Origin of the sequence: Pseudodesulfovibrio sp. S3 (assembly GCF_004025585.1) — a bacterium.
Lineage (GTDB): Bacteria > Desulfobacterota > Desulfovibrionia > Desulfovibrionales > Desulfovibrionaceae > Pseudodesulfovibrio.
Map to the genome: position 1 here is coordinate 1 of NZ_QTZO01000019.1, position 46,046 is coordinate 46,046.

Here is a 46,046-nt window from a genome sequence, read left to right on the forward strand (position 1 = left end):
GGGGAGAGGGGAAGCCCTTTTCAAAGGGTTCCTCCTCTCCCCTTCCCCCGGCCGCCGGAGGCATTCAATGTTAGTTAGCTTGAATTGGTTGCGGGAGTTCGTCCCTTACGAAGGCGACATCCAGGTCCTTGGTGATAAACTGACCATGCTCGGCCTTGAGCTTGAAGGCATCTCCGATCCCTTCGAGAGCGTCAAGGACATCGTGGTCGGGCATGTTGTGGAACGTGAAACGCACCCCGAGTCGGACCATCTTTCGATCTGCACCGTGGACGTGGGCGGCCCCGAGACCCTGACCATCGTGTGCGGAGCGCCCAACGTGGCCAAGGGACAGAATGTTCCCGTGGCCATGGTCGGCAGCACCATGCCCGACGGTATGAAGATCAAGAAGGCCAAGCTGCGCGGCGTCAAGTCCATGGGCATGATCTGTTCCGAGCGCGAATTGGGTTTTTCCGAGGACCATGAGGGAATCTGGGTCCTGGACAACTCCTTCACGGCGGGCGACAAGCTTGTCGACGCACTCGCCTTGGAGCGCGTGGTCTTTGACTTCGACATCACGCCCAACCGGGCGGACTGCCTGTCCATACTCGGTTTTGCCCGCGAAACCGCACTTGCCTTTGACCTGCCCCTGACCATGCCTGAATTGAATCTTGTGGAATCCGGCCCCCAGGCCAGCGATGAAATCAAGATCCTCATTGACGATCCCGAACTGTGCCCGCTTTTCAACGGTCGCGTCATCCGTGGAGTGGAGACACGCAAGTCCCCGGACTGGATGCGCTTCAAGCTCCTGGCCCTGGGCCAGCGTCCCATTTCCAACATTGTTGACGTGACCAACTATATCATGTTCGAGCTGGGTCAGCCCATGCATTCGTACGACCTTGATCTCGTTGAGGACGCGACCCTTCGCGTGGCTCCGGCAACCGACGGAATGAAGTTCACCACCCTGGATGCCGTGGAGCGCACCCTGACCGCCAACGACCTGCTCATTTGGGACGGCAAGCGCCCCGTGGGTCTGGCCGGTGTCATGGGGGGGGCCAATACCGAGATGCATGCCGGTTCCACCAACGTCCTCCTGGAGGCCGCCATCTTCCGACCGGGCACCATCCGCAAGACCGCCCGACGCCTGTCCTTGCCGTCCGACGCCTCCTATCGTTTCGAGCGAGGCGTGGACCAGAAACTCAACCGCTTTTGCATCGACCGTGCGGCGCAACTCATGGCCGAGATTTCCGGCGGCACCGTGTCCAGGGGAGTGGTCACCAACGAGCCCAAGCCGTGGCAGGACCGTTCCCATGGCTATCGTCATGATCGCTGCATGTCCCTGCTCGGACTGGACCTTGAGCCGGAATATGCCAAGAAGGTTTTCACCCTGGAAGGGTGCACTGTGGACGACAGTGATCCGTCCAACTGGACCGTGGCTTCACCGTCCCACCGCCTTGACCTTGAGCGCGAAGTGGACCTGTACGAGGAAGTGGGGCGCGTCTACGGACTCGACCGCATCCCGGCAGTACTGCCGAAGGTGGCCAAGTCCCTGGATACGGAGAGTGGCATCAGCGAATACGCCTTTATCAAGCGCATCAAGACTTGGGGCGCGGGCGTGGGACTGAACGAGGCCATCAATTACAGCTTCGTGGGTTCCGATGACCTGGACCGCCTGCATCTTCCCGAAGAGGGCCGGGTGTTCATCGCCAATCCCCTTTCCGAGGATCAGAATGTCATGCGCACGGATCTGGCCCCGGGTCTGCTGAACACGCTCAAGAACAACCTGTCCCAGGGCAACAATCACGTCCGCATTTTCGAGGTGGCCAAGAAATTCGTTCGCGACGCCGACTCCGAGACAGAGACCCGAGAAAACGCCCGGCTGGGAATGCTTTTCTATGGTCAGCGCCACGCCGACGAGTGGCCCTGGGGCTCTGAGGATTCGGATTACCTGGACATCAAGGGCCATGTGGAACACCTCGTGGAGGATTGCCTCAAGCTGGAAATGCCCGTTTTCACCCTTGCACCGGAACACGCCTATCTGGAACCCTGCGTAGAGGTGACCATCGGCGGAACCTCATTGGGCTTCCTGGGCAAGGTCAAGGCGGATATGGCCGATTATTATCACGCCAGAAAGGACGTCTGGCTGGCCGATTTCGACCTCGATGCGTTGCGCGTCATGGTCGAGGCACACAAGATAGCCTTTACGGCCCTGCCGGTGTTTCCGCCCAGCCGTCGCGATGTAACTGTCATTGGTTCGGCAACGCTTCATGCGGACGCCATCAGACAGGTGATCCTTTCTGCGGGGGTGGCCATCCTCGAATCCGTGGAACTGGTGGCCGAGTTTGTTCCTGGAGGCCAGGAAGAGGAACGGAATCTTTCCTTCCGTCTGACTTACCGTTCGCCCGCCAAGACCCTGATGGACAAGCAGGTGGACAAGGAGCACAAAAAGGTGCTGGAAGCTTTGGAAAAGTCCTTGCCCGTCAGATTCTGAGTTTTGAGAGAACATCTTCAGAAAGCCCCGTTCCGTCAGGAGCGGGGCTTTCTGCTTTCGGATAAATCCTTGGGTAAACGTGTTGAATGCAGTGGCCCTATTTGATAGGCATAAGTGATGGAAGATTTACAGAGATTCAAAAGGTACAAGATTGGCCAGGCAGCCAAGGAGATCGGGGTCAAGACCTACGTGCTCCGGTTCTGGGAGGGGGAGTTCGACGAGATCGATCCCGTCCGGACCGAGAGCGGGCAGCGGCTCTACACCGAGGAGCACCTGGAAATCATTCGCGAGATCAAGCGTCTGCTCTATGACGAGGGCTTGACCATCGAAGGTGCCAAAAAGAAACTTCACAGTCGCGAGCACAGTGATATCCTCCTGGAAATTCGCGACGGACTTCAGGCGATAAAGCAGCTTCTGAACCGCTAACGAGCCAATCCCAGCAAGGGGCTACCATGAAAAAAATGCTTAAATACAGCGTCATAGGCATAGCCTTTGGCGCTATTCTTTTTGGGGCGGCTCTCGTTGTCTTTATCTCCACTGTGGACCCCAATCAGTATAAGGATCGTATTGCCGGGCTTGTGCTTGAAGAGACCGGTCGGACCCTGACGTTTGACGGTGATCTGGATGTGTTCGTATTTCCGCGTCTGGGCCTTTCCCTGGGTGGTCTGCATCTGAGCAACGCGGCGTCATTCGGTCCCAAGCCCATGATCTCGGTGGATTCGGCTCGTGTAAGCGTGCAGACCTTTCCCCTGTTCCTTGGCCGGGTCAAATTCGGAAAGCTTGAACTGGACGGCCTGGTCCTGAATATGGGCCGGGATGCCCAGGGCAGGGGCAACTGGGATGATCTGGTGGGCCGGAACAGTTCCGGGCAGTCTGAACAGGAGCAGCCCTTTTCCCTGGAAGTGGAGGGCGTCTCCATTACCAACGGCAGTCTGGAGTGGGATGACCGGATGTCGGATTCCCGGTTCATTCTGCGCGGCGTCACCGTCTCCACAGGCAAGATCGTCGAAGGCGCCCTGTTTCCTGTGGACCTGGCCCTTGCCTTCGAATGTCTGAATCCTGACGCCAAAGGCACGGTGTCCTTGAAGGGACAATCGTCAATCGACTTGAAAAATAGGGAATACGGCCACATGGACATGCACCTCGCATTGTCTGCCAGCGGCAAGGACATTCCCGGCGGCAAGGTCGATGCCCAGGGTTCCTTCAAGTTCCTGGCGTTGAATTTCAACAAGGAACACGCTCAGGTTACCGGCCTCGATTGTACTGCCTACGGGGCGACGATGCATCTTGACGGCACGCTGGAGGGGATCACCAAGGGCGTGAAAGCAGTGAGCGGCACCGTTACCCTGGATCCAGCCGACATCAAGAAACTTCTGGCCGCACTGGGTGGAAAACCGCCGGTTACGGCAGATGCATCGGCTTTGACACAAGTGGGCGGGACTGTGGTGGCCGATTTCAAGCCCGGGCACCTTGAGGTGAAGAGCCTTGAGGCTGACCTTGACGGTACCCGCATCGTGGGCAACGGGCGTGTGGACAGGGGGGAGAGCGGCCCGGTCTACTTTGCCCGTCTGGATGTCGGCTCCCTTGATTTGGACCGCTACCTGCCGCCCGCCCATGCTGGGAGCGCCACCGTTTCACACGATGAAGCCAAAGCCGGGATCATGGACGACACGCTCTTGCCGGTGGCGCAGCTCAAGCGGCTCAATCTGGATTTGGAGGCCAAGGCCGCGGAGCTGAAGCTCGGAGGAGCACGTTTCACCAAGGTGGTGACCGTGGTTGATTCAGGGAACGGCGTGGTCAAGATTGCGCCGTTGTCTGCTGAAGCCTATAGCGGCATCTTGGAGCTGTCGGCGACAATCAATGTCATGGGGAAAAGACCTGAGACGGAGTACAGGGTCTCCGTGGAAAAGTTGAATGTTGGGGCCTTGTCCAAAGATGTGGGAAATAAGGCGGAATATGCCGGTATTGCGGATTTTGCTTCTTCCGGCACTTGTCAGGGCAAACAGGCTCGAGCCATGCTTCAGACCTTGAACGGCACGCTTTCCTTCCATCTTGCCGACGGCATTTTTCCCGGAGTCGATCTGGCAAGAATGGCCAGGACAACCCACACGCACAAAAACAAAGAGGGCAAGGTGGAGGCTTCCGCCACCGATTCCACCGAGTTCGGCTCCATTGCCGGGACCGGAACCATCAAGGACGGCGTGGTGCACAATGACGATCTGGATGTCAAGGCTCCGGGCCTGCGTGCTGAAGGCCATGGTGCTGTATCTCTGGTCACCCGTGAAATCGACTATATGGTCAAGGCCAAGCTTGTGCCGCAGGCCGGAGGGCAGGGCGGTAAATCGTCCGAGGATCTTTTCGGCGTGCTGGTACCCATCCATGTGACTGGCTCATTGGATCATCCGTATTACTGGGTGTCCGTGAAGGAATATGTCAAGGCATTGGGCGGTGTGGTCATCGGTACGGTGGGAAGCGTGTTCAGCGGGGTGAAGAGTGTGGTCAAGGGCGTTGGGTCTGTCCTGGATGAGAGCTGCTGTGAGGATGCGCCCGGAGCCGGGAAATCGTCCAAGAAAAGCGGGTTCCTGGGAATATTCTAGCGGGCCTTGAGCTTCATGTTGCCAGGGGGCGGAACGTTTTTCTTGGCGTTCTGTCTGTTCAATTGCTGGTTGAGTTTCGGCTTCGGCTGCTGGTTGGGCATCGGTTTGCCCTGTGACGCGGCTGATTGGTCGTCGGCGACCAGCTCGTGCATGGATTGGAATGCCCCGTCCAGGGTTTCCTGTTCAACCACCAGTTGACGGAGAAAATTGTTGATGGGTCCGACCATGGAGATGGCCTTGTCCACTTCCATATTGGCCCCTTTTTGGTACGCGCCGATGTTGACCATGTCCTCCACCCGTTTGAAGGTGGCCATGTGCCGGAGCAGGGCGCGACCGTCCTCCTGGGCCTGCTTGGTGGTGATGTCGCTGCGAAGACGGCTGATGGACTTGAGCACGTCGATGGCCGGGTAATGACCCAGGTCGGCCAGTTCGCGTGTCAGGACGATATGTCCGTCCAGGATGGAACGGGTGGAGTCCGCAATGGGTTCCGTGAAGTCGTCGCCGTCCACCAGGACGGTGTAGATGCCGGTGATGGACCCCTTCCGGCTTTTGCCCGCGCGCTCCAGGAGTTGGGGCAGTTGGGCGAAGACCGATGGAGTGTAGCCGCCGCGGGTGGGAGGCTCCCCGGCTGCCAGTCCGACCTCCCGGCCCGCCATGGCGAAACGGGTGACCGAGTCCATCATCAGCAGTACGTCCTTGCCCTGATCCCGGAAAAATTCGGCGATGGCTGTGGCTGCGAAAGCTGCACGCATTCGGATGAGCGGGCTTTTGTCCGAGGTGGCGACCACGAGTACGCTGCGGGACATGCCTTCGGGACCGAGGTCGCGCTCCATGAATTCCACCACTTCTCTGCCGCGTTCGCCCACCAGGGCAATGACGTTGATGTCCGCCTTGGTATAGCGGGCCATCATGCCGAGCGTGGTGGATTTGCCGACGCCGGAACCGGCCATGATGCCGACGCGTTGTCCTTTGCCGAGGGTCAGAAGAGAGTTCACGGAACGGATGCCCACGTCCAGCGGTTCGTCGATGCGGGGCCGTTCCAGCGGGTTGGGCGGTTCCCTGTGCAGGGGGACGAAGGTATCGGGGTGGATGGCGCCCTTGCCGTCCAGGGGCGCACCAAAGGCGTCCACGGCTCGGCCGAGCATGGCCTGGCCCACAGGTACGTGGGGCGGCGTGGCCGCGTTCTGGATAAGGCTGCCGGGACCGATGCCGCGCATGTTCGAGTAGGGCATGAACAGGCAGGCACCGTCGCGGAATCCGACCACTTCAGCGGCAATGGGGTCGTGACCGGGAGGCATGAGATAACAGACCGAGCCGAGCGGTGCCTTGATGCCGTGTCCTTCGGCGATGAGGCCGACCACCTTGGTGACCTTGCCGAAGGTTTGGCAGGGGTCCAGGTCTTCGAGCAGGCCGAGTCTCGACTCCGTGCCCATGATCACGCCTCGGGATCGGCAGCCGTGATCTGCTCGGCCAGTTGATCGAAAAGGGGTTCTACGCTCTTCCAGCGGGTGTCAATGGTGTTGTCCACCTTGCCCCCGGCCGCTTCCACGACCACGCCGCCGGATTGGATGGTGGGGTCGCCCTTGACGGTCCAATACTTGAGGGCTGAATTGCGCTCCTGAATGGTGCGGATGAATTCTTCGAGTTCGGCAACCTCATCCGGGCTGCACCTGATTTCCAGTTGCCGCTGGGCTTCGATGCGGTCCAGGGCTTCGCGCATCAGGGCCTCCAGTGAAGCGGTGCGTTTCTCATCCAACTCCACCTTGAGGGTTTTGCTGACGGCCAGTTTGATCAGGCCGATGATATCCTGGCGGCGGTCTTCGAAAATGGTGTTTCCCTGTGCCCCGAGTTGGGCCAGCAGGTTTTCGGCCTGGGTCGAGATGTCCTTGATATGCTGGTCCACGGTCTCCTGAGCCTGGGCCAATCCTTCGGCATACCCGTCGTGTTTGGCAGTGGCGCGCAGCGCTTCGGCTTCAAGCTCCGCCAGCATCTTGATTTCCTTGGCCGCTTCCCTGGCTTTTTCCTTGACGCGATTCAGGTATTCGTCATTGGTGGCAGCGTCCCAAATAAGCTGCCGCTTGCCTTCGATTTCCTGAATGGTCATCTCGTCCGGACCGGGCGAACCCATGCCGATGACGACCTTTCCGGTCAGTTGCGCGCGGTTCAAGACGTGTTTAGACAAAGACATCGCTACCGCCTCGGCTTATGACGATCTTGCCCTCGTCCTCCAGTCGGCGGACGGTCTTGACGATGGACTGCTGGGCTGCTTCCACTTCACTGAGCTTCTTGGGCGGCATGATTTCCAGGTCTTCCTTGATCATTGCGGAGGCGCGTTCCGACAGGTTCTTGAAGAACTTGTCGCGCAGGTCTTCGCTCGCACCCTTGAGGGCCACGGTGAGGTCTTCGTTGGAGACCTCCTTGAGCAGCTCGCGGATGGCTATGTCGTCGACACCCTTGACGTCCTCGAACACGAACATGAGGTTTCGGATGTCCTCGGCCATTTGGGTGGATTCTTCTTCGATCTCGGAGAGAACTTCTTCTTCGGTATTGCGGTCCACGGCGTTGAGAATTTCTGCAACAGCGTTGACGCCGCCGACCTTCTTGCCTTCCTTGCCGCCCATGGCAATGAGCTGGCTTTGCAGAACCTTGTCGACTTCCATGAGCATCTCCTCTGCAACGGCTTCCAGTTTGGCCAGGCGCATGAGCACCTCTGCACGGACGCCTGCCGGGAGGTTCTGAATGAGTTCGGCTGCCTGATCCGGGTGCAGGTGCCCGAGAATGAGCGCCAGGGTCTGGGGATGTTCGTTTCGCAGTATCTGGGCCAGGATGCGCGGGCTGACGTTTTGCAGTTCCTGGAAGGGAGTGGGGCCGGTGTCGATATCCAGGGAATCCATGATGTACTTGGCGGTTTCGGCGTCCAGGGACTGAATGAGCATGCGTTTGACCTGTTCGGGACCGCCCACCAGGAGGTCTGCACCATAGGTCAGGGCCTCGTTGTACTCCTTGAGTACCTGGAGCACTTCTTCCTTGGGCACGGAATCCGTGTCGAGCATGGCTTTGGATACGGCCGCAATCTCGTTGCGTTCCATTCGCTTGAACACTTCCCCCGTGAACTTCTCGCCAAGGGCAAGGAGTACAATGGCCGTTTTCTGAGGTCCGGAGAAATCTGCCATGGTCTAAGCCTCCTGGGTCAGCCAGGTTCTGAGCAGATGCACTGCCTGGTCAATATTGTCGTCGGACAGTTGGATTGCATGGTTCTTGGCATTCTCCAAGCGTCTTGATGCGTCCATGGCTTCCTCGTCCATATCATCTTCTTCCAGAGCCAGCCGTTCCGAACCGGGCAGGCCAGCCATTTCCTCGATCTCCTGTTCGGCAACACGCGGCCGGATAAGGGCCATGATCACCGGGCGGACGACCAGAATGAGGAAGAGGAAGATCAGCAGACCGTTGAGGAACGGCTTGCCCAGACGTTGGGCATATTCCAACATGGTCCGCATCAGGGAATCGGCATCGGCCAACTGGGGCTCGCCGAAGGAGATGTTGCTCACTTCAATGGTGTCACCGCGAGCTTCGTCAAAACCGACAGCGTTGGCGATCAATGTCCGGATGCGTTCGATATCCTCGGCCGAGCGAGGCACGTATACCGATTCACCGTCTGCGTTGGTTTCCCATGTTCCATCCACGATAACCGCAACGGTCAACCTTTTCAACTCTCCCATGGGGGTTATGATGGATTCTTCCTGCTTGTTGATCTCGAAGTTGGTGGTCCGGGATTCACGGGTGGAATCCTGGGTGGTCCGGGTGCCGGTAAAACCATCGCCGCGGAAGTTGGCGTCAGGTTCGCCTCCGGCCAGGGAGGCCGCGCCAGCAGTGGTTTCTTCGTTCCTGGTCTCGGAGCGGACAACGGAACCGTCGGGGTCGAACACTTCCTTGCGCACGGTGCGTTGGCTGAAATCGAGGTCGGTATTGACGCGGGCAATGACCTTTTCCGGTCCCACGGCCGGTCCGAGCAGTTCAAGGATGCGTCTTTGCAGCTTGGCTTCGACTTCGGCCTTGTACTCAAGCTGCGTATTTGACATGGCCATGCCGCTTGCTTCGTCTTCAGGGGTGTACAGGGGGCGTCCCTTCATGTCGGTGACGGTAATGGACTTTGGTTCCAGCCCTTCGACCGCCATGGAAACCAGGTTGACGATGCCCTGTGTCTCTTCGGCGCCGAGTTTGCCGTTATCCTTGAGTTGGAGAACGATGGATGCCGACGGGGAAATCTGATCCTCGATGAAAAGTGATTTTTGCGGGATGACGAGGTGGACCCTGGCCTTTTCGACCATGGGAAATTCGGTGATGGTGCGGGCCAGTTCGCCTTGGAGCGCACGCTGGTAGTTGATGTGCTGGACAAAATCGGTCTGGCCGATCTGCACATTGTCGAAGATTTCGAAACCGACGCCCTGGCCGTGAAGGTTGCCTTCACCGGCAACCTTGAGCCTGAGTTCATACACCCGGCCGGCCGGAACCTTGATGGTCTGGCCGTTGTTTTCGAGGACGTAATCCTCTTTGTCGGCCTGGAGCATGGCCACGATCCTGGACGCGTCCTCGGGGTAGAGGTTGGTCATCAGGACCTTGTAGTCGGGTTTGTTCATCCAGTAGATCATGAGCGCAAAAGACATGACCACGGCGACAGACAATCCGGCCATGAGTATGCGCTGTGACGTGGTACGGTCGGACCAGAATCCATGAACCTTGGATAAATATTCGGCGACGAACGGAGGCATGTTCTCTCTCCCGCAGCTAATTCGTTTTGCTTGTTACTCTTCGTTGAAAAACGCGACTAGAACGGCATCTGCATGATCTCTTTGTACGAGGTCATGATTTTGCTCCGGATCGCACCGGTCATTTGCATGGCCATTCCGGCCTTCTGCATGGTGATCATCAATTCGTGCACATTCTGGGTCTTTCCCGATGCGAATTCCTCGATCATCACCTTTTTTTCAGACTGCAGATCGTTGACCTTCTCCAGGGATGACTTCAGGGTTTGGTCGAATCCGTTAACAGGTTCCTGCGGTTTCCTGAGGCTGTCCGACACCGTGGATTCCACTGAACGGCGGCGGAGGTCCATGGCACTCTGATAGGCATTGATGGCGACGCTTTTGATAACCATTTACTCTTCTCCTTGTCCTTAACCCAAACCGATCTGAAGGGCCTTCTGGAACATGCGCTTGGCGGCCTCGATGGTTTGCACGTTGGCCTCGTATCCGCGCATGGCCTGCATCATGTTGGCCATTTCCTCGACAACGTTGATGTCGGGGTAAGTGACATAGCCCTGGTCGTTGGCATCGGGGTGGCTCGGGTCATAGACCTGCTGGAAGGGACGTTGGTCGGCGGTCACGCCGAGTACCTTGACACCTTCCAGGTTGCGGTTGAGCTGCTCTTGCATGGCCGAGTCAAAGGGAGAATAGACCGGAGTTGCTTCAAAAGAGACCGACTTGCGCTGATATGGGCCGCCGTCAGTGGTTTTGGTGGTCCGGATGTTGGCCATGTTCATGGAAATAACGTTGAGCTGGGCGCGTTGGGCCGTGAGGCCGGATGCGCTGATGTCCATTGCGGTCATGAAGTCCATTTACTTGCTCCCTTCTTGAATGACCTTGTTCATCCCGTCGAAACTCTTTTTGATGACTGAGGCAAGGGCGTTGTACATCATGGTGTTCTTGGCGTTGGTCGCCATTTCCTTGTCGAGATTCACCGAGTCCTGGCCGTAGATTTCCCGTGCCTTGAAGTCCTGAAGTCCCTCACCGGCGAAACCGGTGGGATCGAATGTCGAGGGGAGGTGGGACGGTGCGGTGCGGGTCATTTTTCCCAGTGCGTTCTGATTGAGCGCATCCTGCATTTTCTCCTCGAATTCAAGCCTGCGCGCTTTGTACCCAGGGGTATTCACGTTGGCGATGTTGCCTGTGACGATATTTTGACGTTGCAGCCTCAGGTCCATGACCTTGGCCGTTACGTCGAGTTGGCTTTCGAAAAGCTGTCGCATGCCTTTATCCTCCTACGTTCTCTGCGATAATTCGGTTCCCGGCGGGTATGGTTTTCCGTCGGGTTCGAAGAAGGATAAGCAACTCTCGTTCCAATTTAATAACCAGCTTGATTGTATGACTTTTGCCGTTTTCAAAACAAAACGGCGTCAACGGTATGGCTGGCGTCGGCTGGAGGCTGGAATCGTGCTTGGGCGGGCGGTAGAATCTTCCTGATCACCAGGGTTTCTTTGATGTGGAAGGCTCTCATCATTTAATGAGTGTATGATATAAGGTGTGTTTTATCAATATGTTGCGTGCTTCTATTCGGTCTTCTGGGACGATGTTCATGATTCGTTGGCACACCGATTGCTAGATCATTGTCGGCCAAGAGTGGCCATGGAGATATTTTCTGCCCGGCCCTCCGGGTGAAGGAGACATGGAGGGGAACAATATGAGTGGTCATCTGGATTACGAAATCAACAAGGAACTCGGTGAATGCTACCTGTTCATGGGTGAGCTGGACAAGGCTGAAGAATACTACAAGAAAGCCGTCAGCTCCAATGGCGTTCATCCGGACCCGTACATCGGCCTTGCAACCGTTGCGGTTCAGCGCGGCGAATTGGAAAGTGCCGAAACAATGTACAAGAAGGCGCACAAGATCGAGCCTTCCGACAAGAGTCTTTCCGGAATCGGACTCATCAGGATGGAAAACGGTGAAAAGGAAGAAGCACATTCCCTGTTCGTCGAAGCCATCAAGATGAATCCCGAGAACATGGTCGCCCTGTTCAGCCTGATCAGGCTCGGCCATGAACTGGACCGCATAAGCGAAACCATTCCGCATCTCGAGGCATACCTCGAAATCGATCCGGCCAAGCACGAAGTGCGTTATTCCCTGGCCGGATGTCTCGCTTGCATAGAGCAGATGGGCGCAGCCGTGGAACAGCTCGAGAAGATTCTCGAGATGAACCCCGAGCACGAAGGCGCCAGGGAAATGCTCGAACAGTTCCAGTCTTAACAACGGTCTCCCCTCCCCGTTGATTTCCCGTCCTGTCACGCGTAACGGCGGCAGGGCGGGGAATCAGCCTCTGGAAGGGTGGCCATAGCGCATACCTTTCGCGTCAAGTGAAGTGTCGACTGACCGGTCGGCAAGACCTTATGCCGGTGGTATGCTGCGAGAAAAGCAACACCTCGTGTAGGAAGACTGCGCGTCGGTCTTGTTGTCTTTTTTGCGTTTCGCAGACGCAAGTATTTGAACAAGCATCCCTTTGTGTGCAACTGGGGAATCCTTTCCTGGCGGCGGAATGCGGTCGGGCTGAAAAGCCCTTGTATCGCGTTCTTGCTATCCTCCGGCAAATCTGGCAGAGCCTCTCAAAACATCAAGAGAGGTCTGCGATGAACCTGTTGCCCGTTAGAAGAGCAATTCTTTCCGTTACCGATAAAACCGGTCTGGCCGAGTTCGGCAAGTTCCTGACCGAGAACGGCTGTGAACTGGTGTCCACCGGCGGCACCAAGAAAATGTTGCAGGAAGCGGGACTGCCCGTGACTTCGGTCTCCGATGTCACCGACTTTCCGGAAATCCTCGGCGGTCGGGTCAAGACGCTGCATCCGCACATTCATGGCGGTATCCTGGCCGACAAGGACGATGAAGGCCACATGGAGACCCTGCGCGAGTTCGGTATAGAACCGTTCGATCTCATTTGCGTCAATCTCTACAATTTCGCCGATGCTGTTGCCAAGGGATTGGACCTCAAGGCTGCGGTCGAGCAGATCGACATCGGCGGCCCCACCATGTTGCGCGCCACTGCCAAGAACTTCCATTCCATCTGCGTGGTTCCTGATCCTCAGTACTACCCGGTCGTGATGAAGGAGATCGAGGAAAATGGCGGGATTTCCCTTGAATTTCGTAAGAATATGGCTGCATTGACCTTCAAGCTGGTCAGTGAATATGACGCCATGATCACCAAATATCTGAGTGAAAACGAAGCCTAGTTTAGTTTTCAGACCCGGTTTGCGATAGTGCCCATCCGTACATTTTTCGGGCTTTGTTTCATCCTCACCGAAGCTGGCCTGCGCCTCCGGTGAAACTTCGCCCGGGGAAATGTACACCTGATCCATTCTCCCAAGTCTCGTAGCGTCCGGGACATTTGGAAGAGGGGATGCTTTTGCGGTTGGAATTGGTTATTCATGTTCGGAACAGCAATACAATAATACGGAGCAAATCATAGCCCTCAAACCCCAAGGCAACCTGCAAGGATTGAAGCCGAGCCAGATAAAGCGGCTTTCGCGTCTCTATCAGCGCCAGTACCCCACCGATGAGTGCTACACCAACGAGCAGGCCCGTGAGCTTGCCGAGGTGTCCGCCGAAATGGGCCGCCAACTCGCTTTGCTTATTGATCGCCAAGGCAAGGTTGCCATGGTGCTGGTGGGCGACAACCGCTCCATCTACATCCCGGAACTGCCGCGTTCGCGCATGGCTTCGGACCGCTTGCGCGGGCTGCGTCTGCTTCATACGCATCTGTCCGGCGAAGATTTGAGCCAGGAAGACCTCATGGACATGGTTTTTCTGCGTCTTGATTCCGTTGCGGCTCTGACCGTAAAGGAAGGCTTTCCCGAAACGGTCCAGGCGGCGCACCTGCTCCCTCCCAACCCGGACGAAAAAAGTTACGAAGTCTTTGCTCCTGTCCGTTGGGACCGGTTTGATCTCGATCTCGGGGCCATTGTCTCGGCCCTGGAGGACGAATTCGGTCGCCAGATAGACGGCCTGGGCACCGGGTCGGACGAAAACCGCGTGCTGCTGGTCAGTGTGGACAATACCTCCCGCGAGGTGCAGGAATTGTCGATGGAAGAGCTGGCCGAACTGGCTGACACCGCCGGTCTGGTGGCTGCGGGAACCATGATCCAGCGGGTGCGCAAGCATAACCCAAAATTCATCATGGGCAAGGGCAAGCTGGCCGATCTGGAAGTGCGCGCACTCCAGGCCAACGCGTCCATCATCATCTTTGACCAGGAGCTCTCACCCACCCAGATCCGCAACCTGGCCGAGGTGACCGAGCGCAAGATTCTCGACCGGACCCAACTTATTCTGGATATCTTTGCCCAGCACGCCACCAGCAAATCAGGCAAGCTTCAGGTGGAAATGGCGCAGCTCAAGTACACCCTGCCGCGTTTGGTCGGAAAGAATCGGGCCATGTCGAGGCTCATGGGCGGCATCGGCGGACGCGGTCCCGGCGAAACCAAACTCGAAATTGATCGTCGCCGGGCCAACGACCGCTTGACGCGATTGAAAAAGGAACTCGGAGAAGTCCGAAAGCGCCGTACCCAGACCCGGGAGCGGCGGGCCAAGGCAGGCCTGCCCATAGTCTCTCTGGTGGGGTACACCAACGCGGGCAAATCCACGGTGCTCAACACCCTGACGCAGTCCAAAGTCCTGGCCGAGGACAAGCTTTTCGCCACCCTGGACCCCACCAGCCGCCGTATCCGCTTTCCCCAGGAACGCGAGGTGGTGCTCACTGATACCGTGGGATTCATCCGCCGTCTGCCGCCCGATCTCAAGGAGGCGTTCCAGGCCACCCTGGAGGAGCTGGATTCAGCCGATCTGCTGGTGCTCGTGTGCGATGCCTCGCACCCTGAGGTGGAGGAGCAGGTGGAGGCGGTACGCGCCATCTTGCAGGATATGGAATTGTCGGAAATCCCGACTATTCTTGTTCTCAACAAGTGGGACAAGCTCGATGAGGAAGGCCGTGCGGCCATGCGTAACGTCTATCCTGAGGGCATCCCTGCCTCAGCCGTGGATCGCTCTACTTTGGAGCCGGTGGTGCAGGCCATTCTGGAGAACATTCCCTGGGAGAAGCAGGGTAGTTAGCCTTTTTCGGCAGTGAGGGGATGGTTTGAGATCCTGATCAGTCGTCTTTTCGCTTGCGCTTGACCGCTGCGCATTGGCCACCCAGGGAGGCCGCGCATTCTCCGCCCACATTTTTCCCGTCATAGGACGTTTCGCATTCCAACGGTTCCACATGGATGGTCACTTCCGCACGGCTCAGCTTCGACTGGATCAACTCTTCGATCAGTTCGCACAGGTCGTGGGATTGCCTAACGGACATGGTGCCGGGCACAAGCAGGTGGAAGTCGATGAACCGCTTGGGGCCAGACTTGCGGGTGCGCAGGCCGTGGAAGCTCGAGTCATGACCGGTGTAGCTCGCAATGGCCTTGGCGATGATCTCCAGTTCTTCTTCCGGCAGGGCGTCGTCCATGAGACCGCCCACGGACCGCCTGATCAGGCTTACCCCGGTAAAGACAATGTTGCCGGCCATGACGAGGGCGATGATCGGGTCCAGAATCTTCCATTGGGGCATGACGATGATGATTGACAGGCCCGCCACCAGACCCACCGAGGTCCACACGTCCGTGAGCAGGTGCCGAGCGTCCGCCTCCAGGGTGATGGAATCGAATCTGCTGGCAGCCTTGAGCATGACCTTGGCCGTGACGAAATTTATCACGGACGAGATCAGGGCCAGGACGAGGCCCGGTCCGAGGTTGGTCAGCTCTTGCGGGGAAAGGAATCGGTGGATCGCTGTATAGCCGATGGCGAAGGCGGCCACGATGATGAGTACGCCTTCGATACTGCTTGAAAAATATTCAGCCTTGCCGTGACCATAGGCGTGGTCGGAGTCGGCCGGGCGCATGGAGATGGTAATGGCGGTCAGGGCCAGAACGCCCGCCGTGAGATTGACCAGGGATTCCGTGGCATCGGAGAGCAGTCCCACCGAGTCGGTCATACTCCATGCACCGAACTTGAGAGTCAGGGTCAGGATGGAGGCCCCTATGGAGTATATGGCGTATCTTTTGGGAGAGTCGCCGATCATGGGGTTATTCCTTTTTGAGCCAGGGGTTTTCCTCGCCTCTTGCCAGGCGGCGGATGTTATCCTTGTGCCGCCAGAACAGGATGACCATGACGATGAGTGCCACGGGCACGGTGCCGAAGTGGCCGGTCAGGGCCGTGAACACGGGCAGGGCCAGGGCGAGGGTCAGTGATCCCATGGAAACATGACCGGACAGCCAGACCACGCCCAGACAGAGGATTCCGGAAAGAGCGGCGGCCCATGGAGCCAGGGCGAAGAACACTCCAACGGTGGTGGCGACGGCCTTGCCTCCCTTGAAATGCATGAAGCAGGAAAAGATGTGGCCGAGGATCGCGGCCAGGCCCACCAGGCTCAGCGCCATGTCGGATTCGATCCATGCAGCGGCAAAGATCACGGGCAGAAATCCCTTGAATACGTCCATGACCAGGGTGGCGATACCGTATTTGGTTCCGCACAGTCGGGCAACGTTGGTGGCGCCGGTGTTCTTGCTGCCGTCAAGGCGCGGATCAATGCTGCACAGGGTTTTGGCAATGACCAGCCCGAAGGGAATGGAGCCGAGGACATAGGCAAGCGCGGCCCAGAAAATGAAAATCATTATGGTTTCTCCTGAATAATCACAGTATGTGCATGATACTATCGGTTTTGCCGAAAGATGAAAAGCACGGTTATTCTTCCAGCGCCTGGCTCAGTCTGATTTCGTTGGTCAGCGGGTCTATGCGGGAAAAGTTGATCTGGAACCGCTGACCGGGATAGAGCTTGTCTCCGAGCAGTTTTTTGGGCGTGCGGACATTGACCTGCAGGTGCGGCATGGCCAGGGTCGCCATGGGACCTGTTTCCTCCACCAGCACGGCGGACTGAAACGTTTTGCGCTGTTTGGCGAGGTAGACGAGTTTCCAGTACCGGGGGCGGAACCGCTGCACCGTGCTGACTGCCTGGATGCGCATGTTCAGGTGGATGATGAGCTGGTCGAGTTCGTCTTTGTCCAGGCGGGGCGTTCCGGTGGAAAGGAAGGAACAGACCTGGGCCATGTTGATGAAATCGGTATAGCGCCTGAGCGGTGAGGTTATGGGGGCGTAAGCCGGAACGCCGAGAGCTGCGTGCCTTTTGGGATTGGTCTCCAGGGTCGGGGGCAGGAGCAGCTTGACCGTCCGCAGGATATCGGCCGGTTCGGTGAAGATGCCTGCGGATTCCTGGGGCAGGGCGATGTCCTGGGTGCGGTGCAACAGGGGAACCCCGTTGTCGCGGGCCCAGAGAGCCATGCCGGAGTTGGCCAGGATCATGAATTCGCTGATGACCAGTTCGGAACGCAGGCAGGGTTCCTTGAGGCTGATGTCGACCATGTCGTCAGCCCCGTCTTTCGTCACCGTGACGATGGGCTCGGGCTTGCGGATGACGCAGGCGCCGGACTCGATGCGGCGGGCAATGAGTTGCTCGGCAAGTTGGTGGGCGAGCTCCAGGGATGCATCGGTGCCGTTCGCAATGGCCGCGTCCGCATCTTCGTAGGTGATATTGGCCGCGACCTTGATCCAGGCCATGCGCGGCTGCACCGAAGCCAGGGTGCCGTCGCTCTCCATGAAGAAGTCGGCAATCATGGCCGGTCTTGTTTCGCCCGCCAGCAGGCTGTAGAGGCCGGTGCCCAATTGTTCGGGCATCATGTGACTGGTGCCTTCGGGCAGATAAAGGCTGGTGGCGCGGTGCATGACCGCCTTGTCCAGCCTGGACCCGAACTGCCAATGCGCATCGGGCCGGGCCAGGGCAATGGAAAGCTTGTAGCCGGAACCATGTTTTTCGATGCGCAGGGCATCATCGATGTCGCGGGTGGTGATGGCGTCTATGGAAAGGAAATCTTCCAGTTCGGGGGCGGCAAGTTGATTGGAAAAGTTGTTTTCTATTTCGCGTATTTCATTGGAAAACGATTCCGACCATTGATTCCCCCACTGGAAGTCCGCCTCATCCAGGTGGTGGTTGTGGTGGGGCGGCAGGATGCCCCATGTCTGGGCCAGAAGCAGGGCGAGATGGGGCAGGTCGGGCAGTCCCTTGCTGATGGCCGTCCATATCTTGCGCTCGTTCTCGTCCAGGGTCTCGCCGACCTTGCGCCTGAGAATTTGGGCCAGGCTCTTCTCCAACTCCGGCTCAAGGGCCGGAAGCCTGGGTTTTCTCCCCTGATTGTATGCGGCCAGGAGTTCCTGGAGCAAGGCAAGGCCTGCCGAGGTGACGGCTTCCCGTTCCTTCTCCTCGGCCTTCTCAAACAGCTTGAGTTCGACTTTTTCAGCAGACCAGATTTCGAAATCCGGCGGACGGAATTTAAAGTGGGTCTTGGCCTGGAGCATGGCCCGGCCCAGTGCGGCCAGTTGGTCTGCATCCGGCTCTTCCCAGAGCAGTCCGGCGAACCAGTGCAGGGGGGCGGATTCCATTTCGCCCTGGGCCAGTTCCCACAACTCCATGACATTGAGCCCGGCCTGGATCTCTCCGCGGGCTTCCTGGCGCTCGTTAAGCGCGTTCTGGATGTCCTGGCGCGATGAATCTGGCGACAGGATCGGTCCGTGCCACGGCAGAAGGCGGGCCGCGGGCAGCTTCATCTCGCGCTTGTTGATGGTCAGCAGCCGGAGTTTGCCCGATGCTTCCTCAAGCACCCAGGCGAGTTGGGGCTGGTCGCCGTGCATGAATTCCACTACCGTGCCGGGACGGATTATGGAGCCGAAAGTGGTTGTTTTTGCCATGTATGCTACTAATGTTTTTATCGTTATGATAACGAGTTGACTATCATGAAATGGTTGTCAGCGTAAGAGCCGAGGCGTAAGGATAATACATGCAGTTGGACATGATGGAAATAGTCGGTCTGTTGGCCGGGGGATGCACCACGGCTTCCTTTGTGCCGCAGGTTCTGCACACCTGGCGTACCAAGTCCGTGGACGACATTTCCTTGCGCATGTATCTGTTGCTCACCGTCGGCATCGTGATGTGGCTTTTCTACGGAATCCATATCGACTCGCTCTCGGTCATCATCGCCAACAGCGTGACCCTGATTCTTGCCGTCGCCATCCTGAGCATGAAGCTCGCCTTCGGGCGGAAACCCTCCGCGAAGAATCTCGATCGCCGTCCAAAATAAAAGGCTCCGCCGAACTTCTGCCCGGCGAAGCCCCGTTCTGTCTCGTTGCCGGATTATCAGTGCTTGAACGACCGCTGTCCGGTGAAGACCATGGCCACCTGCGGGCTGGCTTCGTTTACGGCCGTGATCACCTCATGGTCGCGGATGGAACCGCCGGGTTGCGCAATGGCGGTGACGCCCTGGTCAATGCACAGGTCCACGCCGTCCCGGAACGGGAAGAAACCGTCGGAAACCACCACCGAGCCGGGCAATCCGCCGCGTGCCTCTTCGGTGCGTTTCTCGATATCGTCCAGCTTGGCCTTCATGGCCGGGTCCTTGATGGCGGCCAGCTTCAGCTCGAACAGGGACATGTTCAGTTCCTTGGATGCCAGCAGGTCCGAATACTTTATGTAGGCCTTGGTCACGGCCAGGAGCACGCAGCCGACCCTGTCCTGTTCGCCGGTGCCGATGGCCGTGGTCACGCCGTCGCGGACGAACAGCACTGAGTTCGAGGTGACACCGGCCTCCACGGCCCAGGCGAAGAGCAGGTCGTCGGCTTCCTGTTTGGAGGGAGCACGGGCAACAAAACGATTGCCGTCCTTTTCCGCCGTGGCGGGGATGAAGTCTTCGGCCTTGAGGATGGCGTTGCGAAAGGAAAACTGGAGGACCATGCCGCCGTCGGTCAGGGACTTGATGTCCAGAAACGGGGTTTTGACCATGCTTTCCAGTTCGGCGATTCCCGGAATCTGCAAAATGCGAAGATTCTTCTTTTTCTTGAGTTCAGCCAAGGCGTCGTCGTCGAATTCGGGAGCTGCCACCACTTCGAAATATACGGAGTTGATCAACTGGGCGGTGGCCAGGTCGAGTTTGCGGTTGACCACCACTGCTCCGCCGAAGGCGGCGATGCGGTCCGCCTCAAAGGCGCGCTTGAGGGCCACTGACACGCCTTCTTCAGTCCAGGCAGCCCCGCAGGGGTTGTTGTGCTTGAGGATGAGCGCTGCCGGTTTGGCGGAAAGGTATTGTAAAATATTCAGGGCGTTGTCCACATCCGTCAGGTTGGTCTTGCCGGGGTGTTTGCCTGCCTGGAGCATATGCTCCTCGGTCAGCGCCGAGACCAGACCCTGGCCTTGGCCTACGAATCTGACGCCTCCGATCTCCAACTGTCCTTCGGCCAATTCGTACAAGGCGGCAGGCTGATCCGGGTTTTCGCCGTAACGAAGCCCCTTGGTCTCGCCGTCGATTTCCCAGGTCCGTTTCTTGAAAATCAGTTCCTGGTCGCCAAGCGTCAGCTTCATGTCTGTCGGGAACGGATCCTGTTGCAAGGTGTGGTACATTTTTTTCAGATCGCTCATCGCTTCAACTCCCTGTTGTGCTCATGTGAGGTGGCGGTCATAGCACAGCTTGCAGTGACGGGCAATAATCCAAAATCTCTCGTGGCACTGAGTCAAATCATAGTGCAACATGCTCATATTCAATCACTTGTTTTAAAAAAACTGTTTAAAAATAATAGATATAACTACCTTTTTGCTTCATTGTTCATTATAGTGATAATACTGAGACATGAGTGGATTCTCAGATGTAATGAAAAGAACGAATGTGCATCGTGAAATGTTCAATGTATTGGAGGTCTTATGGGCATGATGAGATTTCGGGACTGGGGCCTGCAAACCAAGATACTCAGTTTCTTCCTGGCTGCGGTGGCATTGGTTCTGCTTGGTCTGCTTGGTTATTTCCTGCCTGTCGTGGGAAGTTCGTTGATGGAAGAAAAGCGCATGGCCACCAGGAGCGTTGTGGATGTGGCTTACAGCGTCATCGACTATTGGGCGGGACAGGCCAAGTCGGGTGCCTTGACCGAGAGTGCGGCACAGGAAGCGGCCAAGGCAGAGATCGCTACTTTTCGCTACAAGGGTGATGAGTATTTTTGGATCAACGATCTTAGTCAGGTCATCATTGTTCACGGCGTCAAGCCTGATCTTAATGGCAAGGATCTGACAAGCATGAAGGACGAGAACAACGTCTTTATTTTTCAGGAGATGGTCAAGGTATCCAAGGAAAAGGGCGAGGGTTTCGTCAATTACAGCTGGCCCAAGCCCGGTTCCGCCAAGTCGGTTCCCAAGATTTCCTATGTCAAGTTGTACAAGCCCTGGGGATGGATCGTGGGCAGTGGGATCTATGTGGATGACGTCAATGCTCAGGTGGCCTCCCTGCGTTGGCAGATCCTCATACCCACCCTGGTGAGCATGAGTATACTCATAATTATTGTAATGTTCGTACTTCGGAGCATCGTCCGGCCCATGCACGAGGCCGTGGAGGTGTCCAACCGCATGGCCGAGGGTGATCTCACCGTGGACATCGTGTCGCGCAGCAAGGACGAGGTCGGTCAACTCACGGCAGCCATGGCAAACATGCTCAAGGCGTTGCGACAGGTGGTCAGCGAGGTCAGTACGGCAACGGCTCAGGTCACCGCGGGCAGTGAAGAGTTGGCGTCATCCGCAGTGGAGCTGTCTCAGGGTGCCACCGAACAGGCCTCTGCCGTGGAGGAGGTTTCCGCTTCCATGGAGGAGATGATTTCCTCCATCGGGCAGAATGCCGAAAATGCCCAGATCACCAATACCATGACCAATAAGGCGGCTGTGGATACCGAGTCCGGCGGTCAGGCCGTGACCAAGACTGTGGGGGCCATGAAGCAGATTGCCGAAAAGATCTCCATTATCGAGGAAATTGCCCGCCAGACCAATTTGCTGGCCTTGAATGCTGCCATTGAGGCAGCCCGAGCCGGTGAGCATGGCAAGGGATTTGCCGTGGTTGCCGCCGAGGTCCGAAAGCTGGCTGAACGGAGTGGCAGTTCCGCGGCCGAGATCAGCGAACTGTCTTCTTCCAGTGTCCGCGTGGCTGAAGAGGCAGGTTCGCTCTTGGCTCGTATCGTCCCGGATATCCAGAAGACTGCCGAACTGGTTCAGGAGATTTCATCAGCCACCAATGAGCAAAACGAGGGCGGTGTCCAGGTCAACAGCGCCATTCAGGAAATGGACAAGGTCATCCAGCAGAATGCGGCGGCCTCAGAAGAGGTCGCGTCCACTGCTGAGGAACTTTCGGCTCAGGCCGTCCAACTGCAAAAGGTCATGCAGTTCTTCAAGGTCGGGGTTGATTCTGGTTTCTCTGCTCAGGCCCGTGTGACCAAGGCTCCGGCCCGCAAGGTCCAGTCAGCCCCTCGGAAGGCCCTTGCACAGGCAGCCCCCAAGGCTCAAGACGGGGGATTGGACCTCGACATGGATGACATTGATGACTCTGAATTCGAAAAGTTCTAATCATATCATAATCTTAAAAGATAAGCCGTCCGGTTCGCCGGACGGCTTTTTTGTTTGGAAACCGATGTGATTTTGCGTTGGCGGGTCGGCGGGATATTTGGTATGAAGAAAGTCCCGGCATGCGTTATTCATCAATCAAGGAACACCGATGTCAGAAAGCTACATGGAAAAGGCGCTCTTGAAGCTGGCCCGTCAGATCAATGCGTATGACGAGGCCTCGCTCATGAGCCTATGGGAAAAATACGCCGAAAAGGTTCGCCATTTCGAACCCACCAAGAGGTGGGAGGAATCCGTGCTGGTGTTCAACCTCATTCAATCCACCCGTCTCAAGAACCAGCTTTTCAATTACAATTGGGCGCAATCCCGGATGCCCAACGACCCACTGGTCGAGGTTGATCTTGCCGCTCTGACCGCACCTGTTAAGCCTGTGCCTGGGAAATACGCCGCATCGGAAGGGGGCGACGGCGACGGTGCCACTGCCGATGAAAAGAAGGATCGCCGAGGCAAGTTGCTCACCCTGACCCCAAAAAACAGCAAGTAGAAGACTCAAACGGCTGGTTGACAGACGCGCTGGTTTGTATTTACGGATTATAACCGTTTGTGCGCGCAATCCAGGCCGGGCAGGAATTCCGGTATTTCAAGGAGCTAACAATGTCCAATATAGTGGTTTTCGGTTCCCAGTGGGGAGACGAAGGTAAAGGCAAGATCGTCGACATGCTGGCCGAAAAGGCGGACGCCATCGTTCGTTTTCAGGGCGGCAACAATGCCGGACATACTCTGGTGGTCGATGGAGAACAGTGCATCCTGCATTTGATTCCTTCCGGTGTCCTGCACCCCGGCAAGCAATGTCTCATCGGCAACGGCGTGGTCCTGGACCCGGTCGTGTTCTGCCAGGAACTGGACAAGCTCGATGCCAAAGGGCTTGACGTGTCGCCTGCCCGCATGATGATCAGCAAAAAAACGCACGTCATCATGCCGTACCACCAGCTCATGGATAAAGTCCGTGAGTCATCCAAGTCCAAGGACGGCAAGATCGGTACCACAGGTCGGGGCATTGGCCCCTGCTATGAGGACAAGATGAACCGATGCGGCATTCGTGCCGGAGATTTCGCCGACCCCGAGCTGCTCAAGGGCAAGATCGGCAAGGCATTGGAAGAGAAAAACGTTCTTTTCCAGCATCTGTACGGCGCAAAGCCCATGGATGCCCAGACCGTGTTCGACGAGGTCATGCCTGTTGCGGAACGTCTGGTCCCCTATCTGGGTGATGTTTCTTCCGCCATACAGGCGGCCGATTGCGTTTTGTTCGAAGGCGCGCAGGGCACCCATCTGGACATCGACCATGGCACCTATCCTTTCGTGACCTCCTCCAACACGGTCACGGCCAATGCCGCTTCCGGCTCGGGCTGTTCGCCGCGTGAACTGGATCGCATCATCGCCATTGTCAAGGCGTACACCACCAGGGTGGGCAGCGGTCCGTTCCCCACGGAGCAACTGGACGCCGATGGTGAATATCTTCAGAGCAAAGGGCACGAATTCGGCGCCACCACAGGGCGCAAGCGCCGTTGCGGCTGGCTTGATCTGGTCGTGCTCAGGGAGTCCACTCGTCTCAACGGTCCCACGGAACTGGCCATTACCAAACTCGATGTGCTGTCCGGCCTCAAGGAAATCAAGCTGTGCACGGCCTATGACTACAAGGGGGAGCGGATTGCCTATCCGCCCCAGGAAGAGAACGGCATGGCCTACGTCACTCCGGTCTATGAGGTCATGCCCGGTTGGGACGAAGACATCTCCGAAGCGCGGAGCTGGGGCGACCTGCCCGTGAATGCGGTCAACTACCTGAAGCGGATCGAAGAGATATCCGGTGTGAAAATCGGCATAGTTTCGGTTGGCCCGGACCGTATACAGACCTTTTAAGGAGTGTTGGCAATGACGTTGCACGGTGACCCGTTGGCCGCCCTTGCAGGGCAGGAACATGCGGTCAAGCGTCTCAACGCCATTGCTGCCGACCCTCCCCAATCCATTGTTATCGAAGGGGGTGACGCGCAATCACGCGTTGCCCTCGCCTTATACTGGGCCATGAGGCTGAACTGCGCCTCAGGCTCCATTCCGTGCGGCCAATGCCCGGCCTGCAAGCAGATAGGGAACCTTGCCTTCAACGACCTGCTATTTTTTGACGGCCGCGAAGGACTTATCAAGGTGGACCCGGTGCGGGAAACGCGGTCCACCTGGGGCCAGCCGCCCCATGGTGACGGCTATCGGGTGACCATCTTTGCAGAGGCCCAGATGTTCATGACCGAGGCGGCCAACGCCCTGCTCAAATCCCTGGAGGAACCGCGTCCGGGCAATGTTTTTGTCCTGGCCGCTCCACAGCGCGAGCGATTGCTGGAGACGCTGGTATCCCGTTCCTGGGTGGTCACTCTGGCTTGGCCCGACGTGCGCGAGAACTCCCCGGAAGTGACGGAGTGGACCACCGCCCTGGTCTCTTTCTGGCAGAGCGGGCGCGGTTGGTTCGAACGGACCTCTGCCAAGGGAGCGGTCAACAAGGACCTGGCCATGGACGTGGTGCTCGGAATGCAGCGTGAACTGCGCGAGGCATTTTCCGGGTCCTGCGCGACAAGGCTCTCGCAGGGATTGGCCAAAGCCTATGGACCGGCTGAACTTAGACGTATCGGTCTGATCCTTGAACAAGCACAGGACGCTCTCAACACGCAGGTGCCGGTTAATCCGGCCATGGTGCTGGATTGGGTAGCCACCCGGATGGTCTAGCCATGTACATCACCGCCTACGCCGATCACGACACCGACGCCATCGTTGAACTTATCACCGGCATTCAGATCGGGGAATTCGGCGTGGCCACCTCAGCGGAAAAACAGCCCGACCTTCGGGATATTCCCGGATTCTACCAACAGGGGGCTGGGAATTTCTGGCTCGCCTTTGAAGGTGACGAGCTGGTGGGAACCATCGCCCTCAAGGATGTGGGGGACGGCGTGTGCGCATTGCGCAAGATGTTCGTGAAAAAGGAGTACCGGGGCAAGGAGCGCGGTGTTGCCGTCGCCCTGATGCAGACGTTGTTGTCTTGGGCGCGGAGCAACGGGGTCAGGGAAATCTACCTTGGCACCGTGGATATTTATCACGCCGCCCATCGCTTTTACGAGAAGAACGGCTTTACCGAAGTCTCCCCCGGTCAGGTGCCGGAGTCGGTGCCGTTCATGGAGGTTGACGTCAAATTTTATCGGTATTGCTTCTGACGGAGTGTTTTTTTTAAGCGTTTGCTGATTGTGGAACGCTGAGGGGATATGTTTTTGCCCGGATCGACTCTGCCGATCCGGGCATTTTTGTGTCGGTGAAGGTTTTATCCTTCGATCCGTTTGCCGAAGACGCGGACAACGCCCACCACCATCAGGCTGCCTGCCAACAGGGTTACCCACGCCGGGGCGCCAAGTCCGGCCGGGATGTATCCGGCGAGGATGGAGACCGCAGCCACTGTCAGCGAGTAGGCGAGCTGTGTGCGTACATGGTCGATGTGGTCGCAGCCGGCCCCCATGGAAGAGAGGATGGTGGTGTCTGAGATGGGGGAGCAGTGGTCGCCGAAGATGGCCCCGGTGAGCACGGCTCCGATGTTCAGGATCACGAAGTCCGGGTTCGGGTTGAGGGCGAAGGACAGGGGAATGGCCAGGGGCATGAGGATGCCCATGGTGCCGTATGAGGTTCCTGTTGCAAAGGAGATGACCGAACCGAGGATGAAGATGATGCTCGGCAGCAGGAAGGGAGGCAGTGAATCGGAAAGCACGCCCACGAGATAGAGCGCGGTGCCCAGGTCCTTCATGATGCCGGACAGGGACCAGGCCAGAAGCAGGATGACCGCCGTGATGTTCATGGATTTCACGCCCGTGACAAAGGTCTCGATGGCCTCCTTGATGGGCATGATCTTTTTGATCACGGCCATGGCTATGGCCACCAGGCTGGCTACCAGGGCAGCCTGGAACAGCACCACGGAGGCGTCGGATGCTCCGAAGCAGATGCGCATGGAAGTGAAACTCAGGGGGGCTGCGTCGATGGAGGCAAGCTGGGCCGCGTCTTCGATTGCGCCGTAGCCGTTGAAGTAGAAACCCAGGAAGGCCGCCGCGATAAGGGTGCCGATGGGCAGGATGGCGCTCCAGACCGAGGGGATCACATGGGGGGCGGGTACCAGGCTGGAGGTTTCGTCCGAAGACATGAGCGTGGCGCTGTCGGAAAACACCTTGCCCGAACGGGCGCGGTTCTCAGCGGCGCGCATGGGGCCGAATTCGCGGAGAAACCAGATGGTGCACAGGATGAAAAGCAGGATGAAGATGTTGTAGAACCGGTAGGGAATGGTTTCCACGAAGACGCCGTATGCATTGGCTTCCAGGCCGATCATCGTGTACCCGTCGCGGATCAGGCCCACCTCGTATGCCACCCAGGTGGATATCAGGGCGATGCCCGCGATGGGGGCAGCGGTGGCGTCGATGATGAAGGCCAGTTTTTCGCGGGAGACATGAAGCTTGTCGGTGACCGGTCGCATGATCGGTCCTACGGTCAGGGAGTTGGCGTAGTCGTCGAAGAAAATGAGCAGGCCCATGAACCAGGCGGAAAACTGTGAGGAGCGGGGTGTTTTGGCCCATTTGGCGATGGCTTCGGCAATGGCTTGGGCACCGCCCATCTTGGAGATGAGGGCTATGAGTCCGCCGATGGCCAGGACCTGGAGTACGATGCCGGCATTCCACGTATCCGCAAGGGAGGCCAGCAGTTGGCCGGACAGGCTCAGGAAGCCGCCGATGATTGCATGATAGACATCCCATCCGTCCAGTTTGAGCATGAAGCAGCCGGAGAAAACCCCGATGAATAATGAAAGAACAACGTTCTTGCTGACAAAGGCGAGGATGATGGCCAGAAGGGGCGGAATGAGTGTCAACAGGCCGAAAGCCTCGGCGTTGGCAACGCCCTGCGGTTGACCTGCGGCCAGAGCCGGACAGGCGAAGACGATGGAGATGAGAGTGACAATAACGGCGAACAGTACTCGAAGTCTCATGAAATTCCCTTTAGAAATTGAGCGTTTTGATGGATGAGAGATGGAATTGATCCATATCTACAAAAATGTCTGTTTTGAATGCGCTCAGGCGTAGACTATTCAAACCGCTTTGTCGATAAAAAGTACTCTTTGGAGAAATGAGCCGGAACGGCTCGTTGAATCAGAGTTGAAGCGGAGGGAACCGGGTCTCCCTTTCCACCGGGAGGGTCACTGTTTTCGGCATCTTCAAGGTCTGTCTTCGCGCGAACTTCGGATCACTGCGTAATACGGAGGCGTTGGCGTATGGTGCTTGCCTATACCAGAGGGAACCGTTTGCATTGCGAGCCCTTGGGGACGAACAGGCTCATTTTCGGGGGGTCGGGAACGGGTTGATCAAGCTTGTGGGCCAGGAACTGGGAGGGACTGCGTTCGAGTATCTGGCCGGGCCGGAGGAACGTCCGGCAGAACATTTCGCCCCAGTTGGTTGTATAAAGTACGGCGGCCTGCTCTATCCGTTTGGAGTCCGGAGGGGCCGTCAGGTTGAAGATGAAGAAGGCGCTGGTGACCCTTTCCGAATGCAGGCCTTCGTTGATGTCGCGTTCAAAGGTCTGCGCAAAGGGAAAGAACTCGTGGAGCGAGGTCATGACCTTTTGCAGGTCGGCAACGGCAATGGGGGCAATGGAGCGGTCGGCCTGGAGCAGGCTTCGGGGTTGGTATATGCGGTTGGCCAGCAGCCAGGCCATCATGTGGACCGGATCAGGGTTGCGGTGCAGGAGTTGAAGCGCATCGGCCGACTGCTTCGCTTCCACGGCCGTGCCGCCCCGAACGGCCCAGATGGGTGGACTGCCCGGTTTTCTTTCTGCGGAGAAATGCAGGATGGGAAAGCCTGTGTCTTTGATGTCCATGAAGGGAACCCGCATGATCTTATGCTTTTTCTTGGCGAAGTTGGCACCGATGCGGCGGCCCATGCGGGTCAGGTCCTCGGCATTGATCATGGCTTTGGTTTTGCCCTTTTCGTTCAGCCCTTCCTGAATTCGCTGGTAGGTGTCCACCATGTATTGGCGGACCAGGGCCCCCATTCGCAGGGATTTTTCAAAGGGCCAGGACCTGTTGATCCTGGCGATGCGGTCCGGTTCGACATAGCCTGAGCCGAACAGGACCGAGATCAGGCTTTCGTCCTCGGGCCGCGTGGTCAGGTTCATGAAAAACGGGATGTCCGAAAGGTTGGCTTTGAGCCGGAAGGATTCCTTGAGCAGGGCTGATGCGTTGGTCTCGTTCCGCTCCTGGTAGTAGGCGTGCAGGATGGAGAAGAGCGCGGTGTAGGGATCCGTGTTCAGTTTGCCCTGTCGATTGCGCGTCAGGTTGCGCTTGATGCGGTCGCACAGGGGCAGAGTCGAGGTGTGGGGTGAGGCATATATTTCAAGCAGGCCGAGCTTGAGCACCGACTTGAAGGGCGAATGCACGGCCTTGACCATCTGCCAGAGCGATCCTCCGAAATATTCGGATGGTGGAACCGGCGCGAGATAGCCGAAGTCCTCCAGCCGCGGTTTTCCGCAGATGGGGTAGCGGCGGGAAGCGGAAATGCAGGCGTCATATATCTTGCAGCTGGCGCCCGCAGGGGTCACCCACCAGGCGATGTTTTTGCCCGCCAGCTTCAATGCGGTTCGGTAGAATTCCTCTTTCAGGAGCAAAGCCTGGGCCGACCCGGAACTTTCCTCGTCACCGGACAGGAAACGGTTGTCGCGGACATCGTCCATGCGCATGGGGTAGAAGTGGACCTCCATGGCGAATTCGCTTTCCGCCCACAGGGCGATGGCGTCCAGCTTGCGCTTGAGATCGGCCTCCATGGTCAGGGTTATATCGCTGTCGTAGCAGACCCAGCAATCGAGGTCCGACTTGGCGGTTTGGGCCACGGTGCCGAGGCTGCCCATGGAATATACTGCCAGAATGCGGACATCCGGGGCGGTGTTTCTTGCCGGAAAATCGCCGAAGTGCTGCCTGGCGAGCTCCAGTGTCGTCAATTCGGGATAATATTCCCAGACCCGGCAGGTCGGCACCTGCCCGAAATTGAATTTGCGCTCGAAGGTGTCGGTGTCGAGCAACAGCGGCAGTATGCGCAGGAATACCTGCTGATCGCGGCTGATGGTGTTCATGGCCCGGTTCAGGCGCTGGCGGTTGTTTTCGAGCATCCGCCTTTCCCTCCGCATGAAGGTCAACTCCCTGGACCATGCATTCAAGGCTTTTTGGGTCAGGAAGGGGTCTGTTTCCTTGGTCTTGGGAATGCCGTTTTTTTCCACTTCCCTGGCGAACAGGGTCATTTGGCGGATGCGGTTGGCCAGGAACTGGGGATGACCGGCGTCGGAGTTCTTGATGATGGATCGGGTCACTGTTGTCCCCGGCATGTCGATGGAAGTGAAATTGCACTCCCGAATATACATCGCATGCAGAATGGAATCGATGAATTCCACCCCCTGAAAATCGTTGCCGATCAGCTCGGTGTACGTAAAGTCAGTGGTCCCGAACCTGGTCGCCCGCAGGGAGCACCTATGAAAGCTTGATCCTGCCAGGGTGCAGGCGGCCACGTCCGTCATGTCCAGTTTGGTGTTCAGGAAGGCCGTATCGCCCATGCCGCAATTGCGGAATCGGCACTCCTCGAAGGTGCAGTCGGTGAAGACCGTCCCCTTGAAGGAGCAGTCGTTGAATGAGCAACCGGCAAAGGTGGTCCTGGAAAATTCAGTGCCCGTGAAGTCCGTATTCTTGAATTCGGAGCTTGTCAGCAGGCAGAGTGAAAAAACGGTATCGTCGAGGGAGGTTCCGGCCACCTTGGTTCGGGTAAAGGTGGTCCGGGTGAATTCAGAGCCGGTCAGGGTCAGCCCTGTCAGTTCCCGTCCGTCCATTTCCGTGTCTTCCACACGAGAGGAGGGCAGTTTCATGTCTCGGAGGTTGTTGAATTTCGGGAGCAGTTCTTCGAGGGACTTGGGTCTGGATTTGAAGAGCCTTTTGAAAAATCCGGATTGCGCGGGATCGTCGGTGTTTTCCTTCTTGGGCCTGGATTTGATGGCCGTTGTAGCGTGGGATAGGGAAGCGGCCTGTTTGGACAGGCACTGCCGGGTGATGTTCCGGGTGAAATCAGGCGCTATGGCTTCCAGTACTCCCAGCATTTCCATGTGGATATCCAGCTGGGCGTCCTCCGGGAACGAAGCGATGTACTGCATGTGACCAATGTCGCCCAGGAGGGGCGCACGCGATATGGCCGCGTTTTTCAGTCCCGGCATTTTGCCGCGTACGGATGCCAGCAGCTTTCCCGCACCGGGATGATCCTGTGCTATGATAGCCTCCAGACAGGCGCCGGCCAATCCATTGGCTGCATTGGACAAGGTCTTGAGCAGCATTCCCATGATGGTCTTGTTGCCTGCTTCGCCCAGGGCCGTGATGGTACGCAGGACAGTGACGTTCGGCACTATCTGATTCAGTTCCACTGCCTTGGCCAGGGCTTCCGCATAGTTGGCGTCGCCTATTCCCCGGATGATCCGGCAGAGTTGCTCAAGTTCGGGTCCACTGGTGCCGTTGGTAAGCCTGGCATTGATCCAGCGACCGAAAAGCCCGCCGACAATGATCTGTCTGACCGGGAAGGCCAGGGTTATGCCCTGCTCTCCCAATCGGGCCACGAACGGGGCCAGTTCTGCCGGGTCCGTGCCCATCAGTGGTTTGAGCAGATTTTCGAGCCAGTTCAGAATCTCCTTGTCGTTGTTGCCCGGATAGTTCAGGAGCATCTCGTGGGCCAGGGCCAGTCTGTCCTGGGCGGGCCAGGAGGCGACCTTGGCGGCCAGTTGGGGGATGGGCATTGTTTTCCCGGAAACGAAGCGGGAGCAGAGGGCACGGCCAAATCTGCCGGAACGGACAAGGGCCTGCAGACAGCTTTGCATGGTTTGAATATCGTTCGAATTGCCTGCAATGCGATAGAAGGTAAGCACAACTTCGGTCAGAGCGGTCGCATCGACTTGTCCGGGAGATGGTGTGGCATCGCACCATTGCATGAATTCGATTGCCAAATCGCCAATACCGGCCCCGTCTGTCATGCCGGGGTCGTTTATGCAATGATCCAATGCCTTGGAAATGATCCCTATGTTCGATTGTTTTTCGCCCATTCCTCAATAACCGCCTTTGGATGATTCCACGATATTGCAGGTATTTGAGCGCGAAGTCAAAACTCTATCGTCACATTTTCGAAAATGCCGGGACGGCACTGTTCCCGATGCCGATTCAGCGCACACCGGGATAGGCGGGAAAAGTCCGGGAAGCCTCTGAAACACTCGTTTGAAAGGCAAAAACATTTTGACTCGACCATGACAATGGCCTATCGTCGCGACCTATTACTGAATATCAAGAAATCCAGTACCAAATCAACTTTTCAGGAAAGACACTTATGTATACACTGCGTACTCTTCCGGGAGATGACGTTCGTCAGATCATGTGGCGTTTCGCCGAGCGTTTCGACCTCCAGATGTCCATCCAGTCCGCCCGATCCATCGCCCGCAGCACGGTTGCCAAATTGGTGGCCGAAGGTGCCCGCAACACCCACGAATGGACCGACCAGAAAGGCGAACTCCTGACCGCCTTTGACCAGTCCGGGCTGACCGCTTTGTTCATGGACCCCCATCAGGGAGGATTCATTGAAGGACCCAAGAATCTGGCCCTGGCCCTGGTCGCCTTTGAGTTGGCCTGGGTCGATGCCGGTGCCGCTACCTCTTCGCTGGCCTCCTGTCTGGCTCTGGCTCCCATTCATGAGAAGGGCACCTCTGAACAGCGTGACAAATACATGGCCGCATGTGTTCCGCCCCAGCCGGGCGAAGACCGGAACATCTGGCGCGGCGCATTCGCCCTGACCGAGCCGTTGCCGTATATCGGCGTGGACACCGGTGTGCTTTGCGGCAAGGCCACTGTGGCTGATTGGCAGGACGGTGAAGAGCCCATGCTGCAGATTGACAAGCGCGGCCGGTTCATCACCAACATGGATTTCGCCAACTTCGTCACCGCTGCCGTGGAATCCAAGGATGACCGCATCAAAGGCACTTTCATGATCATCCTCGAGGATACCGACGAAGGCACCTTCGATCGTGGCGCGCCCACCCTCAAGATGGTCCACCAGCTTTCCTCCACCCGCGACCCCGTGCTGAATCTCAAGGTTCCGGCCTCCCGCATCATCGGCGGCTATGACGTGGTTGACGGCGTGATCGTACCCAAGTTCAACCATTCCGAGATCATCGGCGCGGTCTTCCACCGCACCCGCATTCCCGTGGGCCTGATGACCTCGGCCAAGCTTCTCTCTGCCGTTGAACCGGTCATCCGGTATCACCGCAACCGGTTCAGGGGCGGCGATGCCTGTTCCGAAGGTTCTCCCCGTTTTGACAAGGGAATCCAGATTAACGAGGACGCGCTCCAGCGTCTGGCTGATGTCTGGGCGTCCGGCGAGGCTGGATGTTCCCTGGCGTTCGCCGCAGCCCGCCTTGCCGACCGTTTCGATCCCGTTGAAAAGGCCAAGGAGGCCCATTTCACCGCACAGGGCGTCACCAGCATCCGCAAGCAGATGTCGGCCCTGCGCGAGTTGAAAGAGCAGGTTCGCGAATTCATTGATCTCGAATACGCCCCCGCAGCCGAGCGAGACCATGCACGGTATGCCGATCTGCAAGGCGATACCCTGGTCCAGTATTCCTACATGGAAGCCCTGGCCGGTGTCCTCAATCCCGGCGTGAAGCTCTGGAACACGGGCGAGGGTGCCAACAAGATGCGCGAGGCCGTGGCCCTGGTCGGCGGCTACGGCATCACCGAGGATTGCCCCGGTTTCCTCATGCAAAAATGGACCGACTGCCAGCTTGAGGCCACCTATGAAGGCCCCGAGGCCGTGCAGCGCCGTCACCTGACCCTGACCATGACGTCCGAAATATTCCAGTACATCATGGAAAACTGGATCAAGCAGATGCAGGCGGCAGGCGCCAACGTGCCTGGTTTGGGCGGGTTTGTCCTCGCCTCTGCCATGGAACTGTGGCAGCACACGCTTGAGTTCCTTCAGAACGCCAAGGATGATGAGGGCCGCAAACTTTACCACAACAAGCGGCAGGGCGTGACCTTCCCCATGGCCGATGCCCTGGGTTGGTTGCTCGGACCGTATTTCATGGCTACCGACGTCATGGAGCTCATCGAAAAAGGTCCCATGTCTCCGACTTTGGCAGAAGGCCTTGAAGATTTGACCAGTTTTTATAAGGACATGTGTCATATTCAGGCCGCTCGAGCCGCCGGTGAAGTGGCCCGTATCTGCACCGAGTTGGTCTACGGTTTCAACACCTGCTGTTGCAACGCGCCTACCGCCGAACCGGGAGTCAGGGTCGAATGTACCGGTCGCCAGGATCTTGCAAAGTTCCGTGAACTCAAGGCCAAGGTCGACATGTGCATGGCCGGTTCCCGTATGGCCAAGGATCGCGCCGGCAGTGCCCTGGCCAACGTGATGATCCCCGAGGCCCTTGATTACCCGATGGGCTAAATTGAGAAAACATGATGCGGGGGGAGACCTTTTGAATAATGTTTCCCTCTCGCATTCTTCCTTCCAAAGCAATTTGTGGCTACGCCGCCGGGTCGATTGGAAGGGAATATGCAGAAGTAGGGTGGCGTAGTGGGGGGGTGCGTATTTTAAGCTCGTGCCGCCTGGGGAGCGAATCAAACGGCGCACGAGGATGTAGCGATGACGCACAGACTTAAGCGCCGTTTGATACAAAATTTTTGGAGGATTCTTGAGGAACCTTTTTCAGGAGGTTCCTTAAGTCGCCGGAGGCAAAAATGAGTGATCCTGTTGAGATTCCAGATGTTCCTCGTGCCGAGATGGAGACGGATATTGTCTGTGTCGGTTTCGGGCCTGCTGCCGGCGGGTTCCTGACCACGTTGACCCGCGGTCTGATGAACGAGGACGGCACTTTCGTGGCCGAATCCAGGGCCATGCCGGGAATGCCGCCGCAGGTGATCTGCTATGAGCGGGCCGACGATATCGGCTTCGGCGTCTCGGGCGTGGTCACCAAGGGAAGGGCCATCAGGGCGAGCTTCCCCGATCTCGATCTGTCCCAGATTCCCATGGCCCACGAGGTCACGGAAGAGAAGATCCTCTTCCTCAAGGACCCGGTGGGCGCCAGCCGCCGCCCCGGTCTGTTCAAGCTGGCCGACAAGGTGCTGGGCAAGTGGATGGAAGACGATGCCTATGAGCTTCCTTACATCCCGGCGTTCCTGGAAAAACATCCCGGCATGATCTGTTCCATCGGCCAGCTCAACCAGTGGGTGGGCGGCAACCTGATGGGGACCGGTATGGCGCAGATATGGCCTTCCAGTCCCGTGGCCGAGCCGCTCATGGACGGCAGGACCGTCAAGGGTGTGCGCATGGCCGACCAGGGCGTGGACAAGGATGGTACCCCCGGCGCAGGGTACATGCCCGGCATGGACATGAAGGCCGCCTTGACCGTGGTGGCCGATGGTCCGGTGGGGCCGGTGGGCCTGCACCTGGACCGCGAACTCGGTTTGCCCGAGGGCAACCACCGGCGTGAGTGGGCCGTAGGCATGAAGTGTGTGGTGGACCTGCCCGAAGGGTGCGACTGGAAACCCGGCACCGTGTTGCACACCATTGGCTATCCCGAGCCTGAGATTTTCGGATTTTTGTATGTCTACCCCGGCAATGTCGCCTCAATGGGCATTTTCGTGCCTTCCTGGTTCGACAATCCGGTGCGTACCGCCTATCGCTACATGCAGCATTGGATGCTCCATCCGTATCTGTGGAAGCGTCTTGAGGGCGGCACCATGCGTTCCTGGGGGGCCAAGTCGCTCAATGAGTCCGGCAAGTGCGGCGAGCCGTTCCTGTGCGGCGACGGGTTTGCCCGCATAGGCGAGGGGTCCGGTTCTACCAATGTGCTCACCGGCTCCGGCGTGGACGAGGCCTGGGCCACCGGCGTGCAACTCGGCGAAGCCGTGCTGGAACTGCTCAGGGAAGGCAGGGACTTCACCAAGGAGAACCTGGAAAACACTTATGTTTCCCGTCGAAGGGCGTCCTGGGTGGAGCGTGAGGCCGAGGTGGCCAAGAAATCCCGCGACGGTTTCACCAAGGGCATCCTCTCCGGATTCCTTGGCATGGGGCTGACCGGCCTGACCAACGGCTTGATCAATATGCCGGGCAAGGCGTTGAAGCCGCAGGATCGCATCCCGACCGTCGAGGAATATTTCAAGGGATACATCCATGAAGGTGAGATTCGGGAGATCCGCGCCGAGTGCGCCAAGAAGGGCGCAAGTCTGCATGACGCGCTCATGGACCGCGTGGGCTGGCCGGAGATTCCCCTGGACGGCACATTGCTGGTCTCGCATCAGGACGCGCTGCTCATGGGCGGCAAGGTCCAGGCCAATCCCGGTTATGGCGACCATGTCCGTTTTGCGGACCCCGCCGTCTGCGCCGTCTGCCGCGAACAGGTCTGTATCGAGGCATGTTCGGGCCAGGCTATTTACGCTAATCCCGAGGGAGGCACTCCTCTTTTCGATCGGGAAAAATGCGTGCATTGTGGCGCATGTCTTTGGAATTGCAGCAAGTCCGACCCCAAGGACACTGAGCGCACGAATGTTAAGTTTCGGGGCGGTTCCGGCGGGCTGCATTCCGTGGAGAATTAGAGTAAAGACAGGATCGAACCGCCTGCGGCGGGATCGGTCGGGTGATTTCGTCTCTCCGAACCGTGCGGGCTGGAACCCCATGTCGCCTTGGGCGAAGTGTTTCATTGAAAAGAAGTCGTACTGACGCGGCCAAAGATCCCCGCGAAGCGCGACAAAAAGTTTTGGAGATTCTTAAGAACCTTTTTCAAAAGGTTCTTAAGCCGCCGGAGGCACCCTCCGCACAGCGGACCGTAGCCGAAGGCAATGAATGGACGGCATGAGAAATACGATTGCCGCCACTAATCTAAGGAGAACATTGAATGGGTAGTGAATTCCACATCGTGGTCTGCGGCTCCATCGTACCGGACCCGCTCCAGACGCTTGCCCCCCAGGACGGTCCTGCCGGTCCGACCTTGAAAAATGAAATGATGCTTCCCGCCGTGCTCGACCCCTGGGCCGGACACGCTCTTTACGAGGCCGCCAACCTGGCTGCCAAGAATCCCGGAAGCCAGGTCTGGCTTGTCAGCCTCGGCCCCAAGGCCAAGCTCCAGCAGGTCATGATGTCCGTGGCGCAGAAAGTGCCGTTCCAGTTGGTGGTGGCCGACGGCTCCGCTTCCGGGTTCGTGGACAGCTATGAGACCGCCAAGATCCTGGCCGACACCATTGATGGCGTTGCCGGGTTGGACAAGTCCAAGCTGTTGCTTTTCGGCGGCTGGCAGTCTGCCTCGCGCGGTTCCGGCGCGGTCATGCAGATGGTTGGCGAACTGCTCGGCGTGACCGAACAGTTTCAGGGTGTGGACAGGATCACCGTGGCCGATGATGGCTCCATCGAGGTGCTTGAGCGCGTGGAAGGCGGGGCTTATCAGAAGTCCGTGGTTGACGGTGCGCCCGCAGCTTTTGGCTGGGCCACCGGCGAACTGCCCGAACCTCCGAACAATCCCCAGATCGGTATGCAGAACATGCAGAAGAACATGCCCGCTTTGATGCAGGCCAAGCCTGCAGACCTGTCCGGTTCCAGCTTGTCCTTCGCCTCGGTGCAGGTGCCGCAACAGCGGCGCGAGACCCGCATCGTCAAGGACATGCCGGTGGATGACATGGCCAAAGAAATCGTCGAATGGATCAAGGGTTAAGGGGGTTGTCATGACAGTTTTGTATCTTGCACACACCGAATGCGACAATTCCCTGCACAAGTCTGCCCTTGAGGCGTTGACTGCTGCCAAGGCCCTGGCCGAGGGGTTGGGTGCTGATTTGGCCGTGGGTCTCATCGGCGCTGATATCACTGCCGCCGCCGACGCCATAGGCGGATGCGGCGCGAAATTTTACGGCGTGTCCGGCGGAGACTTTGCGGACGGCCGGTATGCTTCCGATCTGGCCGCAGCCGAGGCCGTAGCCAAGGCCTGCTCCGCAGAGATCGTGGTGGCTCCGGCCACTTCCCGTTTCAGCCGAGCCCTGCCGGGGCTGGCCATCCGTCTGAACGGTCGCGTGGACACCCACCTGTCCGGCCTGGACGTGGTGGAGGGCAAGCCTGTCGCCAAGCGCTGGTTCTATCGCCAGCGCATGGAAGGCACCCTGACCCGTGAAGAGCGCCCCTGGGTGCTGACTCTGGACTCGGGTTGCGCTGAAGCCTTTTCCGGCGCCGGTTCCGCGGATGTCGAGAATGTGGCTGTTGACGTTTCCGGTGTGCGCACCCGGATCGCGGGCATGGAGTGCGTATCCGAGGATGCGCAGACCATTCGTCCGGATGCCGCGCTGCTCCTTGTGGCCGGTGCTGGCTGGACCAAGAAGCAGGCCGACGGCGCCACCCATGTGGAAGTGGCCGAGGAAACCATCATGAGCTTCCTGACCGCCACCAAGAGTTCGCTTGGTTCCTCCAAGTCCCTGGTGGACATCTCCGGCGAGGGCGGTGCGGTCATATCCTTTTTGACGCACATGCATCAGGTCGGCCAGACCGGTGCCACGCCGCGCCATCCCAAGGGATTGTCCACCTGTTGCCACGGTGAGGAGCCGCATGTTGTCGGCTGGCGTTTTATCAAGGAACGTCGGGCCATCAACACCGATGCCGGCTGCGGATGGGCTCAGGGCAAGTGTGATGTTCTCTATGTCGGCGATGCCTTTGCCATTATGGAGAAGGTCAACGCACTGCTTGGCTAATCCCGGCGAATACGTGATAAATGAAGCCGCACCTGCTAAGCAGGTGCGGCTTCTTCATTGACGTTTATCAGGTAGGAGTATCCCATGAAACGTATAGTAATCGTCTTCATCTTTGCTCTCGTGGCTGCGGGCCTGATTTTCTATATGAATCTCGATCCGTCCATGCCTACCGGATACATGTCCATGAGCGCTGTCCAGGCCCAAACCGAGCTGGCCAGGACTCGGGAGGCGCACATCCTCGACATCCGCACCCCGGCCGAGTTCGCTGAGGGACATATCGAGAACGCGGTGAATCTGGATTTCTACAGGCAGGATTTTAGCAACGATCTCGGAAAATTGGATAAGAATGCGCTCTATTTCATCTATTGTCGTTCCGGGAACCGGAGTTCCCAGGCCCTGGCCATTTTGAATAAACTGGGATTCACCAGAATCTGGCATCTGAAAGACGGCATCAATGATTGGAAGCGGGAAGGACTGCCTTTGTTCAGGTAGGTTTTACCCGGCCAGAATCCGTCTGATGGTGCAGAGCAGGTCAGTGGCTTCAAAGGGTTTTGTGACCACGTCGTCCATGCCCGCTTCAAGAAAGCGTTGCCTGTCGTTCTTGCCGGCAAAGGCGGTCAGACCGATGATCGGGGTGTCGCTGCGTATGCCGTCGGCCGCGCCGGAGCGGATGATTTCCGTTACCTGAAGGCCGTTGATGACAGGCATTTGCACATCCATGAGCACAAGGTCGTACTGCCCCTGAATCAGGGCATCGATGGCATGTTGTCCGTTGCCCACCACGGTGGCATGATGGCCGTTTTTCTTGAGGATGCGGGAGGTCACCAGGGCGTTGACCTGTTCGTCTTCTGCCACGAGGATGTTCAGGGGGCGTGCATCGTTGTCTGCGCTCGTATCGGCGATGACGCAGGAGCCGCCCTTGGCGTCCCGCAGAAGAAAGGGAAGGGTGAGCGTGAAGGTGCTTCCCCGGTTCGGCTGGCTTTTCAGGGTGATCCCGCCGCCCATGAGCGTGGTCAATTCGCGTGAAATCGAGAGGCCCAGCCCCATGCCGCCATATCTTTTTGTCAGGTAGTCTTCTCCGAGCATGAAGCTTTCGAAGATGGCTTCTTGCTTGTCTTCGTGGATGCCGATGCCGGAATCAGTCACTATGAAGCGGATTTCCGCCATGTCGCCGAACAGTCCGGTGGTGGTGGATGTCCTGGAAACCTTGATTGAGACGTGGCCCTCTTCAGTGAACTTGATGGCATTGAATACGAGATTGATCAGGATTTGGCGAAATTTGTCCACGTCGCCGTTGACCTCGACCGGGACATTGCCGTCAACGTCACAGGTCAGTCGGAGGTTTTTCTGTTCGGCTTGGATGACCAGGGGTTTGATCACGGATTCGATGGTGTCCGGGAGGTTGAAATTCATCGGTGTCAGGGTAATCCCGCCCGACTCGATGCTGGACAGGTCGAGCAGGGAGGTCATCACCTTGGACAGGTGCATGCTCGCCTCCAGGGAAAGCGTCAGGTATTCCTTCTGCTCATCCGTGATCTCGGTTCCCAACAGGATCTGGGTCATGCCCATGATGCCGTTCAGCGGGGTGCGCAGTTCGTGGCTCATGTTGGCCAGGAACTGGCTTTTGGCCCGGTTGGCATTTTCCGCCGTCTTCATGGCCTTGATCAGATCCGTTTCCATCCGTTTGCGTTCAATGATGCGGCTGACGCCTTCCATGATCAGTGAGAGCTGAACCACGTCGGCTTCGGTATATTCCTCTTCCTTGTTGCCGACCCCGGCAACGAGAGTGATATGACCGTTTTCCAGGATGGGTAGGTTCATGTGCCGCTTTATGAGAACATGTCCTTCTGGGCATCCCCGTTTGTCCGGACTGGTGGCGTAATCGTTTGTAATAATGGGTTTCCGCTGCCTGATCGCCTCGCCCCACAAGCCTGTTTCGGAAGCCTTGAAGCTGGCTGGCCGGTTGCAGGCACCGTACTGTCCGAGGATTCCTGCCGTACAGGCTTGCAGGGTCAACTCGGTCTCTGCCTCGTTCATGAGGCATATGTATCCGATCTGGCTGCCGGTCATTGTCACGCCGTGGTCCAGAGCGAATTGAAGGATATCCTGCTCGGTTTGATCGAGCTGTTGGGAGAGTGAGTAAAGGAGTTTGAACCGCTGTTCGTCCAGGGAGGCTTTTCGTTCCCGTTCTTTTCTATGAGTTATGTCCCGGATCATGAATACGTCCAGCACTGCTGCCTCCATGGTCAGGGTGCGTGAGCGAATGGCCACGGGAACCTTGTTGCCGCGTTTGGTGGTCAACGAGTGTTCGACTGTTTCACCGCCTGTACCGAAGATCTGCTCGGGGAGTGTGGGAATAATGTCGGCTGGAGCCAGGGTGATCAATTCTTCCCGTGTATAGCCGAGCATTTTGCAGATCGCGTGGTTGGCTTCGATGATTCGGGCCCCGGCTCCTCCTTTTCCATCGGCACGGGAGGCAAATGCACCGTCAGGCTCTTGCAGTTGGAGAATGTTTTTCAAAAGCATGTCGTGGGTCATGAGCTTACCGGTCTCCCAATATGCGAGCGACGCATTCAAGAAGCGCCGCTTTTCTGACGGGTTTGGGCAGAAAGTCGGTGCATCCTGCTTTGGCAGAGCAGTCCCTGTCCTCGGGCAAGTCATTGGCGGATATGGTCACGATGGGCGTGGGCCGGAGGTTGTTGGCCTGTTCATGGGCGCGGATTTCCCGGGTCGCGTCAAGCCCGTCCATCAAGGGCATGAAGATGTCCATGAGTACCAGGTCGTAAGCCCCGGCCTTGTATGCCGCAACAGCCTCCCGCCCGTTTTTCGCGAAAACGAGCCGGGAGTTCATTCCCTTGAAGAAAAGGGAAAAGAGCGCCTGACTGGACTCCGAATCCTCGGCGATGAGGATGGTGACCGGGTCTTCAGATGGTTTATCGGCGGTCTCGTCGCCAGTTGCAGCCCCTTGCATGCGCGGCTCTCCTTCCTGCTTCTCTTTCAATCGTGCTCTGTGAGAGAGAATATATATGCGAAATATTTCTCGGAGTCTTCTAAAAGGTCAATTGTTGCCAGCCGGTCTTGAGCATCTTGGTGAAGGGGTCACCCACATAGACAACTTCAGTACCCAAGGCCTCGAGTGTATCGGCCACCCCGTAGTTTTCGGCACAGGAGCGGCAGGTCCAGACCTCCACGCCGTCGGCCATCATTTCCCGCAGCCGGTTCTGGATATGCGTATTCTCCGAGGCGAGCTTGGCGGACGGTCCCCATATGATGAGCCGGACCTGCTTCCACCACTGTTTTTTCAGGGAGTTGTGCGCGTACATGAAGGCCAGGTTGTCGGCCACTTCCGGGTCGGAGGAACTCCAGACGATGCAGAGTGAATCATGGGCGGGCATTTCGTTCATGGCTTTCTCGGTTTGGTTTTTTTCAAGGATGGAGATGCCGTGTTCGGCATATGTATTCATAGTCAATCATGGCTGACCGGGCAAGGTCCATAAGCCGGTATCGGAAATACGGAATGGGGTATCCGGCAAAGTTATTGGACCCTGGTGAAGGCATGGCGGTACGAATACAAAAAAGACCGGAGGTTTCCAATGAGTTCAGCATTGCTTTTGATCGATATACAGAATGATTATTTCCCTGGCGGCCGCATGGAATTGGAGGGAAGCGTGGAGGCGGCGGAAAAGGCGGCGGTTGTCCTGACCCAGTTCCGGGATCGCGGCCTTCCCGTGTTTCATGTCCGGCACGAGTCCCTGCAGAAAGGAGCAACGTTTTTCCTGCCCGGAACGGATGGGGCGGATATCCATTCCATTGTGTTTCCACTGGCAGGAGAAGTTGTCATAACAAAACATTATCCCAACAGTTTTCGTGAAACCGACCTGCTTGCCAGGCTTGAGGCCGCCGGGATCACCCGGTTGGTGGTGGCGGGAATGATGACGCACATGTGTGTGGACGCCGGAGTGCGAGCCGCAACGGACTATGGTTTTGCCTGTGCCGTTCTTTCGGATGCCACGGCCACCCGTGCCCTGGAGTTCCACGGTCAGGTTCTTTCGGCGGCCCAGGTTCACGGGTCTTTTCTCGCCGCCCTTGGCATGGCCTATGCCAAGGTTATTCCAAGCGCCGACGTGTCCTCCTGGCTGCAAGCCGGGTCCTTGAGGCAGGTACGGGGCTAGGTTAGCAACATCCTGTACTGACTTTCTTTTCTGTGAGCTTGTGGAGCCAGAGGGAGATGATGTAGGAAGCGCAGCCCACGCCGGGTGTGACGGTGATGGCCGCTGTCGGACAGTTTTGGGCGCAGGCTCCGCACTCCATGCAGGCGTTGAAGTCGACGACGTCCGCTTTCTTGTCCTGTGTTGTCAGTACGCGATGCGGACAGACCGTGACGCACAGCCCGCAGCCGATGCATTTCCCGGTATCAATTTTTAAGGTGGAGATGTCGTCAATATATCTGAATTCTTTCATGATTTTCTCCTCATCCTGCAAAAGGGGCAATCAACCAGCAGAGACTGCCGATGATTGCGGTTACGGCCTGGACCGGGATACCCCGGCGCATTTCCGCTTCCACGCCCGAAGGTGAGGTATACGGTGTCGAACCGGTGAAATTCATGGCCATGTACGAGGATATGGCCGTGGTCCAGAGAATGAGTGCGGTTGACTCCAGCCCGTCCAGTGAGCCGGAAAAGAGCAGGGCTGCGCATGTTCCGGCGAACACGCCGGTGAGCATGCCCTTTGGCCAGAATTGACGCCAGGGCAGCCGGTTCAGCAGAAGCGGCACCATCGCGCTTCCGGCCAGGATGCCGAAAGCCGTTCCGGTTGCTGCTGCCAGACCGCGGTGCCAGGCCCCTGCAAGCGAGAAGACGTCCGGTCCGATGCCGGACAGGACAAAGACCGCCAGCAGGGTCCAGGCCAGGGGCTTGCCAAGCAGAATGATCTCCACCGGGATGAGTTCGGTCCGTTCCCTGAGGGAGAATGTGACCGTGCGCATGTCGTTGTCGGCGTTGTTGCCAGCCCTGAGGAAAGCGGGAATGTCCCCGGCGCGGATCGGACCCCAGATTACGTTGAATCCGCATCCTTTTTTCACCTTGCGGGCGGCCACGCCCGTGGCACCGAGTTGGGGCAGGATGAGTGTGCGGTGGGTGACTACCTCATGCAGCCGGGCAGCGGTGACGCTCAGGATGATTTCGTGGGTGGCGAACAGGTTCTTGCCCGCCGCACACCAGACATTGATGCCGCGTGTGTCGACCACCAGCAGCCATGCGTCGACGGCGGAAAGTTCGGTGCGGACCGCGTCAAAGGTCAGCTTGTAGTTGGCCGTGACCAGAACCGGCGAGTCCTGGGTCGGATTTCCTACACAGTAGAGTCCGGGCACGACCTTGTAGTTGTGCCGGGTGAGGCCCAACCTGGCCAGGACAGTGCCTGCCCTGTCGCTGGCGAGTGGTCTGGTGCGCACGCGGGGAACAAGGCCCGCAGGTGTGTCAATGAACCCGTCCACGTAAGGTTCAAGGGTGTACCCCGGTTTTTCGAAGACCCCTGCACGGGGGTCCGGCCTGGGGCCTCAACAGGGCGTGTCTTCCTGGGACGGGTCGGGCGGATACGCTGGGGCCATCATGTCGAGTGGTTCCAGTTCGATCTTGGGAAGAAGTCTGTCGTCGGGTCCATTCATGTGACGCTCCTGTGCGGATTCATGGGCCAGGCGGTCTTTGGTCAGACCGGGTTTTTACAGGCTGCGATCCGTCTTTGCTTTCGGATGCTTCGGATGGATTCAAAAGTATATACGGCCAAACCGGACCAGATCAGTGCAAAGGTGACCAGGTGGCTGGTGGTGAACGGCTCCTTGTAGACGATGATGCCGAGCATGAAGGCGATGGTCGGGGCGAGATATTGGAGCAGTCCCAGGGAGGTCAGCTGCAACCGGCGGGCGCCGAAGGCGAAGCCGATAAGGGGGGTGGCCGTGACGGCTCCCGCCCCGATCAGGAGCAGGTCGATGGAAGGGCTTTGGGTAAACAGGGCGGAAGCGCCGTCCATCTGGAGCTTGACGATATAGGCCAGGGCAAAGGGGCCGAGGACCAGGGTTTCCAGGAACAGGCCGGGCAGGGATTCCACGGACGCGATCTTTCTGAGCAATCCGTAAAAGGCAAAGGAAACGGCCAGGGTCAGGGATATCCACGGCAGCTCGCCGTGGCTGATTATCGAGTTGGCAACCCCCAATGCGGCCAGGCCGATGGCGATCAATTGCAGTGGCTTGAGCCGTTCGCGGAAGAAAATGAAGCCGAGCAGGACGTTGACCAGCGGGTTGATGTAATAGCCCAGGCTCGTCTCAAGGACATGGTTGGTGTTTACGGCCCAGATGTACAGGAGCCAGTTGCCGCCGATCATCAGGCTGCTCAGGGTCAGGATGGTCAGATCCTTCGGCGACTTGAGCGGGGCGAAGACGGTGCTCCAGCCCTTCATTACGGTCAGGACCAGGCTGATGAAGACCAGTGACCAGACTATGCGGTGGCAGAGGATTTCGAACGGATCAACGGTGATGAGCGATTTCCAGTAAATGGGCAACAGCCCCCACAGCAGGAAAGCGCCCAGGGCGGCGATGAAACCGTATGTTTTTTGTTTGGGATCGAGTTCGTGCATATTGGTCACTCCGGAGCGGGACGATACTCCTGGCTCTGGTCAAGGTAAAGTCGGATTTGTCGAACGGGGAGATCAGCTTCGACACATCCTTCCGGCCAGTTCTCCGAGTATGGTGACGCCCTGCTCCACATCACGGGTCCAGGGGAAACCGCAGCTTATGCGGATATAGTTGGTGAATTTATCCTGGGTGGAAAAAATGGCACCCGGCGCAATGCCGATCCTTTCAGCCCTGGCCTGGAAGAAAAGCTCCACGGAATCCACGGCCTTTGGCAGTTCCAGCCAGAGAACGCCTCCGCCCACGGGGTGAGTGACCTTTGTCCCTTCCGGGAAATGTCGGCCCAGGTGAAGTTGCATGGTGTCCATCTGCCGTTCCAGGGCGGCCCGGAGTTTCTTCAGGTGCCGTTCCATGTGGCCCTGGCGCAGGTATTCGGCAATGGCCATCTGGGCCGGTGCCGAGGTGGAGACGTTGGTGGTGGCCTTGATTTCAAGGGCCTTTTGCCGGAATCGTCCCGGCAGTATCCAGCCTACGCGATAGCCGGGAGCAATGGTTTTGGAAAAGGAAGAGCAGAGCAGGACCAGGCCCTTTTGATCGAACTGCTTGTAGGTACCGGGCCGCCTGGGGCCGAAATGCAGGTCTGAGGATACGTCGTCCTCCACCAGCGGGATGGACCGTTCGGCCAGCATGGACACGATTTCCCGTTTGGCCTCGTCCGGGGTCAGGCTGGAATCCGGGTTGTTGAAGTTGGGAGCGAGGACACAGGCGGATACGTCAAAGGTCCGCAGGGCGTGAAACAGATCCTTGGGCGAGACCCCGAGCTTGGGGTCCGACGGGACTTCGATGGCGCGCAGGCCGAGTGTCTCCAACAGTTGGAGAAAACAGTAGTAGGTGGGCGACTGGATGAGCACGGTGTCACCGCTGCGGCAGACCGACCGCAGGGAGAGGTAGAGCGCTTCCATGCATCCGGCTGTGATCAGGGGGTCATCCGGGGCTACGGGCAGGCCGTGTTCCATGGATCGGAAGGCGATCTGGCGGATGAGTTGCGGGTCACCGGGAATGGGCGCGTATCCCATGGCCCGCCCCGGCTCGTTGCGGACCACGGATGCGGTGATGCGGCCCAACTCTTTGAGTGGAAGCAAATCGTGACCGGGTGCCACAACGTCCAGAGCGACCCGGTCGGCGGCGCCCACGGAATCCAGGACCGTCTGGATGAGACCGATACGGGTCACCGGGCGGGGATGGTCCATGGG

General features: G+C 58.0%; 38 protein-coding genes. 18 read left to right on the plus strand and 20 right to left on the minus strand.

All coding sequences use genetic code 11. The features are described from left to right. The first annotated feature begins 67 nt into the window (after positions 1-67). From pheT to DWB63_RS14845, 3 genes are all read left to right on the plus strand, one after another. Positions 68-2,467 (plus strand): phenylalanine--tRNA ligase subunit beta, encoded by a 2,400-nt coding sequence (pheT, locus tag DWB63_RS14835; RefSeq protein WP_128329641.1) that lies wholly within the window; start codon positions 68-70, stop codon positions 2,465-2,467. 117 nt (positions 2,468-2,584) lie between these two features. Then, positions 2,585-2,893 carry a MerR family transcriptional regulator gene (locus DWB63_RS14840; RefSeq protein WP_128329642.1) on the plus strand — a complete coding sequence of 103 codons (309 nt, stop codon included), beginning with the start codon at positions 2,585-2,587 and terminating at the stop codon, positions 2,891-2,893. Positions 2,894-2,919: 26 nt separating this feature from the next. Next, positions 2,920-5,064: an AsmA family protein gene (locus tag DWB63_RS14845; RefSeq protein WP_128329643.1), complete on the plus strand. Its 2,145-nt coding sequence runs from the start codon at positions 2,920-2,922 to the stop codon at positions 5,062-5,064. Here the strand turns inward: DWB63_RS14845 and DWB63_RS14850 are convergent. The 7 genes from DWB63_RS14850 to flgB are packed head-to-tail and all read right to left on the minus strand — an operon-like array spanning position 5,061 to position 11,089. Continuing rightward, positions 5,061-6,497 carry a FliI/YscN family ATPase gene (locus DWB63_RS14850; protein WP_128329644.1) on the minus strand — a complete coding sequence of 479 codons (1,437 nt, stop codon included), beginning with the start codon at positions 6,495-6,497 and terminating at the stop codon, positions 5,061-5,063. The genes DWB63_RS14845 and DWB63_RS14850 overlap by 4 nt on opposite strands. A 2-nt stretch (positions 6,498-6,499) precedes the next feature. Then, positions 6,500-7,252: a FliH/SctL family protein gene (locus DWB63_RS14855; protein WP_128329645.1), complete on the minus strand. Its 753-nt coding sequence runs from the start codon at positions 7,250-7,252 to the stop codon at positions 6,500-6,502. After that, positions 7,239-8,237: a flagellar motor switch protein FliG gene (gene fliG / locus DWB63_RS14860; protein ID WP_128329646.1), complete on the minus strand. Its 999-nt coding sequence runs from the start codon at positions 8,235-8,237 to the stop codon at positions 7,239-7,241. Before fliG ends, DWB63_RS14855 begins: the two co-directional genes overlap by 14 nt. 3 nt (positions 8,238-8,240) lie before the next feature. Continuing rightward, complete coding sequence (fliF, locus tag DWB63_RS14865; RefSeq protein WP_128329647.1) at positions 8,241-9,833, minus strand: flagellar basal-body MS-ring/collar protein FliF; 1,593 nt, start codon at positions 9,831-9,833, stop codon at positions 8,241-8,243. A gap of 56 nt (positions 9,834-9,889) precedes the next feature. After that, entirely contained in the window at positions 9,890-10,219 is a 330-nt protein-coding gene (fliE, locus tag DWB63_RS14870) for a flagellar hook-basal body complex protein FliE (protein WP_128329648.1), read from the minus strand. Positions 10,220-10,237: 18 nt separating this feature from the next. Further along, positions 10,238-10,678, minus strand: a complete 441-nt coding sequence (gene flgC / locus DWB63_RS14875; RefSeq protein WP_128329649.1) for a flagellar basal body rod protein FlgC — start codon at positions 10,676-10,678, stop codon at positions 10,238-10,240. Further along, positions 10,679-11,089: a flagellar basal body rod protein FlgB gene (gene flgB / locus DWB63_RS14880; protein WP_128329650.1), complete on the minus strand. Its 411-nt coding sequence runs from the start codon at positions 11,087-11,089 to the stop codon at positions 10,679-10,681. It abuts the gene before it with no gap. Positions 11,090-11,520: 431 nt separating this feature from the next. On the opposite strand from flgB, the gene DWB63_RS14885 reads away from it, so the two are divergent. From DWB63_RS14885 to hflX, 3 genes are all read left to right on the plus strand, one after another. Further along, a complete protein-coding gene (locus DWB63_RS14885) occupies positions 11,521-12,084 on the plus strand; it encodes a tetratricopeptide repeat protein (protein WP_128329651.1) in 564 nt (187 codons plus the stop codon). 377 nt (positions 12,085-12,461) lie between these two features. Beyond that, the gene (locus tag DWB63_RS14890) at positions 12,462-13,058 is read left to right on the plus strand and encodes an IMP cyclohydrolase (protein ID WP_128329652.1); all 597 of its coding nucleotides are present in this window, start codon (positions 12,462-12,464) and stop codon (positions 13,056-13,058) included. A gap of 265 nt (positions 13,059-13,323) precedes the next feature. Continuing rightward, entirely contained in the window at positions 13,324-14,931 is a 1,608-nt protein-coding gene (hflX, locus tag DWB63_RS14895; protein WP_128329653.1) for a GTPase HflX, read from the plus strand. A gap of 37 nt (positions 14,932-14,968) precedes the next feature. Here hflX and DWB63_RS14900 read toward each other — a convergent pair whose 3' ends face one another. The 3 genes from DWB63_RS14900 to DWB63_RS14910 all read right to left on the minus strand — a co-directional run bounded on the left by DWB63_RS14900 (position 14,969) and on the right by DWB63_RS14910 (position 18,648). After that, a complete protein-coding gene (locus DWB63_RS14900) occupies positions 14,969-15,931 on the minus strand; it encodes a cation diffusion facilitator family transporter (protein WP_128329654.1) in 963 nt (320 codons plus the stop codon). A 4-nt stretch (positions 15,932-15,935) separates the two neighbouring features. Then, positions 15,936-16,523: a glycerol-3-phosphate 1-O-acyltransferase PlsY gene (plsY, locus tag DWB63_RS14905; RefSeq protein WP_128329655.1), complete on the minus strand. Its 588-nt coding sequence runs from the start codon at positions 16,521-16,523 to the stop codon at positions 15,936-15,938. A gap of 70 nt (positions 16,524-16,593) precedes the next feature. Next, positions 16,594-18,648 (minus strand): ribonuclease catalytic domain-containing protein, encoded by a 2,055-nt coding sequence (locus DWB63_RS14910; protein WP_128329656.1) that lies wholly within the window; start codon positions 18,646-18,648, stop codon positions 16,594-16,596. 89 nt (positions 18,649-18,737) lie between these two features. Between DWB63_RS14910 and DWB63_RS14915 the strand changes: the two genes are divergently transcribed. Further along, a complete protein-coding gene (locus DWB63_RS14915; protein WP_241648879.1) occupies positions 18,738-19,037 on the plus strand; it encodes a SemiSWEET transporter in 300 nt (99 codons plus the stop codon). Between the two features lie 56 nt (positions 19,038-19,093). On the opposite strand, the gene DWB63_RS14920 is transcribed toward DWB63_RS14915, so the two are convergent. Then, the gene (locus DWB63_RS14920) at positions 19,094-20,368 is read right to left on the minus strand and encodes an IMP cyclohydrolase (protein WP_128329657.1); all 1,275 of its coding nucleotides are present in this window, start codon (positions 20,366-20,368) and stop codon (positions 19,094-19,096) included. Between the two features lie 285 nt (positions 20,369-20,653). Here DWB63_RS14920 and DWB63_RS14925 point away from each other — a divergent pair, with 285 nt between their 5' ends. The 5 genes from DWB63_RS14925 to DWB63_RS14945 all read left to right on the plus strand — a co-directional run bounded on the left by DWB63_RS14925 (position 20,654) and on the right by DWB63_RS14945 (position 25,572). After that, the gene (locus DWB63_RS14925; RefSeq protein ID WP_164879907.1) at positions 20,654-22,324 is read left to right on the plus strand and encodes a methyl-accepting chemotaxis protein; all 1,671 of its coding nucleotides are present in this window, start codon (positions 20,654-20,656) and stop codon (positions 22,322-22,324) included. Between the two features lie 148 nt (positions 22,325-22,472). Further along, the gene (locus DWB63_RS14930; protein WP_128329659.1) at positions 22,473-22,865 is read left to right on the plus strand and encodes a hypothetical protein; all 393 of its coding nucleotides are present in this window, start codon (positions 22,473-22,475) and stop codon (positions 22,863-22,865) included. 110 nt (positions 22,866-22,975) lie between these two features. Further along, positions 22,976-24,238, plus strand: a complete 1,263-nt coding sequence (locus DWB63_RS14935; protein ID WP_128329660.1) for an adenylosuccinate synthase — start codon at positions 22,976-22,978, stop codon at positions 24,236-24,238. A 12-nt stretch (positions 24,239-24,250) separates the two neighbouring features. After that, the gene (locus DWB63_RS14940; protein WP_128329661.1) at positions 24,251-25,090 is read left to right on the plus strand and encodes a DNA polymerase III subunit delta'; all 840 of its coding nucleotides are present in this window, start codon (positions 24,251-24,253) and stop codon (positions 25,088-25,090) included. Positions 25,091-25,092: 2 nt separating this feature from the next. Next, positions 25,093-25,572, plus strand: coding sequence for a GNAT family N-acetyltransferase (locus tag DWB63_RS14945; RefSeq protein WP_128329662.1), 480 nt, complete (start codon positions 25,093-25,095; stop codon positions 25,570-25,572). A 104-nt stretch (positions 25,573-25,676) separates the two neighbouring features. Here the strand turns inward: DWB63_RS14945 and DWB63_RS14950 are convergent, their stop codons facing one another. Both DWB63_RS14950 and DWB63_RS14955 read right to left on the minus strand, forming a co-directional pair. After that, a complete protein-coding gene (locus tag DWB63_RS14950; RefSeq protein WP_128329663.1) occupies positions 25,677-27,374 on the minus strand; it encodes a Na+/H+ antiporter NhaC family protein in 1,698 nt (565 codons plus the stop codon). Positions 27,375-27,667: 293 nt separating this feature from the next. Beyond that, complete coding sequence (locus DWB63_RS14955) at positions 27,668-31,501, minus strand: class I adenylate cyclase (RefSeq protein ID WP_128329664.1); 3,834 nt, start codon at positions 31,499-31,501, stop codon at positions 27,668-27,670. A gap of 278 nt (positions 31,502-31,779) precedes the next feature. On the opposite strand from DWB63_RS14955, the gene DWB63_RS14960 reads away from it, so the two are divergent. From DWB63_RS14960 to DWB63_RS14980, 5 genes are all read left to right on the plus strand, one after another. Continuing rightward, entirely contained in the window at positions 31,780-33,891 is a 2,112-nt protein-coding gene (locus DWB63_RS14960; RefSeq protein ID WP_128329665.1) for an acyl-CoA dehydrogenase family protein, read from the plus strand. A 293-nt stretch (positions 33,892-34,184) separates the two neighbouring features. After that, positions 34,185-36,041, plus strand: a complete 1,857-nt coding sequence (locus DWB63_RS14965; protein ID WP_128329666.1) for a 4Fe-4S ferredoxin — start codon at positions 34,185-34,187, stop codon at positions 36,039-36,041. A gap of 299 nt (positions 36,042-36,340) precedes the next feature. Beyond that, a complete protein-coding gene (locus DWB63_RS14970) occupies positions 36,341-37,150 on the plus strand; it encodes an electron transfer flavoprotein subunit beta (protein WP_128329667.1) in 810 nt (269 codons plus the stop codon). 10 nt (positions 37,151-37,160) lie between these two features. Beyond that, positions 37,161-38,171, plus strand: a complete 1,011-nt coding sequence (locus tag DWB63_RS14975; RefSeq protein ID WP_128329668.1) for an electron transfer flavoprotein subunit alpha — start codon at positions 37,161-37,163, stop codon at positions 38,169-38,171. Positions 38,172-38,255: 84 nt separating this feature from the next. After that, positions 38,256-38,663 carry a rhodanese-like domain-containing protein gene (locus DWB63_RS14980; RefSeq protein WP_128329669.1) on the plus strand — a complete coding sequence of 136 codons (408 nt, stop codon included), beginning with the start codon at positions 38,256-38,258 and terminating at the stop codon, positions 38,661-38,663. Between the two features lie 3 nt (positions 38,664-38,666). Here DWB63_RS14980 and DWB63_RS14985 read toward each other — a convergent pair whose 3' ends face one another. The 3 genes from DWB63_RS14985 to DWB63_RS14995 form a co-directional block, all read right to left on the minus strand. Beyond that, entirely contained in the window at positions 38,667-40,709 is a 2,043-nt protein-coding gene (locus DWB63_RS14985) for an ATP-binding protein (protein ID WP_164879908.1), read from the minus strand. 4 nt (positions 40,710-40,713) lie between these two features. Continuing rightward, the gene (locus tag DWB63_RS14990; RefSeq protein ID WP_128329671.1) at positions 40,714-41,142 is read right to left on the minus strand and encodes a response regulator; all 429 of its coding nucleotides are present in this window, start codon (positions 41,140-41,142) and stop codon (positions 40,714-40,716) included. Between the two features lie 79 nt (positions 41,143-41,221). Next, positions 41,222-41,635 carry a DsrE family protein gene (locus tag DWB63_RS14995; protein WP_241648880.1) on the minus strand — a complete coding sequence of 138 codons (414 nt, stop codon included), beginning with the start codon at positions 41,633-41,635 and terminating at the stop codon, positions 41,222-41,224. A gap of 129 nt (positions 41,636-41,764) precedes the next feature. Here DWB63_RS14995 and DWB63_RS15000 point away from each other — a divergent pair, with 129 nt between their 5' ends. Then, on the plus strand, positions 41,765-42,343 hold the full coding sequence (locus tag DWB63_RS15000; RefSeq protein WP_128329672.1) for a cysteine hydrolase family protein: 579 nt from the start codon (positions 41,765-41,767) through the stop codon (positions 42,341-42,343). 1 nt (position 42,344) lies between these two features. Here the strand turns inward: DWB63_RS15000 and hgcB are convergent, their stop codons facing one another. The 4 genes from hgcB to DWB63_RS15020 form a co-directional block, all read right to left on the minus strand. Continuing rightward, the gene (hgcB, locus tag DWB63_RS15005; RefSeq protein ID WP_128329673.1) at positions 42,345-42,632 is read right to left on the minus strand and encodes a mercury methylation ferredoxin HgcB; all 288 of its coding nucleotides are present in this window, start codon (positions 42,630-42,632) and stop codon (positions 42,345-42,347) included. 10 nt (positions 42,633-42,642) lie between these two features. Further along, complete coding sequence (hgcA, locus tag DWB63_RS15010) at positions 42,643-43,833, minus strand: mercury methylation corrinoid protein HgcA (protein WP_264175417.1); 1,191 nt, start codon at positions 43,831-43,833, stop codon at positions 42,643-42,645. 41 nt (positions 43,834-43,874) lie between these two features. Further along, entirely contained in the window at positions 43,875-44,798 is a 924-nt protein-coding gene (gene rarD, locus DWB63_RS15015) for an EamA family transporter RarD (RefSeq protein ID WP_128329674.1), read from the minus strand. Positions 44,799-44,870: 72 nt separating this feature from the next. Further along, positions 44,871-46,046 (minus strand): PLP-dependent aminotransferase family protein (locus tag DWB63_RS15020; protein ID WP_164879909.1); only part of this gene is annotated, 1,176 nt, incomplete at its 5' end.

What these genes read in the sequence shown, in the direction of transcription:
- DWB63_RS14910 (WP_128329656.1), bottom strand. Translation starts at nt 18,648, where the DNA reads ATGGCAAAAACAACCACTTTCGGCTCCATAATCCGTCCCGGCACGGTA.
- DWB63_RS14855 (WP_128329645.1), bottom strand. Translation starts at nt 7,252, where the DNA reads ATGTCTTTGTCTAAACACGTCTTGAACCGCGCGCAACTGACCGGAAAG.
- fliF (WP_128329647.1), bottom strand. Translation starts at nt 9,833, where the DNA reads ATGCCTCCGTTCGTCGCCGAATATTTATCCAAGGTTCATGGATTCTGG.
- plsY (WP_128329655.1), bottom strand. Translation starts at nt 16,523, where the DNA reads ATGATTTTCATTTTCTGGGCCGCGCTTGCCTATGTCCTCGGCTCCATT.
- DWB63_RS14845 (WP_128329643.1), top strand. Translation starts at nt 2,920, where the DNA reads ATGAAAAAAATGCTTAAATACAGCGTCATAGGCATAGCCTTTGGCGCT.
- DWB63_RS14940 (WP_128329661.1), top strand. Translation starts at nt 24,251, where the DNA reads ATGACGTTGCACGGTGACCCGTTGGCCGCCCTTGCAGGGCAGGAACAT.
- DWB63_RS14960 (WP_128329665.1), top strand. Translation starts at nt 31,780, where the DNA reads ATGTATACACTGCGTACTCTTCCGGGAGATGACGTTCGTCAGATCATG.
- DWB63_RS14950 (WP_128329663.1), bottom strand. Translation starts at nt 27,374, where the DNA reads ATGAGACTTCGAGTACTGTTCGCCGTTATTGTCACTCTCATCTCCATC.
- DWB63_RS14975 (WP_128329668.1), top strand. Translation starts at nt 37,161, where the DNA reads ATGACAGTTTTGTATCTTGCACACACCGAATGCGACAATTCCCTGCAC.
- DWB63_RS14850 (WP_128329644.1), bottom strand. Translation starts at nt 6,497, where the DNA reads ATGGGCACGGAGTCGAGACTCGGCCTGCTCGAAGACCTGGACCCCTGC.
- DWB63_RS14930 (WP_128329659.1), top strand. Translation starts at nt 22,473, where the DNA reads ATGTCAGAAAGCTACATGGAAAAGGCGCTCTTGAAGCTGGCCCGTCAG.
- DWB63_RS14915 (WP_241648879.1), top strand. Translation starts at nt 18,738, where the DNA reads ATGCAGTTGGACATGATGGAAATAGTCGGTCTGTTGGCCGGGGGATGC.
- DWB63_RS14920 (WP_128329657.1), bottom strand. Translation starts at nt 20,368, where the DNA reads ATGAGCGATCTGAAAAAAATGTACCACACCTTGCAACAGGATCCGTTC.
- DWB63_RS15000 (WP_128329672.1), top strand. Translation starts at nt 41,765, where the DNA reads ATGAGTTCAGCATTGCTTTTGATCGATATACAGAATGATTATTTCCCT.
- fliG (WP_128329646.1), bottom strand. Translation starts at nt 8,237, where the DNA reads ATGGCAGATTTCTCCGGACCTCAGAAAACGGCCATTGTACTCCTTGCC.
- flgC (WP_128329649.1), bottom strand. Translation starts at nt 10,678, where the DNA reads ATGGACTTCATGACCGCAATGGACATCAGCGCATCCGGCCTCACGGCC.
- DWB63_RS14955 (WP_128329664.1), bottom strand. Translation starts at nt 31,501, where the DNA reads ATGGGCGAAAAACAATCGAACATAGGGATCATTTCCAAGGCATTGGAT.
- hgcB (WP_128329673.1), bottom strand. Translation starts at nt 42,632, where the DNA reads ATGAAAGAATTCAGATATATTGACGACATCTCCACCTTAAAAATTGAT.
- DWB63_RS14985 (WP_164879908.1), bottom strand. Translation starts at nt 40,709, where the DNA reads ATGACCCACGACATGCTTTTGAAAAACATTCTCCAACTGCAAGAGCCT.
- DWB63_RS14890 (WP_128329652.1), top strand. Translation starts at nt 12,462, where the DNA reads ATGAACCTGTTGCCCGTTAGAAGAGCAATTCTTTCCGTTACCGATAAA.
- DWB63_RS14885 (WP_128329651.1), top strand. Translation starts at nt 11,521, where the DNA reads ATGAGTGGTCATCTGGATTACGAAATCAACAAGGAACTCGGTGAATGC.
- DWB63_RS14970 (WP_128329667.1), top strand. Translation starts at nt 36,341, where the DNA reads ATGGGTAGTGAATTCCACATCGTGGTCTGCGGCTCCATCGTACCGGAC.
- DWB63_RS14995 (WP_241648880.1), bottom strand. Translation starts at nt 41,635, where the DNA reads ATGAATACATATGCCGAACACGGCATCTCCATCCTTGAAAAAAACCAA.
- DWB63_RS14900 (WP_128329654.1), bottom strand. Translation starts at nt 15,931, where the DNA reads ATGATCGGCGACTCTCCCAAAAGATACGCCATATACTCCATAGGGGCC.
- DWB63_RS14990 (WP_128329671.1), bottom strand. Translation starts at nt 41,142, where the DNA reads ATGCAAGGGGCTGCAACTGGCGACGAGACCGCCGATAAACCATCTGAA.
- flgB (WP_128329650.1), bottom strand. Translation starts at nt 11,089, where the DNA reads ATGCGACAGCTTTTCGAAAGCCAACTCGACGTAACGGCCAAGGTCATG.
- DWB63_RS14980 (WP_128329669.1), top strand. Translation starts at nt 38,256, where the DNA reads ATGAAACGTATAGTAATCGTCTTCATCTTTGCTCTCGTGGCTGCGGGC.
- DWB63_RS14935 (WP_128329660.1), top strand. Translation starts at nt 22,976, where the DNA reads ATGTCCAATATAGTGGTTTTCGGTTCCCAGTGGGGAGACGAAGGTAAA.
- DWB63_RS14965 (WP_128329666.1), top strand. Translation starts at nt 34,185, where the DNA reads ATGAGTGATCCTGTTGAGATTCCAGATGTTCCTCGTGCCGAGATGGAG.
- pheT (WP_128329641.1), top strand. Translation starts at nt 68, where the DNA reads ATGTTAGTTAGCTTGAATTGGTTGCGGGAGTTCGTCCCTTACGAAGGC.
- rarD (WP_128329674.1), bottom strand. Translation starts at nt 44,798, where the DNA reads ATGCACGAACTCGATCCCAAACAAAAAACATACGGTTTCATCGCCGCC.
- fliE (WP_128329648.1), bottom strand. Translation starts at nt 10,219, where the DNA reads ATGGTTATCAAAAGCGTCGCCATCAATGCCTATCAGAGTGCCATGGAC.
- DWB63_RS14840 (WP_128329642.1), top strand. Translation starts at nt 2,585, where the DNA reads ATGGAAGATTTACAGAGATTCAAAAGGTACAAGATTGGCCAGGCAGCC.
- DWB63_RS14945 (WP_128329662.1), top strand. Translation starts at nt 25,093, where the DNA reads ATGTACATCACCGCCTACGCCGATCACGACACCGACGCCATCGTTGAA.
- DWB63_RS14925 (WP_164879907.1), top strand. Translation starts at nt 20,654, where the DNA reads ATGATGAGATTTCGGGACTGGGGCCTGCAAACCAAGATACTCAGTTTC.